This is a genomic window from Enterobacter cloacae complex sp. IR5422, from assembly GCF_049238165.1.
In the GTDB taxonomy this organism is placed as follows: domain Bacteria; phylum Pseudomonadota; class Gammaproteobacteria; order Enterobacterales; family Enterobacteriaceae; genus Enterobacter; species Enterobacter roggenkampii.
On the sequence record NZ_JBMKHT010000035.1, the window covers coordinates 1 to 40,564 of the forward strand.

Sequence of the window (40,564 nt, forward strand, 5' to 3'; positions counted from 1 at the left end):
CGGGTCTGGCGGCGTTTACTGGAAAACTCACTGTCGGCAAAAGTCAGTTGCTGGCTCATCCGGTTACTCATTCTGGGTTCAGGTTACAACACGATGATCTCACATCTCGGACTTATTCGCACCTTCCCTAACGCACAACGATATAAACGGAAAATATTCTCGTTTGCGGGATAAAAGTGACCTGACGCAATATTTGCGTTTTGATGCTTATTGATAATGTTGTCACAAAAAGTGAGGGTGACTGCATGGATAAATTACTTGAGCGTTTTTTACAGTACGTTTCGCTGGATACCCAATCTAAGCCGGGTGTTCGCCAGGTGCCGAGCACCGAAGGCCAGTGGAAGCTATTAAACCTGCTTAAAGAGCAGCTTGACGCCATGGGGCTGGTCAACGTCACGTTAAGCGAGAAAGGCACTGTGATGGGAACGCTGCCGGCGAATGTCCCAGGCGACATTCCGGCGATTGGCTTTATCTCCCATGTCGACACCTCTCCGGATTTTAGCGGTAAACATGTGAACCCGCAGATTGTTGAAAACTACCGCGGCGGCGACATTGCGCTGGGCATTGGCGACGAAGTGCTCTCGCCCGTGATGTTCCCGGTGCTGCACCAGCTGCTCGGTCAGACGCTGATCACCACCGATGGTAAAACGCTGCTGGGGGCGGATGACAAAGCGGGCATCGCGGAGATCATGACGGCGCTGGCGGTGCTGAAGGGCAACGATATTCCGCACGGTGATATCCGCGTGGCCTTTACGCCGGATGAAGAGGTCGGCAAGGGCGCGAAGCACTTCGACGTGGACGCCTTTAACGCCCAGTGGGCCTACACCGTCGACGGTGGCGGCGTCGGTGAGCTGGAGTATGAAAACTTCAATGCCGCGTCAGTCACGATCAAAATTGTCGGCAACAACGTCCACCCAGGCTCTGCCAAAGGCGTCATGGTCAACGCGCTGTCGCTGGCGTCGCGTATTCATGCAGAAGTCCCGGCGGAAGAGAGCCCCGAACAGACCGAAGGGTATGAAGGTTTCTATCACCTGACCAGCATCAAAGGCACCGTGGACAGCGCGCAGATGCACTACATCATCCGCGATTTTGACCGTAAAGCCTTTGAGGCGCGCAAGCGTAAGATGATGGAGATCGCCAAGAAGGTGGGCAAGGGCCTGCATCCTGACTGCTATATCGAGCTCATCATCGAAGACAGCTATTACAATATGCGCGAGAAGGTGATGGCCCATCCGCATATTCTCGATATCGCCCAGCAGGCGATGCGCGACTGCGATATTGAACCGATATTAAAACCGATTCGCGGCGGTACCGACGGTTCTCAGCTGTCGTTTATGGGACTACCGTGCCCGAACCTGTTTACCGGTGGCTATAACTACCACGGTAAACATGAGTTTGTGACGCTGGAAGGGATGGAAAAGGCGGTGAAGGTGATAGTGCGGATAGCTGAGTTGACCGCTAAACGCTAAAAAATGCCCGGTGGCGCTGCGCTTACCGGGCCTACGATCCGAATGTAGGCCGGGTAAGGCAAAGCCGCCACCCGGCAATGAGGCAAGGAGTGCCCATGTCAAACTACCGTCGCCATTACGTCCCCGGTGGCACCTGGTTTTTCACCGTTAACCTGCAAAACCGTCAAAGCGATTTGCTTACCCGCCATATCGATAGCCTGCGTTCCGCCACCTCAACGGTTAAGCGTGCGAAGCCCTTCACCATCAACGCGTGGGTTATTTTGCCTGAACATATGCACTGTATCTGGAGCCTACCGGACGGGGACAGTGATTTTTCCGCCCGCTGGCGGGATATCAAAAAGACATTCAGCCGCAGCATCGACATGCGCTATATCTGGCAGCCACGATTCTGGGAGCACACTATCCGCAACGAAGAGGACTACCGGCGGCATGTGGATTACATTTATATCAATCCGCTGAAGCACGGCTATGTGGGTAAAGTCAGCGACTGGCCGTATTCAACGTTTCATCGGGACGTGGCTGAAGGGTTGTATCCGGTGGATTGGGCAGGAGAGATTGAGGATTTTGCCGCGGGGGAGCGGAAGTGAAAAGCCGGGTGGCGGCTACGCCTTACCCGGCCTACAAAAGCTCGATCCCGTAGGCCCGGTAAGCGCAGCGCCACCGGGCACTAAAGCGACTCAGTCCTCAAAGAACCAGTACCCGCTGTTGACCAGCGCGGCCAGCATCGCGAGGAAAGACGGGTCTTCAAGCGCATCGCCAAAGGTATCCGCAGTCAGCACCAGATGGCTGGCTATGGCTTCCAGCGCCGGACGATGCGGAGAGTCCAGCTTCTCGCCGTTGACGAACACGTCCTCACCAATGCGCAGCACGCGCAATCCGCCCAGGCGCGTCAGCTTGTCGCCTTGCTGAAGCGCATCGTAAATCTCGTCCGCCTGATACGGCGGCTCCGGAGGCGCAACGTCCAGCTCGTGGCGGGACTGGCTAATAAACTCGCCAAACCACTGACGGAAATGTTCCGGCTCGTTGATCAGATCCAGCATCATGCCGCGCAGCTTATCCAGCTCCGCAGGCAGGATGTCTGCCGGGTGCTCACGCGCAGGCACGTCGGGATCGCTGTAACGATAGCTGCCCAGCTCGCGCTGCAGAACATAGTCGGCAAATCCGCTGATCATCTCGCGGCCGCTTGGCGCGCGGAACCCGACGGAGTAGTTGAGGGAGTTCTCCAGGGAGTAGCCTTCATGAGGGAATCCCGGCGGGATGTAGAGAATGTCGCCCGGCTCCAGCTCTTCGTCGATAATCCCTTCAAACGGATCAACCTGAAGCAGGTCCGGATGCGGGCAGTGCTGCTTCATCGGCACTTTTTCGCCCACGCGCCAGCGGCGGCGGCCCGTACCCTGAATGATGAACACATCGTACTGGTCCAGATGCGGACCCACGCCGCCACCCGGTACGGAGAAGGAGATCATCAGATCGTCCATGCGCCAGTCGGGCAGGGCGCGGAACGGACGCATTAATGCGGCCGTCGGCTCGTGCCAGTGGTTGACAGCCTGTACCAGCAGCGACCAGTTGTTTTCACCGAGATGATCGTAGCTTTCGAAAGGACCGTGGCTAACCTGCCATTTCCCGTCCTGGTGGCTGACCAGGCGGCTGTCGACTTCGTTTTCCATGGCCAGACCGGCCAGCTCGTCAGGCGAGATAGGGTCGACAAAATTGCTGAACCCGCGTTTCAGAACGACCGGGCGTTTTTGCCAGTAACGTTCAATAAACTCGGGCCAGTTAAGCGTTAAGTGATAATCCATATTTTTTTATTCCGCAGGCTCTTACTGACTCGGATTATAACGGAAGCTCAGCCCCCCGGCTGCGAGATCCTCGCATTTTTCACATAACGGGTTAACTATCGTTCGATGTCGGCTGCTGGCGACCAAAAATGACCTCCATTCGCGCGCCGCCCAGCAAACTTTCGCTGGTTTCGATTTTCCCGTCATACTGGTCGACAATCTCCCGGGCGACGGCTAATCCAACGCCCTGGCCAGGACGTAGCGTATCGGCGCGCTGACCGCGATCGAACACCACATCACGTTTATTGCGCGGGATCCCCGGGCCATCATCCTCCACGATGATATGCAGTTCGTTATCCGTCTGGCGCGCCGACACTTCCACGAACTCCAGACAGTATTTGCAGGCGTTATCCAGCAGGTTGCCCATCACTTCCATGAAGTCATTTTTTTCACCCACAAAGCTTATCTCTGGCGAGATATCGAGGCTGATATTCACCCCTTTACGCTGATACACCTTGTTGAGGGCGGACGTGAGGTTATCCAGAAGCGGGGCGACCGGATGCAGCTCGCGGCTCAGCAGGGCGCTGCCGGAACGCATGCTGGCGCGGTGGAGGTAATAGCCAATTTGCTGGGAAATACGGCTGATCTGCTCCAGCATCACCGGCTCGGCATCGTCGACGCTCAGCTTCGAACTGCGCATGGAACGCAGGGTGCTTTGCATCACCGCGAGCGGGGTTTTCAGGCTGTGGGTCAGATCGGTAAGCGTCGTACGGTATTTATCATAGCGTTCGCGTTCACTTTTCAGCAGGCGGTTGAGGTTACGCACCAGGCTGGTGAGCTCGCGGGTGGTTTCCGGATTAAGCTTTTCGCGATGATGTTCTTCCAGCTCGCGAACCTCTTTCGCCAGTGATTCAATGGGGCGCAGGCTCCACCACGCCGCTATCCACAGCAGCGGGATCACCAGCAGCAGATTTGCCGCCAGAACGTAGATGAACCAGCTCCAGACCATATAAGAACGCTTCAGCTCGACCGGAATGGTGTCGATCACCACGATGGTCAGCTGCGGCATGTTTAGCGTCGCCGGATAAAGGTTGATCGCAACGGAGTGCGTCATCTCCGTTTCGGCGTCGTCGGCGCGGATCTCGTTCAGCTTTTGCTGCAGGGAACGATCTTCACGGATCAGCGAGCTGGTGGTGTTGAGATCGGCTTCAATTTCGTGAAACCCGTTGGTTTTAAGCCACTCCGGACGAATGCTTTTAACCAGCCACGGAATGTCGCGCTGCGCCCACAGCAGTTTCCCCTTTTCGTTGTAAATCAGGGCCAGGGTGGGGCTTTGCTGATTAAGATTTTCCGGCATTTCGACGGTGATTCGGTTATCTTCCCATTTCGCCAGGGTATAAAACAGATTGCTTTCGCCGCGTAAGAGACGAAAGGTCGTTTTATCGAAGCTGACGCTGTACCCCACCAGGGCGACCATGCCGTAGGAGAGCGACAGCACCAGCACCACCGCAGCCGTTGCCAGTAAAAAACGAACCCGCAGTGAGAGGGGCAGAAGATGACGCAAAATCCGTCTCATTTAGCGTAATTCAAACAGGTAGCCCTGACCGCGGACGGTGGTAATCACATCCTGCGGGTGCTGGGCCTGAATTTTCTTACGCAGTCGTCCCATCAGCACGTCAATGGTATGGCTCTCGCGCAGTTCAGCGTCAGGGTAGAGCTGAAGCATTAAAGAATCTTTACTCACCACCTTGCCGCTGTTGCGGATCAGCGTTTCCATAATCGTATATTCGAATGCGGTCAGCTTGATGACTTCATCGTTAATTGAGAGCTCGCGGCGGGAGAGATCGACCTGGAAAGGCGGGATAGAAATAACCTGCGACGCCAGCCCGCTGTTGCGACGGAGCAGCGCCTGCATGCGGGCCGCCACCTCTTCAATATGGAACGGCTTAGTGACGTAATCATCTGCACCCGCGCTGAGCACTTCAACCTTATCTTGCCAGCCTTCACGAGCGGTCAGCACCAGAACCGGCAGGGAAACATCGTGGCTGCGCCAGCGGCGAATCAACGACAGGCCGTCTTCGTCAGGCAACCCTAAATCGACAATGGCGATATCCGGCAGGTGTTCATTGAGATAATAATCGGCTTCTTTTGCATCTTCAGCATCGTCCACCTGATGTCCCATCTCCTGAAGCTGAACCTTCAGGTGATGGCGTAGCAATGCGTTATCCTCAACAACCAGTACGCGCATCATCTTTTCTCCCAGAATAAATAGTATGAATAGTTTAACGCTGATTATGTTGCTGTGGGGATAAACATTGAGTAAACCGGGGAAAAGCAACCCCCTTTCCGGGCGGAAAGGGGGGAGAAGGGATTATTTCAGCTCGTCAACCATGGTGATGGCGCGGCCAATGTAGTTCGCCGGAGTCATCGCCTTCAGGCGGGTTTTCTCTTCTTCCGGCAGCGCCAGGCCGTCGATAAACTGCTTCATACCTTCGGCATCAACGCGTTTGCCGCGGGTCAGCTCTTTCAGCTTCTCGTACGGTTTTTCGATGCCGTAACGACGCATCACGGTCTGAATCGGCTCCGCCAGCACTTCCCAGTTGTGATCCAGTTCGTCCAGCAGACGATCGCGGTTCACTTCCAGCTTGCTCACGCCTTTCAGCGTGGACTGGTACGCGATCAGCGCGTAGCCGATGCCCACGCCCAGGTTACGCAGTACGGTGGAGTCGGTCAGGTCGCGCTGCCAGCGGGATACCGGCAGTTTGCTCGCCATATGCTGCAGCACGGCGTTCGCCAGACCCAGGTTACCTTCGGAGTTTTCGAAGTCGATCGGGTTCACTTTGTGCGGCATGGTGGAAGAGCCGATTTCACCGGCGATGGTTTTCTGCTTGAAGTGGTTCAGGGCGATGTAGCCCCACACGTCACGATCGAAGTCGATCAGGATGGTGTTAAAGCGCGCGATGCAGTCAAACAGCTCCGCAATATAGTCGTGCGGCTCAATCTGGGTGGTGTACGGGTTCCACTGAATGCCCAGTGAGGTCACGAACTCTTTGCTGAACTGGTGCCAGTCCACTTCCGGATACGCGGCGATGTGGGCGTTATAGTTACCGACCGCGCCGTTGATTTTGCCCAGAATTTCAACCTGTTCCAGCTGACGGTACTGGCGCTCCATACGGTACGCGACGTTCGCCATCTCTTTACCCATCGTGGATGGGGTGGCTGGCTGGCCGTGGGTACGGGAGAGCAGCGGAATGTCGCGGTATTCCACGGACAGCGCTTTCACCGCGTCGATGATTTTACGCCAGTAAGGCAGCACCACCTCTTTGCGCGCGGTGGAGAGCATCAGCGCATGAGAGAGGTTGTTGATGTCTTCAGACGTACAGGCGAAGTGAATGAACTCAGACACGGCGTGCAGCGCAGGAACGCTTTCCACTTTCTCCTTCAGGAAGTACTCAACCGCCTTCACGTCGTGGTTGGTGGTGCGCTCAATGGTTTTAATGCGCGCGGCGTCTTGTTCGCTAAACTCGGCAACGATTTTATCAAGGTAATCGTTTGCCTTTTCGTCAAAAGCAGGAACTTCCTTGATTGCTGCCTGGGCGGCCAGCTTTTGCAGCCAGCGTACTTCAACCTGAACACGGAACTTCAGCAAACCATATTCGCTGAAGATCCCGCGCAGCGCGCTGACTTTATCGCCGTAGCGTCCATCGACAGGGGATACGGCGGTCAGTGAGGATAATTCCATAATTCGCAACTCCGGGAGGTTAACAATGAGCAAGAATTTGTTTTGCCTGAGTGGTCAGGCGATTACGAGAAAACATTAACTGCAGGCGGCCACCGCCAACCTGGTGCCACAGCACGGCGGCACGGATCCCTGCCAGCAGGGAGGCGCGTACTTTTGCCTGTACCTGCGGGCTTTGCAGCACGGCAGGGGAGCCGGTGACCTGAATCCGTGGGCCCAGCGGGCTGATGACGTCAACATAAATGCCGGCCATGGCGCTCAGCAGCGTGTCGGACTGCAGGTCAAAATGGTCAAGCTGACGCTGTAACCCGGCAATGCGATCGCCCAGGGTATTAAGCGCGCCTTTTGCTGCGCTCAGCTTACGCTCCAGCACCATCAGGCTCAACGTGTAGCGGGTCAGCTCTGCGTTTAACCCCTGACGGCTGCTGGCGTTAAGCACGCCAAGCAGGGTTTCAAGACCGAGACGAAGATTGGTTTCACTGCCACCGAACACGCCCAGGGTCGAACCGGGGTTGAGGTCGATAACGCTATTGAGTGAAACGTGCAGGGCATCAGCGTCGCAATGACCCTGATGCGCCAGCTGTTGCACCAGACGGGCTGACTGGCAAATTCCCGCCAGCGCCAGGGTGATGTCATAGTAGTTCTTCGCCACACGGTCTCCTTTATGTGTGCAAACGCTGTTAAACAGCGGGCAGCGGCAGGCGCTGTTCAATGATCCCGCCGCCCAGGCAGATTTCGCCGCTGTAGAAGACAGCGGACTGACCCGGGGTGACGGCGGCGACCGGCTCGTCGAAGCGCACGTCAATGCGGTCGTCATCAAGCGCGGTAACGGTGCAAGGAATATCGGTCTGACGGTAGCGTGTTTTCACCGTGCAGCGCAGCGTGCCTTTCAGCGGCTCACGATCGACCCAGTGCAGCTGCTGCGCGATCAGGCCAACGGACATCAGACGCGGATGGTCGTGACCCTGAGCAACAACCAGAATATTGTTTTCGACATCTTTGTCGACCACGTACCACGGATCTTCGCTACCTTCTTTCGTCCCGCCGATACCCAGGCCTTTACGCTGGCCTAAGGTGTGGTACATCAGCCCCTGATGCTGGCCAATCTCTTCCCCGTCGACGGTGACAATTTTACCCGGCTGTGCGGGCAGGTAACGTCCGAGGAAATCGCGGAATTTGCGCTCGCCGATGAAGCAGATACCCGTAGAGTCTTTTTTCTTCGCAGTGATCAGGTCCAGCTCTTCGGCGATTTTACGCACCTGAGGCTTTTCCAGCTCGCCAACCGGGAACAGGCTCTGGGCGATTTGCTCGTGGCTCAGCGTATAGAGGAAGTAGCTTTGATCTTTGTTGCCGTCCAGACCGCGCAGCAGCTGGCTTTTGCCATTCACGTCAGCGCGACGCACGTAGTGACCGGTCGCAATGTAGTCTGCGCCCAGATCTTCCGCGGCGAATTCCAGGAAGGCCTTAAATTTGATCTCTTTGTTGCACAGAATATCCGGGTTCGGCGTACGGCCCGCTTTGTACTCTTCGAGGAAGAGTTCAAAAACGTTGTCCCAGTATTCTGCGGCAAAGTTAACGGTGTGCAGTTCAATGCCGAGCTTATCGCACACGGCCTGCGCATCGGCGAGATCCGCTGCGGCAGTGCAGTATTCCTCGCCGTCATCTTCCTCCCAGTTCTTCATGAACAGGCCCTCCACCTTATAGCCCTGTTGCTGTAACAGGTAGGCGGAAACGGAGGAATCGACACCGCCGGACATGCCGACGATCACTTTTTTCTGGCTGTTATCTGACATGGAATACTCACGACATTGAACTTCAAGGCGGCGTATTCTATCACGCCCCCCCACCATTGGCACCCTCTGTAAACGGCCAGTTAAATGCGCCGATGACATCCAGCGGCAAGCGTGCGCCTGACTGCCAGCAGCGGATGCTTTCCGCAACCAGCGGCGAGCGCAGGTTTGGCGCGTTCAGGATCTCGTCGGCGGTGACCCACAGGCAGCGGTCGATATCGTTATCCTGCGGCTCAGTGGCGCACGTTTCGCTAAGCTCAACGGCAAATAAAAAACGCAGGAACGGTGTGCTGTCGGGCGCAATCCACTGGTGCATACGGATGAAGTGCTGGGGCTCGGCGTGAATACCGGTCTCTTCCCACAGCTCGCGTTTTGCCGCCTGCAGGAGGGTCTCATTGGCTTCAAGGTGCCCGGCAGGCTGGTTCCACAGCGCTTTGCCGTTAATGCTCTCTTCGACAACAAGGAATTTCCCCCGGGCGTGGACCACGCAGGCAACCGTGACATGAGGTTTAAACATAGTGACTCCTTAAGAGGTAACGTCCCGCCATTCACCGTTTGCCAGCGTTTCCAGGGTGTAGTTACCCATGGCGTAACGAATCAGGCGCAGGGTGGGGAAGCCGACGTGTGCGGTCATGCGCCGAACCTGGCGGTTGCGGCCTTCATAAAGGGTGATTTTAAGCCAGCTTGTCGGAATGGATTTGCGTTCGCGGATAGGCGGGTTACGCGGCCACAGCCACGCCGGTTCATTCACGCGTTCAATACCTGCCGGCAGGGTGGGACCGTCGTTTAGCGTGACGCCTTTGCGCAATTTTTCCAGCGTCTCGTCATCCGGCTCGCCTTCTACCTGGACGAAGTAAATTTTGCCGGTGCGTTTCCCCGGCTGCGTGAGCTTCGCCTGCAGCGCGCCGTCGTTGGTCAAGACCAGCAGGCCTTCGCTGTCGCGGTCCAGACGCCCGGCCGCGTAGACCCCCTGAACCGGGATGTAGTCCTTAAGCGTGCTGCGTCCGGCTTCATCGGTGAACTGCGGCAAAACATCGTAGGGTTTATTGAACAGAATCACCCGCTTTGGCTGGGTTTCTTGCGGTCGTCTGGCGGCTTGTCGCGAGCTGAATCGCTCAACCCGGTGTTTTGTAAAAGAAGTTTTCTTCATGGTATTTTCAGGCGTTATCAATTGCCGCATTATAGCCTAATAACGAAGACCTTTCATGGCGTCGGACAATCAGGTACTATCGAAGGGCTCATTACAATTTATTAACATAAGATCAGTAACAACCAGAAGCGCTCGAAGGAGAGGTTAATGGAAAGCAAAGTAGTTGTTCCGGCGGAAGGTAAAAAGATCACCCTGCAAAACGGCAAGATTAACGTTCCTCACAATCCGATTATTCCATTCATCGAAGGTGATGGTATCGGTGTAGACGTTACCCCGGCAATGCTGAAAGTGGTTGATGCCGCTGTTGAGAAAGCCTACAAAGGCGAGCGTAAAATTTCCTGGATGGAAATTTACACCGGTGAGAAATCGACGCAAGTTTATGGCCAGGACGTCTGGCTGCCAGCAGAAACGCTGGACCTGATCCGCGACTACCGCGTTGCTATCAAAGGCCCACTGACGACGCCAGTTGGCGGCGGTATCCGTTCCCTGAACGTGGCACTGCGTCAGGAGCTGGACCTGTACGTCTGTCTGCGTCCGGTTCGTTACTATCAGGGCACCCCAAGCCCGGTTAAGCACCCAGAACTGACCGACATGGTCATCTTCCGCGAAAACTCAGAAGACATCTACGCGGGTATCGAATGGAAAGCGGACTCTGCTGATGCAGAGAAAGTGATTAAATTCCTGCGCGAAGAGATGGGCGTGAAGAAAATTCGCTTCCCTGAGCATTGCGGTATCGGCATTAAGCCGTGCTCCGAAGAAGGGACCAAGCGTCTGGTGCGCGCGGCCATCGAATATGCGATCACCAACGACCGTGACTCTGTGACCCTGGTTCACAAAGGCAACATCATGAAGTTCACCGAAGGCGCGTTCAAAGACTGGGGCTACCAGTTGGCGAAAGAAGAGTTCGGCGGTGAGCTGATCGACGGCGGCCCATGGCAGAAGATCAAAAACCCAAACACCGGCAAAGAGATCGTCATTAAAGATGTGATCGCCGATGCGTTCCTGCAGCAGATCCTGCTGCGTCCAGCGGAATACGACGTGATTGCCTGTATGAACCTGAACGGTGACTACATCTCTGACGCCCTGGCAGCTCAGGTTGGCGGTATCGGTATCGCCCCTGGCGCGAACATCGGTGACGAGTGCGCCCTGTTCGAAGCTACCCACGGTACTGCACCAAAATACGCAGGCCAGGACAAAGTGAACCCGGGCTCTATCATCCTCTCCGCAGAGATGATGCTGCGTCATATGGAATGGTTCGAAGCCGCAGACCTGATCGTTAAAGGTATGGAAGGCGCAATCAACGCGAAAACCGTAACCTATGACTTTGAACGTCTGATGGAAGGCGCTAAGCTGCTGAAATGCTCAGAGTTTGGCGACGCGATTATCGCGAACATGTAATCCAGATTCTGGGTTAAACAAGAGCGGGGGCCTGAGGGTTCCCGTTTTTTTTGCCTCTGCCCGCGGGAGACAACCCGATGTTAGCCACTGTCCTTATCACTGTCGTTGCACTTATTCATCTCTACATTCTTGTGCTGGAAATGTTCCTGTGGAATACCAAAACAGGGCACAAGGCCTTTAATCTGCGTCCTGATTTTGCACGCGACACCCGCGTGCTGGCGGCAAATCAGGGTCTGTATAACGGGTTCCTGGCGGCGGGCCTGCTGTGGAGCCTCTGGCTCGGCGAAAACGGGGTTCAGGTGGCCATCTTCTTCCTGACCTGCGTGCTGATCGCCGGGCTTTTTGGCGCAGCCACCGCCAGCCGTAAAATTTTGTACGTTCAGGCCATTCCCGCGCTCGCTGCGCTGCTTGCGTTACTCATCTGAAGCAATGCTTTGGTTGAGATAATGTGTCCGATATACTCGTGACGTTACCTTTATTGACCAGAGACGAGACTGTTATGCACAACGATATCCCCCTGAAATATTATGATATTGCCGATGAGTACGCGACGGAGGCCGCAGAGCAAGTCGCGGAATCAGAGCGCGACGCGCTGGCACACTATTTCCAGCTGCTGCTCACCCGCTTAGCGAATAATGAGGAGATCAGCGAGGAAGCCCAGCAGGAGATGGCCACAGAAGCCGGGATCCGTGCGGGTCGCATTGATGATGTTGCGAACTTCCTCAATCAATGGGGAAATGAATAGCCTGCCTTAGAAACCGTTATGCTGATGCTTTGCGATACAGCTCAGCATCACGCTATCAGACCACATGCATTTTTTCCGCAGAATAGGCGAAGCGGGTTTATCGACAAACAGCGCGAAAATAACGATCAGAAGAAAGAGTACTGCTGGAAAAACTAAGGATAATTTCACGTTTTTAACCAAAATAAGAGTGTGCTTCAGGGGAATCTACCGTCTGAATATGACGACTATATGTTTTGGCGGAAAAAATGGAAACGTCCGAGTGTAAAAAAACGAGCAGGACAGGCTTCAGGTTAGGGGGCGACGCCGGTGAGTCGCTTCGCCAGCTCGCTCCGGGTGAGTGCTTTTGAAAAATACCATCCCTGGATCAGCGCGTCGGGATATCTGTCCGCAATAAAGCGATACTGAGTTTCATTTTCCACGCCCTCGAAAACAACGGTTTTATTCAACTTCGCGAGGGCATCGCTGAAGATAACAAATATGTTTTGCTTATAATCTTCGCTGATGCCATCCACCAGCGATTTATCGATTTTGATTTCATCATATTCAAGCTGCGACAGCCGGGCCAGATTTGAATTTTGCACGCCGAAATCATCGATTGAAATTTTAACGCCAAGCGATTTTAGTTCCTGGCAGAATCCCTCAAGGATATCCGCCGCGGAAACGGCTTTCTCAGAAAGCTCGACCTTCATCAGGGAAAGGGGAAGGTTGTTGACTAAGCACTCGCGACGCAAAATGTTAATAAACTGTCCGTCTTCAATTTCTTTCCGCCCAACGTTGATTGAAACGATCAGCTGATGCTTAATCGCCAGCGGGGCAATTTCTGAGAGAGATTTACCGATAACATTGCCATAATATCTTTTATACAGCCCGATTTTCTTAATTAATGGGATAAACAGCTCCGGCGAGACGTCTCCGTGTTTTTGATCGCGCCATCGCGACAGAACTTCCACGCCCACGATTTTTTGATCGCGAATGCGAATAATGGGCTGGTAATTAACGCTGAAGGTATTCGTTATCACGGCTTTGATTAGCGTACGTTCCAGCGAAAAACGGTCTTCATGGATACGGAAGAAAAATAACGTTATCGCGACCCAGATAAAGTAGAGAATGATCGCGAGAAACGTCAAGATAAACGGGGGTAACGAGGCCAGTCCCGCATCGTGATGTTTTACAATCACGCATAAATCCCACACGGCGCTGCACTGTGTAATGGTCAGGGTGAACAACGTGGAGTGCAGCCAGCTCCGCGCTCGCAGGTCGGGGGCAGCCGAAAAAAAGATCCGGCCAAAGTCCTTTGTGGTGGCACTCAGGGAATAGCTTGCGGTAACCGGGGTGAATTTATCGTAAGCATAGCGGGAGGTGAAGATAATAATATTATTATAAATGGCCGCATTGCCCGTGAAAAAGTCTTTTCTTGAAAACTGCGCGAGGAGAAAACCTCTCGGCGTTTTATGCAGTTCCGCAGGAAGTGGAACGGGCGTCGCGAGTTTACCCCAAAAAGCAGTACAGATAATTTTTCCTTTTTCAATAAAACCGATATCGCCGAAATAGAGGTTGTTAAGCTTTATTTGTCTGTAGCTATCAAGGCTGGTTTTATCACACCCCTGCGTCGTTATGCTTTTAAGGCCCAGCGCCACGTTTTGGGACAGGTCTTCGGAATAATGTAAAAGGGTCCGGGATATTTCAAGCTGTTTGGTTTTTTGCTGACCAAGGATAACCGCATTGACCGCATAAAGAGACAGGATGACCAGAAGCGTTGAAACGATCGCAACGGCAATGCGCTTTTTCATTTTCCGGTTATCCTGTCCGCTCCCTGAATTCATAAATCTTAACACAGCCTGGGCAAGGCACAAGCCTGATAGTCACGCCGGGTGAGCAAATTCGGGCGGGTGAACTCATACGAAAGCATCAGTTTTTTAAGACAATTCTCAGCTAAGCTATTTTCATTGCGATCGGCAACGTCAGGTAAACCACGGTTTCTTCTTTCAGATCCTTCATGCTTGTTTATTCTATTAAGGAAAACATCGTGCGCAACGTGATGATCCCTATTCTCAGTGCCCTGTTTCTTTTTCTGATCGGCATACTGATTATTAACTGGCAGTTATGGCAGATGGCGAAAATGAATAACGTTCATACCGCCACGGTAAGCACCCAGAAAATAGAAAGCATTTTGTCGGAAGCCGTCAGTGCGGCCAACACGGCGAAGCGCGTTGCGGAGCAGGGGTGTACCAGCAGCGGGCAGCTGGCGCTGGGGACAGAAGCTGCGCTAAAACCGCATCTGCGCGCCATCATGATCCAGCAGCAGGGGCAAATCATCTGTACATCCCTTCCGGGGAATGGCGTATTGATTGTTCATCCGGAGACGCTACCTGAAAAAGAATTAATGCTGCTCCCCGGTAATCGACTGGTGAACGGCATCCCGGTACTTGTCTTCCAGATGCCCATCGCGGGCGGGCGCATCATCGTCAGCGTCAGCGATGCGCATTTGCAGGACGTCATCGCGAATGCATCAAACAGCGTTGACCTGGGGTTGGTTGTCGGCGAAAGCATGTTTACGCGCAACGGTGACGTGACCGGATGGAAAGCGGCCTCGTGGACGGGTTCACTTACGGCATCTTCGCAATTCCCCTTTAGTCTGGCCTGGCAACCGCCTGCCTTTTTTAGCCTGACGCGGCTACTGCACCAGGGCTGGAGCCTGATACTGCTGATTCTCGCGCTATCCCTGGCGGTGGGCATTTTGATCCGTCGATACAAGGGAAAAAGCACCACCTTTGAAGACGATTTGCGTAAGGCCATTTTGCAGGGAGAGATCGTGCCTTACTACCAGCCGATCGTGAACGGGGACACCGGCGGGTTATACGGGGTTGAAGTCCTGGCAAGGTGGAAGCATCCAAAGTCTGGGTTTATCCCGCCGGATGTCTTTATTCCGATTGCTGAACGTAGCGGGTTGATTATTCCGCTGACCAAAGGCTTGATGGCGAAAGTGGTCACACAGCTTAAGCCGCTGTTGCCGAAGCTACCGGATGGGTTCCATATCGGAGTGAACATCAGCGCCAGACACATTGATGCCCCTTCTTTCCTCGGTGACTGTCGTCTCTTCGGCAAGGGGTTTCAGGGTAAAGCCGTGAAGCTGGTTCTCGAGGTGACCGAGCGTGAACCGTTGATCGATAATCCTCATCTGGTGGAAAACCTCAACGCGCTGCATAACGCCGGTTTTGTCATTGCACTGGATGATTTTGGTACGGGGTATTCCGGGCTGTCATGTCTTAATGCGCTTGCCATAGATTATATTAAAATTGATAAAAGCTTTGTTAACCGGGTTTCTGAGGAAAAGGACTCAACGATCCTGCTGGACTGCGTTATTGACCTGGCGAAAAAACTCTCATTACGTATCGTGGCCGAAGGTGTAGAAACGAAAGAGCAGCTGGAGTACCTCAACCGTAATGAAATTACCCTGTTGCAGGGGTATTATTTTGGTAAACCCGTCTCCTATATCGATTTTATTAAAGTCATTTTATCTAAGCCCAGGGAGGCCGTGATGCTGTAAAACGTCAGGCGGTGTAAAAAATCAGGAATAAAGCGTGTTGCCTGGCGGTGAAACACAAAATAAAGACGAGCTTCTGTTGTATGCTTAAGTGCAATTCATTTTCCTCTTATCCTGAGCTTTGTTACAGTGACAAGAGTTGTCAGCCAGGGATATCAGGCGTGATAAGGTGGAAAAGCTCGTGCATGTGAAAAATACTTTTTACACAACAACCATTACCGTCATCATTGTCTCATTGATCATCTCGCTGGCGCTTGCCGTCCAAATTGCCACGTCCAGACAGCAGTCAATCCAGCAAATTAATACCAGCGTCGCTAATCTTAGCCACACCCTGGATGTTTATACTGAAGGGATCATGCGCCAGAGTGAAATGTTAATTACTACCGTTTCCGACATAATCGAAATTTATGGCATGACCCCGCAGCAGGCGACCAATATTCAGCACATGATCCATAATCAGGATAACCTTCTTACCCAGATTAATAATGTGGTTGTTTACGATGCTCAGGGCGATATCTTCACCGCGCTGCATGAAAGTTTCACGGGGCCACGCAAAGGCTCGGACAGAGAGTTTTTTATCTATCACCAGGAAAATAAAACTCAGCAGGTCTTTATTGGGGAGCCGGTGGTAAGCAGAACCAATGGCAAATGGGTTATCACCCTCAGTCGGCGCCTTGAAACCCAGTCCGGGGCATTTAACGGTGTCGTGGTGGTGACGCTCGGTATTGAAAATTTTCTGGCACTCTACGGGCAGATTAATATCGGCCACTCGGGCGTCATCGGCTTAACGACGCAATCAGGCGTACTGCTGGTCCGTTATCCCTTTAAAAATACCTATATCGGCACGATTGTTTCTGATTCACCGCTCTTCAGGAAATATCTCAAAGTACAAAATACGGGGATAGCCAGCTCCATCTCACGGTTTGATAAAATCGAGCGCATCTATGCCTATGAGAAAAACCGACGCTACGGACTGGTCACCACAGTGGCCGTCAGCATTGATGAAGCTCTTGCACCCTGGCGCAAGCAGGCGATTCAGCTGGCGGTACTCATTTTCGTGTTTACGGCGATACTCATCGTGGCGTCGTACTTCCTGTATTCCGACCTGTCCCGAAAAACACGGGATAACAAAGCGCTGAAGATTATCGCTTCAGAAGATGCATTGACCGGGCTGTACAACCGCCGCGTCTTTGATGAAAAAATCCTCTCGGAAATTGCTACGTGCGCCGCGCATGACGCGCCGATTTCGGTACTGATCGTGGACGTGGACTACTTCAAAAAATACAACGATAACTATGGTCATCCTGAAGGGGACCGGTGTCTGGCAATGCTCGGAAACAGCCTCAGGGAGAGCCTTACCCGTGATAATCAGCTTGTGGCGCGCTACGGCGGAGAGGAGTTTGCGCTGATATTGCCGGATGCGGATATTCAGGAGGCACTTCGTCTGGCCCAGACGATTATTCGCAATGTGTTCTCGCTGCAAATCGCGCATGCCTTTAGTCCCTTCGGCCGGGTGACGGTAAGCGTCGGAATTTCCACCGCCCGTGCCGTCGACATTGCAGGCAGCCAGCAAAATATCATTATTGCCGCAGACCAGGCGCTCTATCAGGCGAAACGCGCGGGACGTAACCGGTACGCGTTTGTTGGGGTATGAGCAAAAAAAAAAGCCCACTCAGGAGTGGGCAAAAAATACTGGAAGCAATGTGAGCAATGTCGTACTGAATACCTGAGTGTTTCTCTCAACTATTCAGTGTTGAGAAAGATAATCTTTCTCAACAAAAGTTGCAACCCCACAGTTTATGTGGCCCGTTCTTTTTGTTGATGAAAAATGACGCACTCTCTCACTGTGATGCTTATCACAAATTTCCTTTCTGGAATCCTGTGCTATTCTTTTTTGTGTCGTTGATTTAATGACAAAAACCATACAGAGAGGAAAGTTATGGGAATTTTATCCTGGATTATCTTTGGGCTTATTGCGGGTATTCTGGCGAAGTGGATCATGCCGGGCAAAGATGGCGGTGGGTTTATCGTCACCGTAATACTGGGTATTGTCGGCGCGGTAGTCGGCGGCTGGATCAGTACGCTGTTCGGTTTTGGCAAGGTCGATGGCTTTAACTTCGGCAGTTTCGCCGTCGCGGTGATCGGTGCGCTGGTTGTTCTGTTTATCTACAGAAAGATCAAAAGCTAAGGTCTGAAAGCGTTGAAAAAGGCTGCCAGATGGCGGCCTTTTTACGTACTGGCGTTTACCACCAGCCAAGCTGCGTGCCGGCAAACGCCGCGATGGCAACGATCAGCATAATGACGGTTGTCTTCCGCATTTATGCCCCCGGCGCCGCGTAACCGCCGACAAAAAACCACGCTAAAAATACCACCGCCGTTATAAATATAACGACCGGGAAGAGGATCCCTATTCTCATACCATCACCTGTTTCGGTTTCTGTAACGCCGTAGAGTGTACGGGGTTAATCAATGGTGAGAAAGCGTGATTTGCTTTTTCCTTTCTTATCCTGATACATCGCGACATCCGCAGCGCGTAACGCGCTGTCAGGATCGGTTGCGGCAGGGTCCACTTCGATCACGCCGAAGCTGGCGCCCGGATAAATAATATGAACGCTGCCCAGCCAGTATTCGCCAGCGATGCAGGCGCTGAGGCGCGTTTTGAGCAGCGTAAGCTGCGCGTTATCCCCGTCCTGGTGGGGCTGGCTTAGCGACGCCACCAGAAATTCATCCCCGCCCAGACGACCGATAATATCGTCCTGCTGTTTCTCTTCCGTCAAACGCTTACCCACTTCTATCAGGAACTGGTCGCCAGCCTCGTGGCCGTAACGATCGTTAATCAGTTTGAAATCATCCAGATCGATGAACGCGATGATGGCGTTACGCTTAAGATGCCGGGCCAGAGAAAAGAGGGTGGTCAGATCTTCAAAAATGGCGCGACGGTTGGGTAAACCGGTAAGGGCATCCGTATAGGAGTGCGCGATGAGGGCCGCATTGGCCTCGCGAAGCTGGGTGACCAGCGACTCTTTCTGAATGGATTGGGCGATCAGCCCGGCGAAGAGCTTCAGAACCTGTTCACCGCGCTCGCTCAGCGGCTTTCTGGCCGTGCTGGTGGCACAGAGCGTTCCGTAAAGTGAACCATCCGCAAGATGGACAGGAATACTCATGTAGGTGGTAATGCCAAGTGCTTTCGCTGCTTCACACTCGGGCCAACGCTCGGGCACGTCATTGCTGAATATCGTGTCACTATCCAGCGCGCGCTTGCACAGCGTCTCATCCCATGGGACGCTCAGCCCCTCCGGGATCGTCATCTGTTTGCTGTTGCGAGCGTAGAGAATGTGCTGCAGCCGCGCTTCGATATCCACCTTCGTCAGGTAGGTCGACTCCATGTCGGTGACAATCTCCAGCATCTCCAGCAGCTGGCGAACGAGGCTTTCAAGGGATTGTTCGGTGGCAAGGGTTTCTGAAACGCGAGCGAGGATAAGATCCGACATGACGTAGAATGACTCCCAGGCAGAAGACGTCTGCATCTGCATGTTATGCTGAATTTTTAGGCTTCAGACATAGTAAAACATGAATACAGAAAATTTAATATATGCAGGGGGCGGGCAGCAGGCGAGAAAAAAAGCCCCGTTGTTGAGACCGGGGCAAAGACATCTTGATTACGGAATGATGTTCTCTGGTCATATCGAGAACATGCCACACTATAGTGCTGAAAAGTGCAGTTAAAATGGAGAAATCATGGAGAACGTGGCGATGACCCGTTACCCTTAGACTCTGATGACGTCAAAAGGATCAATGAGATGAGATTTCTGCTTCTGGCGCTGGCGCTTCCCCTGGCCGCCTGCACCGCCAAAACCACGCCACCTGATGCACCGAAACCGCCGCACGTTATCGGTATGGCGAACCCAGCTTCCGTCTACTGTCTGGAGAAAGGCGGGGAACAGGTCCCGGTTCAAAGCCCGCAGGGCGTGCGTACCGAGTGCAAATTACCGGGCGGCGAAGTGATTGATGAATGGACGCTCTATCGTCGCGACCATCCGCAACCCGCCAGGTGACAAAGTAATATTGCCTGCGATACACTTCTCTTTAAGATTATTCTTAGCCAGTTCCTGGCGTTCGTTATCGTGAGAGAAGTATGTTTCAGCTAAAACCGGGCAGCATGGCGATGATCGTTGGCGCCCGCACGGCGTCAGGTCGTCGCAATATTGGTAAATCCGTTGAGCTGTTTGGCCTTTGCCAGCCTGGCCTGCGTTTTGTTAACCCCGTCAACGGCGTGATGACGCAATTACCGGTCACCGCAGATCGCGCGCTTTGGCTGGTGACGGGTGATGTCTACGCCTTTGACAACCAGCACGGCTTTGCCTTTGTCCGCGCCGAACATCTGATGCCGCTCACCCCGGATGAAGCGCCGCAAATTCTGGATGAACTGACGATCGGCTGATCACAGATGCCGCAGCCAGTCGGCTAAGACCAGAGCGTGATTTTGCTCCGTGTTTTTGGCAGCAAAGAGCAGGGTGACGGTCTGCCTGCGCGCCAGCGTCGCCAGACGCGCGCCCTCGTCAGCCTGCTGCGCCAGCTCTTCCCGATAGGCCTGACTGAAGGCGGCGAAATCAATCGTGTCGCTGTGAAAAGCCTTTCGTAGTTCATTCGAAGGCGTGAGCGCTTTACACCATTCGTCATACGCGAGATCCGTTTTCTTCAGCCCGCGCGGCCACAGCCTGTCCACCAGTACCCGATAGCCGTCGTCAGGGCTTGCCTGTTCGTATACCCGTTTGCACTGAATCATGATTCCACCCTCCCAATTTAAGGTATTGTGATAATTGCAAAAGATCGGTAGTCTGAGGTTCCTTATGTTATCTGATAATACTCTGGCATAAGGAACCTTTCATGGAACACCTCCCGGTTAAAACAACGCTGCGCATTGCGCTGGTTGGCGATTACAATCCCAATGTTATTGCGCATCAGGCTATCCCGCTGGCCATTGACGACGCCGCTGCAGTGCTTGACCTCACCGCCGATTACGACTGGCTGGCCACGACGGAGCTAACAAGCGCTGAAGATCTGGTGGGCTACGATGCCATCTGGCTGGTTCCTGCCAGCCCCTATAAAAACACGGCGGCCGCTTTTATTGCCGCGCGCTACGCCCGTGAGAACGGCATCCCGTTCCTGGGCACCTGCGGCGGGTTCCAGCATGCGCTGATTGAGTATGCCCGAAACGTGCTGGGCTGGGCTGATGCGGCACACGCTGAGACGGATACCGAAGGCACCATGGTGATTGCGCCGCTGACCTGCTCGCTGGTGGAAAAAACGGATGCCATTGAGCTGCGCAATAATACGCTGATCGCCAAAGCGTACGGCAAGCCCGAAATTGAAGAGGGGTATCACTGTAACTATGGCGTGTCGCCGGCGTTTGCGCAGGCGCTGGAAAGCGGTGATATGCATGTAACGGGCTGGGACGATCAGGGTGAAATTCGTGCCGCGGAGCTGGTGACGCACCCGTTCTTCGTGATCACCTTATTCCAGCATGAACGTGCCGCGCTGGAAGGACGCCCGGTCGTGCTGGTGCAGGCGATGCTGCGCGCAGCGCGCGGGTAAAAAAGGCAGACCCGGTGGTCTGCCTGAGGATTTAACGGGGCGCGATCTCCCGGTCTCGCCCGGCTAACACACCGCAGATAGCCATTATCACAGCGGCCAGCGCACAGCCCAGAAGCGGAATTTGCCAGTCTCCTGCGGTATCGTGAATTTTCCCCATCAGCGGCGGGCCGCAGGCGGCAAGCAGGTAGCCAATCGACTGTGCCATTCCGGAGAGCGCCGCCGCCTGGTGCGCAGAGCTGGCGCGCAGGCCGATGAACGTCAGGCCAAGGATCATTGTTGCCCCTGTGCCAAAGCCAAACATCAGCGTCCACATCACCGCCATTCCGGGCATAAACCATAATCCTGCCGCGCTTATCGCGCACATCAGGGCCACTAAGCCTGCGATCGCTCGCTGATCTTTCAGGCGGTGGAGGATCAGCGGAACGGCGAGTCCCGGCACGGCCGTGGCCAGCTGCAACAGACCGTGCACCGAACCGGCCTGCGCTTCGCTGTAGCCGTGGCTCAGCAATATCGCCGGCAGCCAGCCGATGATGACGTAGTAGATCAGCGAGTTAATTCCTAAAAAGAGCGTCACCTGCCAGGCGAGGGCCGAGCGCCAGAGCGCGCGGTTTTGCAGCGCGCCTGCGCCCGTTACCGTTGCGACGTGTTTCTGACGCCACTGCGGCAGCCAGAGCAGCAGCGCGACCAGCGGAAACGCCATCAGCATCAGCAGCGCGCCATGCCAGCCCGCGCTCCCCTGTGCAAGGGGAACGATCATTGCTGAGCCAAACGCCGCCGAGACGCCCATCGTCAGGGAATAGGCGCCGGTGAGCTTCGCCACCTGGCCCGGAAAATCACGCTTAATTAATCCCGGTAACAGCACGTTCCCGAGCGCAATACCGCAGCCGACGATCGCCGTTCCGATGAAAAGCAAAGCGGCGGAAGGCAGCGAGCGAACGGCAATCCCGGCGCAAATGAGCAGCAGGGCGATAAACAGGCTGCGCTCCATGCCGATACGCCGGGCAACGCCTGCGGCGAGCGGCGAGACAAGGGCGAAAGCCAGCAGGGGCAGGGTGGTCAGCAGACCGGTTTGCGCCGTGCTTAAGCCATAATCAAGACGAATGGTATCGAGCAGCGGCGCTGCGCCAGTAAAGGTGACGCGAAGCGTGGTGGCAATCATCAGGATGCCTGCAATCAACAGCGCGCCGTGTTTTCCTGAGGTGCGAATAGCAGTAGTCATTATGTTCTCATACGTTCAAGCGAGCGCACACAATACCGATTTTCTCAGCGGTTGAAATCAGGCTAAAATGACAGTTTATCGCTCATATCGGACAAACTGATGATTGGTCTGGGACTGGAAGGCTACGATCCGGATAGCCAGTACGATGCGGCCGTCGCATTTCGCATTCAGGTAGTGGCGGAGGAACAATATATTCCGCTTCATCATCACCGTAAGGGGCAGCTGATTCTGGCCCTCGGCGGCGCAATCACCTGTGAAGTGGAAAATGCCATGCTGATGGTGCCGCCCCAGTATGCCGTCTGGATCCCTGGCCAGATGCCACACAGTAACAGGGCCACGCCGGGCGCGCAGCTCTGCTTTTTGTTCATTGAGCCGGGGACTGCCAGCCTGCCCGAGCGCTGCTGTACCCTGAAAATTTCCCCCCTGGTGCGGGAGCTGATTTTATCGCTCGCGGAAAAATCACGTGAACAGCTGCAGCTCGCGGCCACCTCGCGTCTGGTGGACGTCCTGTTTGACGAGCTGCCGCTCCAGCGACAGGAGCATCTGCAGCTGCCCGTGTCGCCCCATCCCAAAATCCGGCTGATGAGCGAGAAGATGGCGGAAGAGCCCGCCGCCTGGCAGACGCTGGCGCAGTGGGCGAGCCATTTCGCCATGAGCGAACGCAATCTGGCGCGGCTGGTAGTGAAGGAGACCGGTCTGAGCTTCCGCCGCTGGCGTCACCAGCTGCAGCTGATTGTGGCGTTACAGCATTTAATAAGCGGCAAATCGGTGCAGCAGGTGGCCCAGTCACTGGGCTATGACTCGACCACCGCGTTTATCACCATGTTCAGGAAGGGACTGGGCCAGACGCCGGCGCGTTATATGGCCAGCCTGACTACGACTTCCCAATAAACAGCGAGACAAGGCCTGCCGCAATCAGCGGGCCGACCGGCACGCCGCGAAAGAGCGCCACGCCCAGCACGGTGCCCACCAGCAGGCCCGCCACCAGCGAGGGCTGGCTGCTCATCAGCGTGACGCCGCGTCCGCCCAGCCATGACACAAAAATCCCCACCGCGATCGCCACCAGCGATTTCCAGTTTACAAACGAATGCAGCAGCGTTGAGGCGGGAAGCGTGCCGCTGGCGATGGGCGCCATTACCCCGATGGTTAAGATGATGATCCCGATGGTGAGGCCTTGTTTTTCTATCCACGGGAAAAAGGTATTTAACGGAGTCACGCGCACAATAATCAGCACCAGAATCGAGATGGCAACGGTGGTGTTATGGCTGATAAAGCCGAGCGCGGCGAGTGCCAGAAGAATGAGCAGAGTAGGGTCAAACATTGGGAATCCTTGCCAGAATAATGATCCTGTTTACTGTACGCGCAAACGCGGCAGAGAACAGTGTTAAAAAGATTTTATCGTTGTCATAACCTTGTCATTTACGCGGATTAAAACGAAAGCAGATATCGCAAAAGGGTCGCCATCATGAACGATCACATGTTTGTGGAAACGCTGATTATCTCCTCATCGTTTTTCGCTATTGCCGTTATTCTTGTTGCCTCCGTGCTGTTCCTGGAACGAAAAGGCTGACAGGGCGTCAGCCGTTGCAGTTAGGCTTTATGGAAGGTGACGAGCTCAGGACGGGCGATGCGCAGGTAATCCTGGGTATCCATAATCACGGATTTCTCCAGCAGGCCGGCGTTAAACGCGATTTCGTCAAAGCGCTCGAACAGCAGCGGGTCGGCAACCAGCGCCAGGTCAGGATGGAAGCTAAAGGGCGGGATAGCGCCGAAAACGCAGGCGGTCAGGGCATCGACTTCGGCCGGGCTGGCGAGGGAGGCCCTTAGCCCGCCAAAATGGCTGGCAAGCTGGCTCAGGTCAGCCTGCAGGTCGGCGGCAAGGATCGCCAGAACATGTTTCTTTACGCCGTTTCCCTTCACCTTGCAGACCAGGGCTTTAGCGCCTTGCCGCAGGTCGGTTCCGCGAATTTCACTTACCGCTTCACATTTCCCGACCGCCTCGTGCTCCATGACGCGAAAACGCGCGCCCTGCTCGGTGAGTAAGGTAATGAGCTGCTGGTGGGTTACTGTGCCAATAACGTCGTCAGTCATAACGATTTTCCCGTTGATAATCCAGTATGCAGGGGTCTACATTAGCACGGGATGAACGGGGTCGGAAGAAAACAGCCAGCGGGTTCGCTGGCTGTGGGATTATGCGTTGCTGGTAGCAGACTGCTTGTGGAACAATTCGATGATTTTTATTTTATTGTTTTATATGGTTATTTTTTCTTCCCCAAATCATCCCCAAAACAAATCCCCAAAACTCATATAACGCCAGCTTATCATTTGGCACTTTCTGAAAGTTATCTATCTTGCTAAATCACAAGTTTGTTCCATTCCAGACCACGATCATCTCCATACATTGTGCTCATCGCTTCAGTTTTATGCCCAAGCAAAGTTTTGACATCAATACCCTGTGCTTTATAGGTTCTAGATGAAAGCGAACGCTGCTCATGAAATGGGGGCAGGGCAATACAATCCTTTGGCCAGTCAATATTTGCTTTATCTCTCGCTTCTTTGAAATATTTAGATATTGTTTTTTCAGGAACGTGAGAACCAGCTTTACCGTAAGCATGATGTTTCACGTGGTGTATCAGATACGGGCTCACAACTCTGTCTCGACACTTGCTGATTACTTCTGAAAGCGTCACGCCAATAGCATCACACCGTAAATTTAAAGGAATAGCTAACTTCATTCCTGTTTTACTCTGGGTTATATGAAGATGGTTATCCCATATATCACTAAACTTCATCGCTACTATGTCTCCAATACGTTGACCAGTCACCAAAGCCAAAAGCATGGAATTCTGAGCACATGGGGGCAATGTTCCTGCGCTTTCATAGATTAGCTTCCATTGTTCGATACTGAGCCTGCTTCGTTTGACCTTTGCTATCGGATTTTTAACTGCTAAAGCAGGATTGTAGCCGGGTTCAACTTCACCAGCATGCTGTGCCTCCTTAAATACGTCGTTAAGCACGCTCCTAATCAGCTGGCCCATTCGATGTTTACCTTCAGACTTATATTCATCAATAATTTTTGCGATTAACTTCGTGTCAACATCTTTTATACGAACGTTAGGAGCTCTGTCAGCCAGAACTTGAGCACATAACCTCCTAGATTTTACGGTCGGTTTTTTTATTTCTCCGTCACGCATCCTTTCCATCTGAATATCTACGTACCTTTTTATCCAGTCCGCGACTCGAATTCCTTTCTCTTTCTTATCTTTCTTCTTAATAGCCATATCGATAAGAGCGAAGGATTGACGTGTTTCCTGCTCAGATGTTATCCGATTCAACTCCGTAGCAGCAGCTTTCGCTGCCTCTTCATCTGTTCCAAAACCAACAAATGTTCCAGTTACAGGGTGACGATATTGCCAGTAGATTTTTGATGTACGTTTATCCAACTTGCAATACAGGTTAGGTATTTTAACGTTATGCTTTCTGGGGCGAGCTGCCATTTATTGCTTTCTCCACTAACTGGCGAGCCTTGTCTGATAATGATGATGAAATATCAACATTGCTTACCATGCCAATAAAACGAGCGTCCTCATCTATAACCCAGCGCCGACCTTGCTTTAAAGCTGGCGGGAAAGTTTGCTTGGTCTTTGCTATTTTGTTCAATGCTGAGTTGCTTAATGGATATTTGAACCCATTAGGACCCGACGCCCACTCATGAAGTGTTACTAACTGCCCCATACGTTGATCTCCACGTAACCGGCTGCACCCGGCTATCTCTTATAGAAAATGCAAGATGAGCAACCACCTCGGAGCCCATCATTGCAGGTACGACATCTTTTTGTTTCGGTGTAATAGAGCTGGTGGACCATCTCCTTTGGCATGAGAACCGGCATCGGCACGCGGATGACCAGCTTTTTGAGCCTGTCGATCTCTCCGGCCAGTTCCAGCAGACGGGAGCGGCAATCCTCTGCCTCCTCGCGCCACCAGACCACGTCGGCTTTAAGGCGGCGCATGCGCCGCTGTTTGAGCTTGCTCACCATGGCAGCCACCCCATACCCTGAAGTGCGCCGATGACCAGCAGCACGAACATCACTGCGTCGAATGGGTTAGGCATTGGCCACCTCCGGAGGAGGGAAACTTGGAAGACCGTCATATACCTGATCAAGATGGCCACGCACCTGCATGCGGCGAAGAGCGCTGTACATGTAATCGCATTCTGCCTGCTTATTGGCGGTGAAAGGCTTTGATGATTTATTGCACCACATAGCATTGCCTGGCCACCCATGAACCTTATAGACCCGCCCATTTTTTACATGGAGCAAGCCCCAGCCTTGAGGTAGTTCATGCACCTCAATAAACCCAGGCTCAGCCATAAAGAATCGCCAGTCACCCATGCCCAACTCTGGCTCTATCCGAAACCTCTTTTTCCTGTCAGCAAGGAAGTCGGCGCGCGAACACTTCACTTCGATAAGGCATGAGGCGAGATTTCTGAACCCCAGCGCATCAGGCTGTTCACCCGTAGACACGGCGGCAACAAAGCGATCGTGAAAAGCAACTTTGAAGCCGTTGTTCTGAAGGAACTTACAGGCCAGCACGCAGAGCTCGCTGTGAGTCAGTGCCATCACTTCACCTCCTGCTGCGGTGCTGCTGGCAGCGAGCAAGCTTCAACTGCGGCCTCATGAATTCGCTTGATGGTGTCACAACTCACAGGGATTTCAGCGTCCCACCCCCCTTCATCGTTACAGTCCTCGCATCCTTCCCCAGCGCATGACTGGCACACGATACGATTAGTGACGTGAAACTCACCAGATAGGGCACCCTTAGCGCCATTCTCAGAGGTTAGCTTGAGGGGCATGACACAGTAACCATCAGGAAGCGTGCAAGGCTGGCTTACAGGTTCGGCACCCTGAAGCATGGCTGCGCGATAGGCGTTCCAGCCGACAGCTTTTCCGTGTTCAAACGCGCTGTCAAAGTCATCATCCATTTCCATCGCATCAGGCACAGATACCGGCGCTGGCGGGGCGGTGTATACAGCAATCAGATCCTCGCCGGGGTTGCGCCACATCCATTCGCGTCTCGCGACTCCAGCCTGAAAGTTTCTGAATGCCTGTGGGTCTGCATATGCCACAGCCTCCGCTTCGAGCGATGCCAGCGCGATACGCGCCAACTCTCTAATTTCGTCGTCTGTGATTGGAGATATAATTCGGCCAGCGCCAAACTCTAAAATATCTTTCACTCTCTCTTTGGAAATAGTGCTCATGGATACCCCCTCTCAACCTCGAGCATTTCGTCGTAGTCATATTCAGTTTCTGAGCCATCAGTACCGAACAGGGTAACGGTGTCATCCTCCATCCAGAATGATTCGACCGTGTAGCGTTTGCCGTGAGAGGTGATAACCACATCGCCAGGCTCAACGTCTTCGGCGCGGATGTTTAATTTGTCAGCCATATCACTCTCCTTTACCGGCTGCGGCGGGGCTAAGTTTGGTATTCACGTCGCCTTCAAAAATCGGCAGCACATCTACAGCGGTGGCCCAATTCTTAGCAAGTGCTGGGTCTGCGGTTTCATCGGCGTAGTCTGCCATCCGCCAGCCGATTAAGCGTTTCTGCCCTGGAAGCTCAGCAATCCGCTTCTCTGCGGCTTCCAGCTTCCCGGTTAGCTCTTCAATCCGTTCTTCATATCGAGCGCCAACGGAAACGGCTTTCTCGAACGCCTTGAACCATTTGGCTGCATCTTGCTTTGCGGCTTCCAGCTCATCCAGCAGCGCCAGCACGGTGGCGGGGTTGGCTGCGGCGATGAATACTGAATCAACCTTGAGGCAATGTTGTGCTACCGCTTTCACACCAACCTTCACCTCATATCCGCGCGCACCTTTGTGTGGCTTGTAAGGCTCCCAATTGCCCCATGATGCTGAGTTTGCCGCATTGGCCGCTTCACGTAATGCGCGTTTGTCGATGTTGCTCATTGGGCGGCTATTCATCGCTATTATCCTCACAGCAAAAGTGGCGACCTTCTGGGTCAGCGCTTATGTGTCCGCAGATATCGCACTCTATGCCTTCACCACCAGGCCATTCTTCCATATCATCTTCATGCTGGCAGTTACGGCACAGCTGCTGTCCTTTCCACATATCCTCTTTGCAGCGCGGGCAACGGTCTAAATCTTCGTCTTTCATTCGTCACGTTCCTCGCAGGTGTGTGTCTCTGGCTCATCTGCCTTGTAATAACCGCCGCAAATTTTGCAGGGCACTACCGGCACTTCGTCGTAATGAGATGTTCCGGTAATCACGACTGCACTCCTTTGCGAAGAAGGGCGGCTATGGCTTTGTGCTCATCTATAATTTGCGATGCTTCTGCATGGGCCAATCCTTCGAGAGAGATAACACCTGTGTCGCTTATACCTGCCAGGCTGATCAGCTCTACAAGACGACGCGCTTTCTTAACGCTAATTTCAGGAGCTATGACGCTTCGGGTAACTTTCTTCTTGCCCTTTGCTGCAGCGGAAGCTTTATCCTTCTGGAGAACCTCACCTGCCTTTTCGCCGAACTCTTTTACTCGATCAACAGCCACATCTACGGACACGTTTCCGGATTTAACTTCTTTCTGAACGTCCTGGTTAGCTGTGCTAAGTAGCAGGAGCTTTTCGACAGTTGGTACAGACTTATTGACCAGTTTTGCGATCTCGCTGGTGGTCTGGTTGAAGGCGTTATGCAGCTCCTGAATAACTGAAGCCTGTTCCATATCGGAGAGCGGCAGCTGGTTGTTACTGGTCATGATTCGAGCAAGACGCTGAACATCGTTACCGTTGAACGGCATGATGTGGATGCGGTCTACTGGCTTGCCAGCTTCAGCACAGCGCGCGTAGCAACGACGGCGGCGGTGACCTTCAACAACCCACACACCACCTTCATCACGTGCGATAACTTCCAGTGGTGGAACTGATCCTCCGTTCATCAGGTAGTTGAACAGGTCATCATCAGCCTGGCGGGTGCGTTCATCATCTTCACGCTTGTTGAAACCTTCACGAACGTGGATATCTGAAAGAGCGATAAACATCCCGGTATCGGTGCGCTTAATTACACCGGCCTTGGTCATTTGCTTGAATGAGTTAGCCATTAGAGAACAACCTCGTTATTCAGGGAAATGACGACACGAGGCAGTTCACGGAGTTCTCGCTGAGCTTCCAGCAGGTGCATGTTGGTAGGCGTTTTTGTGTAGCGCTCTTCGATACGGTCACACTCTTTGGCCCAGCTGGCGACATCTTCACGCAGAGTTGCGTTCTGCTTAGCCAGTTCCTTCCGCTGCGCCATCGCTTCACAAAGCGCAACGCTGGTAACATCAAGACGCGTAGCCAGTTCGTTAACCATCCAACCATAAGCGGCAGGAAGGAGAGGGGCGGCCTTGCGAGCTGCGTCAATAAGCTGCTCTCTGGTCATGCGTGGTTGTAACTCGGTGACGTTCTGTGTGTTTGTCATGGTTAGTTTCTCCGTGTTATAAGCGCTCTGCACAGCGCTGATTTTTGGTTGCACGAATCCCTCGCCGTTATGGCGACAAAAATAAATGGGTTTCGTTTTAGTAAGCACCCAACCAGGGCACTTAGTGAAACGGGCGGCTGCCACCGCCAGTTAGCTTCTCCACAATTGGGAGCGCGTTCCCCTGAGTTGATTTAACGACTGCGGCCTCTCAAGGAACCTACTGAACGCGCTTTCAGTTATGAAAAGGGGCGGTCGACATTAAGGGATTCAAACTGCCGACCGCCAAGACTACACACAGCATCTGGTACAGCTACTACGGTTTACACAACTGGAAGCGCACTCCTTGCGTTTACTTACCTGTCATCCACAACCGATAGTTGATGGAGTGCGCTTTCATGTTATGTGCCGGGATTCCACCGGCTCCCATCTGTTTTTTAAGCCACTCAGATATCGTCTGGGCTGTCACCTGATCGCCACGCTGGTGAAACGTCTCTGGCTGTCGTACACAACTGGCTTGCACATTCCGGCTACCCGCTGGATCGGGATACTGCCTAAGGAATCCCCGGACCGCTGCGGCACATGTGCCATATGCCGTACTGCTTACTACCACACCGGTGCAGATAACTATCAGTACCCGTGGTGTGATTTAAATGTACCTTTAGTTACCTTGGTGGTCAAGCGGCGAATGTACTTTTTGTTACCTTGAGGGGCGAAAAAAATGCCAGAAGGATATCTGGCATTGGAAATGAAGAACTTAGATGTTCTGGGTTATCTGAACCACTTTCCCAACAATTCGGCAGTTACCGTCTATCGGGATAGGTTTGAATGCAGGGTTAAGTGGCATCAAGTATGAGAAGGGACTATCCCATACCAGCTTTTTAACGGTCGCCTCAGCTGAACCGTCAAGTATTGCTACTACAATTTTTCCGTAAAGGTCATCAAGTTGGCCATAATGAGGCTCAACAATAACGATCGACCCTTCAGGTATGGATGGCAGACCGTGAGGGTTGGTCATAGACTCCCCACGAACTACCAATCCGAAAACTTCATCAGAAACGTTTGCAGTGGTTTGCGTCCATGAAATCACATCAGAAAGCCTTGAGCATGCATAAGTATCAGTCCACATACCAGCCTGAACGGCGGAGATAATAGGAACTGCCGTTGGGGGCTTAAGGAACGGAATAACTTTGGTATCGTCCTGCGTTTCCTCACCCTGACCGTAAAGAATCCATTCTGGAGTAGTCTGCAACGCCATTGCCAGCTGGTGGAGGTTTTCACCATCAGGTTTTGTTGTACCGCTCTCCCATTTAGTTACAGAAACACGGCTAACTCCTAAGCGTTTAGCCAGGGTCTGCTGTGTTATGTCGAGCTGGACTCGACGGGATCTTATTCGGTCTTTCATCTCTGTTTTCATGTAACCAATGTTACATCGATTCCTTGTAACTGTTGTTTGCTATTTAATGTACCTTTTGTTACCTTTAAGACGTGAGTTAACCAGGAGGAACCATGCGTAAATCAGAAGTCATTGAACACTTCGGCGGCGTATCAAAAACCGCGAGTGTTCTTGGGATTTCCCACCCGGCAGTTTGCCGATGGGGTGAAGTTATCCCTCAAAAGCAAGCTTTTGTCATCGAGCGAATTACGAAAGGAAAGCTTAAGTACGATGCCAGCCTTTACCAAAAGGCTACAGATTCAGCTGCTTGAAAGTAACTACAAAAGGAAAAACAACATGGTAGAGCCAAGCCTGAAAGAAGTAGTGAAAGCGATGTGTAAAGCGTACCCCTGAGGCCGTGAGGCTATGGCAGGTGCTCTTGGCATGTCAGTCACGCAGTTCAATAACAATCTGTACGAGAAGAACGGCTGCCGCTTCTTCGAGGTGAACGAGCTGGAAGCGATGGAAGACATATCAAACACGTCTCTCCTGGCAGATTACTTTGCTCGTCGTCGCGGCGCATTGCTGGTGGAAGTTCCGCAACTTGAAGACCTCGATCGCGTTGACCTATTCACCCGTGCAATGAGAACTGCAGCAGCACGCGGTCAGGTTGATCAGATCATTCAGAAGGCGCTGGAAGATGGAGTGATTGAAGCGCATGAAGCGGAAGAAATTAACGAGTATCACCGCCGTCATCTGGCAGCGCGTGAAGAAGAAATCCGCGCGATTGTCGCGCTGTTTAGCCGTAAGCAAAGCCAAAAAAAGTGACGCCCGCGAGTGTGCAGCTCCGGGCGTCTTGGCGTGTCGTATTCAGTGGAGAAACTAACGCATGAACAGTTTAAACCGATTGAGACCAGCGAAGCAATTCAGATGCCTTCCACTGGTGGGAAAAGACTCCCCGTTCGGCTATGTGGAAAGATTAAACGACCAGCCTGGTGAGAACAACTACCAGCCAGAGAACGCGATGGTAGAGGCTTTTGCTCAGATGAATGAGAAGGGGCGTGAGGAATGGCTGAAGTTAACCGGCGATTCAAAGACCACTACGGCGTCCCGGTCCGTGTCATCAGATGGGAGCCGCAGACTCGACGCGTTATATACCTTCGCGAAGGGTACGATCATGAGTGCTTCAGCCCTCTTGACCAATTCCAGCGTAAATTTACAGAGTTAAAGGACGACCATGAGCACTAAATTAACCGGTTACGTTTGGGACGCTTGCGCCGCTTCTGGCATGAAGCTGTCCAGCGTTGCCATCATGGCGCGTCTGGCTGACTTCAGCAGTGATGAGGGGGTTAGTTGGCCTTCTATCGCTACCATCGCACGTCAGATTGGGGCTGGTGAGAGCACGGTTCGTACGGCAATCGGGCAACTTGAGAAAGATGGTTGGCTTACCCGCCAGCAACGCCGTAAGGGCAACCGTAACGCATCCAACGTTTATCAACTGAATGTTAAAAAGCTCCGTGAGTCTGCCTTTTCTCACCTGTCAGAATCTGACGCGTCAAAATCCGACGCATCAAAACCCGACCCGTCAAAATTTGATGCGTCGAAAAACAGCAATAACGGCATTTTTCACCCGTCAGAATCTGGTGGGGATCCGTCAGTAAAATCAACTACTGATCCATCAGATAAAAAACCTTCTTGTCAGGTTGCCCAGCAACCCGACGATGAGAGTGGTGGCAAGAAGCCTGATCCTGAAGTTTTGCTGACTGACAATTCAAAATCGGTACTGAAACATCTCAACCTGGTCAGCGGTTCGCGTTTCCAGAATTGCTCTGCTTCGCTGGATAACATCCGCGCAAGGCTTCGTGAGGGGTTTACTCCGGAAGAGCTCATGCTGGTGGTCGATTACAAACACGAGCACTGGAAAGGCCTGAAGGATTACCAGTACATGCGCCCAAAAACTCTGTTTATTCCCGGAAACTTCCCAGGCTACTTGCAAGTTGCTACTCGCTGGGATGCGAAGGGCAGGCCAAAACGTGAGGACTGGGATGCAGCCCGAAAAAACAATTCGCTCACCTTCGGTGTACCCGACAAAGCAATCCCGGCAGGTTTCAGAGGAGCTAAGCCATGAGCCTTTTGAAAGACATTCAGATTTTCATCGCCACTAACCCTGGCTTAACGAACAAAGAGATTGCGGCATCAATGCCACAGTACGACGTTCATGCTGTTCAGCGCGGGGTATGCCACCTGGTCAAACTGAATCGCGCTACCCGCCAGCACAACGGCAAGTGCTACCAGTATTTTGCTAAAGCGCCGGGTGGGGATGTGAGCGATGGGCATTCTGCACTGAAAATTAACCGAGCTGACGCACCAGCTGCATCAGAACAGGAAGCCGCACCAAACCCGGTAGTGACCGCGATGATGGAAAAAGCTCAAGGCCTGTTTGATAAGGGGCTCTTCCAGCGTGCGGCTACGGTTCTGATGGATGCATTCAACCGCTCAAAAGACGAAGAACAGCGCCTGAAGATACTGATAGAGCGCCAGCGTTGCCTGAGCATGGTACCGAAAGTCAAAACGCCTACTGACGCATGGTGTCTGGCAGGTCAGGGGAGGAATATCTAATGAAATACTCTCTGATTTACGCAGACCCAGCCTGGGAATACGGCAACACCGTCAGCAACGGCGCGGCTACTAATCACTACGGCACAATGAAGCTGGTCGACATGAAGCGTCTTCCGGTCTGGGACCTTGCTGCTGACGATGCTGTTTTGGCTATGTGGTTCACCGGCACGCACACCCGCGAAGCTATCGAACTGGCTGAAGCATGGGGCTTTAAGGTCCGCACGATGAAGGGCTTTACCTGGGTGAAGTTCAACCCATTGGCAGAGCAGCACATCAACAAAGCGCTTCAGGCTGGTGGAGTAGAGGACTTTTACGACTTCCTCGACCTGCTGAACACCCAGACCCGCATGAACGGCGGCAACTACACCCGAGCCAATACCGAAGACATGTTGATCGCCACCAGGGGGAACGGACTGGAACGCCAGTGCGCGAGCATCAAGCAGGTTATCTACAGCCCACTGGGCGAGCACAGCCAGAAGCCAGCAGAGGCGCGCTTCCGCCTGGAGAAGCTTTACGGTGACGTTCCGCGCATCGAACTCTTCAGCCGCTGCGGTGCACTAGGCTGGGACCATTGGGGTAATCAGAGTGAGTCCGCTGCAGTTGAGTTGATTCCTGGCGTTGCTGTTCCGGTGGCAGATAACCGGGAGCATGCAGCATGAAGAAGCTATCAACCGAGCAGGAGAACGCGGTTCGTGACGTTGCCCGTCAATGCTCCGATGCCATTAAGAAAGCCCTGAAGAAAAAGCCGAAGCCAAGCTGGAACGTCGTTGTACCTCCGATCCTGAAGGAGTACCACGAGAAGGTTAAACCGATGGGCGTCAGCCTGGTGATGTTCAATAGCGTAATCGGACGCCTGAACGGGCGTTATGGAGTCGAGTCATGATCGAATTAACGCCGCGTCAAAGTGAAGTGTATGACGCTATCAAGGTTCACATTGAAAAGGTTGGTTTCCCACCAACGTTGATCGAGCTTGCTGAACTGATTGGTTGCTCATCGCAGAACGCTGCTGCTGAGCACGTGAAGGCACTTAAGAAAAAGGGTTACCTCTCCATTGCTCCTGGCGCTGCCAGGGGCATTACCGTCGTCAAAACAGAACTGGATGCTGATCCGGTAGCGATCATTAAAGGTCTGTTATCCGGTGGAGACAAGGCAAGAGTTAACGCTGTTGAATGGCTGAAAAAACAGGGAGTGACTGTATGAAACTGGTGCTCCCGTTCCCTCCGAGCGTAAACACCTACTGGCGAGCCCCGAATAAGGGGCCGTTAAAAGGCCGCCATCTTATCAGTGAGAAAGGCAGGGCATATCAGAGTGCGGCATGCGCAGCGATTATTGAGCAGCTGCGTTGCCTTCCAAAACCATCATCGTCACCAGCTGCGGTGGAGATCCTTCTCTTTCCGCCAGATGCTCGTCGTCGGGACATCGACAATTACAACAAGGCTCTGTTTGATGCGCTTACGCACGCTGGCATCTGGGAGGATGACAGTCAGGTGCGGAGAATGCTGGTGGAGTGGGGGCCGAAAGTACCTGGTGGACGAGTAGAGATATCGATCAAGAAACATGAACCTCTGGCGGGTGCAGCCGCCTGATAAGTGGAGAAGAGCATGAATCAGATGAATATCACCGTAATGTGTCCGACTCACCACGCCGCCGCAATGGGGCAGCAAATAACGATGTCCAGCCGTGAGATTGCAAAGCTGGTCGACTCACGCCACAGCAACGTATGTGTGACCATCGAGCGCCTCATGAATTCTGGCGTAATTGGGGGGTATGCTGCATTGCAGTACACCCACCCTCAGAACCAGCAGGTTTACCACTACTACGAAGTTAACAAGCGAGACAGCTATGTGATCGTCGCGCAGCTGTGCCCGGAGTTTACCGCCCGTCTGGTTGACCGCTGGCAGGAACTGGAGAGCGGGGCCGGGATGGTGGTACCGCAAACACTTCCTGAAGCACTTCGCCTCGCTGCCGATCTTGCCGAACAGAAGCAACGCCTGAGTGAAGAACTGGCCATAGCAGCGCCTAAGGCTGAATTTGTTGATCGCTATGTTAAAGCCACTGGCTCAATGACGTTTCGGCAGGTTGCCAAGCTCCTTAACGCCAAAGAACCCGAGTTCGCGATGTTCCTCATTGAGAACGGCATCATGTACCGGTTAAACCGTGTTCTTACACCAAAGAGCAAGCACATCGAAGCAGGGCGCTTCGAGGTTAAGACAGGGACCACCAACCAGACTAACTACGCATTCAATCAGTCCCGCTTTACTGCAAAGGGCGTGCGCTGGATTGGCGGCTTGTGGGCTGAACATATTGCTAAGGGGCAAATTGCGTGAGAGCCATACTGACACCTGAAGTCGCGCCATTGTCCGGGGTGGTGCTGTTTCGTCCTGGTAACGAATTGTTGTGGCTGTTTCGTCGTGGCCGGGTGGTGATTGAAACGCCTTCCGAAGCAATCAAGCACCTGCCATCTGGACTGATTCCTGAAGCGCACCAGCCACTGACGGATGATGTCAGTGTGCAGGAGCTTTTCCTGAATGAGAGAGTTATTCAGCGTGCTGGTGGACTGAGTGGTCTTGATGCCTGGCTGGAACGTAAATTCGAATGTCAGTGGCCACACAACGAATGGCACTCAAAGGACTTCACACTGCTACGCCACGCCCCCGGCAGCATTCGCCTGTGCTGGGGATGCGATAACCAACTGCGTGAACAAACTACTGAAAGACTGGCAGGAATTGCCATGCAGAACCTGGTAAAATGGCTGCTGGAAAGGGTGAATATCATGCTGGGTTTCAGCGCTGACCACACCCTGACGCTGCCGGAGTTTTGCTGGTGGATGGTACGTAACGATCTGGCTGACCTGATTCCTGAATCAGTAGCTAATCAGGCTCTCCGGATTAAGCCTGAATCGCACACCTCATTGATGCGGGAAAGCGACATTGTTCCGTCATTGCCAGCGACTGAAATCCTCCAGGAGAAAGTTAAGAAGATAGTCTCGGTGAAGGTCGATCCTGAATCACCGGAATCTTTCATGCTGAGGCCAAAGCGCCGCCGCTGGGAGAACGAGAAGTACACCCGCTGGGTGAAGTCGCAGCAGTGCAGTTGCTGCAATAACCCGGCAGACGACCCCCACCACCTGATAGGCCACGGGCAGGGTGGAATGGGTACCAAAGCGCATGACCTGTTTGTGATACCGCTGTGCAGAGCGCATCACGACGAGTTGCACGCTGATCCTGTGGCATTTGAAGCGAAGCACGGCGACCAGTTAACGCTGTTGTTTCGGTTTTTAGATCGTGCGCTGGCAATAGGCGCACTGGCGTAAGTGGAGACGCAACATGATCAATCCTTCTGAAGTTGGCAAATCCGGCGAGATGGTTCGCCTTCGCACTCTCGAAAGCATCTGGGTACAGGGCAAGCTCCGCATGTGGGGCCGCTGGTCATATATCGGTGGCGGCTCTGGCGGAAACATGTTTAACCAGCTGCTGGCATCCGGGAAAATCACCAAGACCGCAATCAACGATGCGTTGCGCCGAATGAAGAAATCCGGCATCACTAAACCTGAGCTGGAAGCTTACCTGCGCGAAATCCTAGACAGCAAAAACAAAAGCGGCCTGGCGTTCTGTTCTGACGAAGAAGGGCTGAAGATTGATGGCGTGATCGCCGCTGTACTCATGAACGAAGAATACCGTGGGTTGTATGGCGTGATTGTTGATCGTCATCGTCTGCGCAAAAGCAAACTCCAGATGGCTAAAGAGCTTAATTCAAAACACCCCGACTGGACCCTTATTACATGCCGTCGTCGCATTGATACATGGGTTAGTCTTGCAGAATCGATCCTTTACGCACCACTTTGTGATGCGTTCGGCACAAATAGCGACAGATTTAAGTTGCATAGTGAGCAAGAAAGTGCTTAAATTGTGGTAGGCTCGGGACAGTAAAGCGTACTGAGCAACAAATCAAAACATAAACCCGCCACTGCTGCGGGTTTTTTATTTTAAGGGCTGCCTCCGGGTGGCCTTTTTTGTTTCCCCTCGTTCTGAGAGGACTCATGGCGATGATGTATTGACCGCTAGAATGGATTAGTCGTAACTTATTATTGTGGTGAATCCTTTCTAAGCGAAAGGGCGTTCCAGTCAACTGCTATCTGCAGGTATGCGCGCGGCTTTGCTGACTGGGGTAGAGTCACTGGGAGGCACCCGGCACCATGACAACAACAATACAGTTTCAAATTCCTTGAGAGCCTGCCGTAAAAAGCAGGCCTTTTTTTATGAATTTGCAAACTGCTGCTACGCTTGAAATGTGTGTTGAAGGTAATTGCCTGATGGTTCTCCTGAACCGTTGTGAACCAGCCCGATACTGTCTCACTCAGGTCAGTTAGCAAGACTCACGACTACCTACCTTACTTACTAATAGTCACTCATTAGCCCGCCTTCAAAAGCGGGCTTTTTTTATTCCCCTCATCACTGAGAGGATTCACGGCAATAAGAGGGGGACTAGATGTCCGATCCTGTTTCTGGCACGACAGTAGCGGCTGGTGGTCTGATGGGGGCCAGCATGTTCGGCCTGGCAACCGGCATAGATTACGGTGTGGTGTTTGGCGCATTCGCTGGTGCGGTGTTCTACGTCGCTACGGCGGTTAATATCAGTCGCCTTAAGCTGGTGGGCTACTTCATCACCTCATTCATCTTCGGCGTTATCGGCGCTCCACTGCTTGGCTCTTACTTCTCCAAATGGACGGGGTATAGCGACAGGCCACTTGATGCGCTGGGCGCGGTAATCGTAGCCGCTATTGCTATTAAGCTGCTGACGTTCGTCAACAGTCAGGATTTGGGTAGCCTGTTTGGAATTCTCTCGCGTTTACGTGGTGGAGGGGCCAGCAATGGTAACAAGTGATCCGAGTGCGATGGCAAACGCAATTATCTCTGCTGTGATCGTTATTGCACTGATGTTCTACCAGCGCGGCGGGGCGAGACATCGCCCTCTGATATCGCTGATGGCTTATTTCACGGTGCTGGTATACGCCAGCGTCCCTTTCCGTTACCTGTTCGGCCTGTACCATGAATCTCACTGGTTCGTGGTGCTGGTGAACGTCCTGATATGCGCCGCCGTTCTATGGGCTCGGGGAAACGTGGCGCGCTTGGTTGACGCACTGAGGCACTAATGAACCAATCACAATTTCAAAAGGCGGCTGGGCTAAGCGCCGAGTTAGCTGCGCGCTGGTTTCAGCCAGTAAGTGATGCGATGAAAGAGTTCGGCATCACCAGGCCGGTAGACCAGGCCATGTTCATTGCGCAGGCTGGGCATGAGTCGACAGGATTCACCCGGCTGCAGGAAAACTTCAATTACAGCGTAGTCGGGTTGGCAAACTTCATTCGAGCTGGACGCATTACACAGGACCAGGCTAATACGCTGGGCCGCCGACCTGATGAACGAGCATTACCAATTGAGCGTCAGCGTGCCATTGCTAACTTGGTATACAGCAAACGCTACGGTAACAACGCGCCAGGTGATGGATGGAAATACCGTGGTCGTGGACTTATTGGCATCACGTTCCTGGATAACTATCGTGACTGCGGCAATGCCCTGAAGGTTGATCTGGTCCAGCAGCCTGAGCTATTAGCTGAGCCCATTTATGCAGCCAGAAGCGCGGCATGGTTCTTCGTTACAAAGGGATGTCTGAACTATTCAGATAACCTGCTGCAGGTGACGAAGATTATCAACGGCGGAACGAACGGACTGGAAGATCGTCGCGCTCGCTTCGGTCAGGCCAAAACGGTACTGGTGTGAGGTTGATATGGGATTAGAAACAATCATTGGTCTTGCTGCCCTGGTAATGGCCGCTATCGCTGGTGCCTTTGGCATTGGTCATTCACGCGGCACCAGCAAAGCGGAAGCCAAAGCAGACCAGCAGCGCACCGAAGAAAAGGCCGCAGCCACTGAAGCAGTAGCCGAACGCCGGGTAGAAGCAACGAAAGAGGCCAGTAATGTACAGCAGACGGTTAACCATATGCTTGGCGACGATGTTGATCGTGAGCTGCGCACAAACTGGACCCGTAAGGGTTGAGGTGGTGGATACTGCTTGCGATTGGGTTAGACCCATTTACGGGACCACTCATGATTGGGATGTTCTGGACCGCCAGACTAAGAAGGACATCCTGGCGCATAACAAAGCGTGGCAGGCGAACTGCCAGAAAACCAAAGAAAGGAAATAAAGTGGATAAATTTAAGTTCGACCTTAACCAGTTTGTTGAGTTGTCAATCAGTGGCGAAATGGGCCATATCAAATCCCGCGCTGAGAGCATCAACCACTGCAATCAGTATCTTGTTCACTACAAAGCCGCAGATGGCCGTGCTCAAGAAAGTTGGTTCGATGAAGATGATATCGCAGCAGTTGAAGATGATGAGCATCCTGGCGCGCCCATTTACGCCGTGAAAGCTGACGATGTGAAGGCCTGATAGCCATTACAAAGCCCACCTTATGAAGAGCTAGGTAATACTATCCAGGAAGCAAGCCAATCAGATGTTTTATCGCAGGCCAAATGGTCAAGGTATTTGCACCTAAGGAAGGTGCGAATAAGTCCGAGATGTGAGATCATCGTGTTGTAACCTGAACCCAGAATGAGTAACCGGATGAGCCAGCAACTGACTTTTGCCGACAGTGAGTTTTCCAGTAAACGCCGCCAGAC

At 53.1% G+C, this 40,564-nt stretch carries 56 protein-coding genes; 30 read left to right on the forward strand and 26 right to left on the reverse strand.

The window, feature by feature from the left end; all coding sequences use genetic code 11:
• Nucleotides 1-245 precede the first annotated feature (245 nt).
• Both pepT and ACOTXT_RS16270 read left to right on the forward strand, forming a co-directional pair.
• Nucleotides 246-1,469, forward strand: a complete 1,224-nt coding sequence (gene pepT, locus ACOTXT_RS16265; RefSeq protein ID WP_023292767.1) for a peptidase T — start codon at nucleotides 246-248, stop codon at nucleotides 1,467-1,469.
• Between the two features lie 95 nt (nucleotides 1,470-1,564).
• Nucleotides 1,565-2,056 (forward strand): REP-associated tyrosine transposase, encoded by a 492-nt coding sequence (locus ACOTXT_RS16270; protein ID WP_128302209.1) that lies wholly within the window; start codon nucleotides 1,565-1,567, stop codon nucleotides 2,054-2,056.
• 90 nt (nucleotides 2,057-2,146) lie between these two features.
• On the opposite strand, the gene ACOTXT_RS16275 is transcribed toward ACOTXT_RS16270, so the two are convergent.
• The 8 genes from ACOTXT_RS16275 to rluE all read right to left on the reverse strand — a co-directional run bounded on the left by ACOTXT_RS16275 (nucleotide 2,147) and on the right by rluE (nucleotide 9,956).
• Nucleotides 2,147-3,268 (reverse strand): cupin domain-containing protein, encoded by a 1,122-nt coding sequence (locus tag ACOTXT_RS16275; RefSeq protein ID WP_025911765.1) that lies wholly within the window; start codon nucleotides 3,266-3,268, stop codon nucleotides 2,147-2,149.
• 91 nt (nucleotides 3,269-3,359) lie between these two features.
• Nucleotides 3,360-4,823 (reverse strand): two-component system sensor histidine kinase PhoQ, encoded by a 1,464-nt coding sequence (gene phoQ, locus ACOTXT_RS16280; RefSeq protein WP_008500759.1) that lies wholly within the window; start codon nucleotides 4,821-4,823, stop codon nucleotides 3,360-3,362.
• A complete protein-coding gene (gene phoP, locus ACOTXT_RS16285) occupies nucleotides 4,824-5,495 on the reverse strand; it encodes a two-component system response regulator PhoP (RefSeq protein ID WP_032664133.1) in 672 nt (223 codons plus the stop codon).
• Between the two features lie 123 nt (nucleotides 5,496-5,618).
• Nucleotides 5,619-6,989: an adenylosuccinate lyase gene (purB, locus tag ACOTXT_RS16290; RefSeq protein WP_333164402.1), complete on the reverse strand. Its 1,371-nt coding sequence runs from the start codon at nucleotides 6,987-6,989 to the stop codon at nucleotides 5,619-5,621.
• Nucleotides 6,990-7,008: 19 nt separating this feature from the next.
• The gene (gene hflD, locus ACOTXT_RS16295) at nucleotides 7,009-7,638 is read right to left on the reverse strand and encodes a high frequency lysogenization protein HflD (RefSeq protein WP_008500756.1); all 630 of its coding nucleotides are present in this window, start codon (nucleotides 7,636-7,638) and stop codon (nucleotides 7,009-7,011) included.
• Between the two features lie 28 nt (nucleotides 7,639-7,666).
• On the reverse strand, nucleotides 7,667-8,779 hold the full coding sequence (mnmA, locus tag ACOTXT_RS16300) for a tRNA 2-thiouridine(34) synthase MnmA (protein ID WP_021241033.1): 1,113 nt from the start codon (nucleotides 8,777-8,779) through the stop codon (nucleotides 7,667-7,669).
• A 40-nt stretch (nucleotides 8,780-8,819) separates the two neighbouring features.
• On the reverse strand, nucleotides 8,820-9,293 hold the full coding sequence (locus ACOTXT_RS16305; protein WP_032651463.1) for an NUDIX hydrolase: 474 nt from the start codon (nucleotides 9,291-9,293) through the stop codon (nucleotides 8,820-8,822).
• A 9-nt stretch (nucleotides 9,294-9,302) separates the two neighbouring features.
• Entirely contained in the window at nucleotides 9,303-9,956 is a 654-nt protein-coding gene (gene rluE / locus ACOTXT_RS16310; RefSeq protein ID WP_039024695.1) for a 23S rRNA pseudouridine(2457) synthase RluE, read from the reverse strand.
• A 117-nt stretch (nucleotides 9,957-10,073) separates the two neighbouring features.
• Between rluE and icd the strand changes: the two genes are divergently transcribed.
• The 3 genes from icd (at nucleotide 10,074) to ACOTXT_RS16325 (ending at nucleotide 12,069) form a co-directional block, all read left to right on the forward strand.
• On the forward strand, nucleotides 10,074-11,324 hold the full coding sequence (gene icd / locus ACOTXT_RS16315) for an NADP-dependent isocitrate dehydrogenase (protein ID WP_023292761.1): 1,251 nt from the start codon (nucleotides 10,074-10,076) through the stop codon (nucleotides 11,322-11,324).
• A 77-nt stretch (nucleotides 11,325-11,401) separates the two neighbouring features.
• Nucleotides 11,402-11,749, forward strand: coding sequence for a DUF1304 domain-containing protein (locus tag ACOTXT_RS16320; RefSeq protein WP_045353685.1), 348 nt, complete (start codon nucleotides 11,402-11,404; stop codon nucleotides 11,747-11,749).
• 74 nt (nucleotides 11,750-11,823) lie between these two features.
• Entirely contained in the window at nucleotides 11,824-12,069 is a 246-nt protein-coding gene (locus ACOTXT_RS16325) for a DUF2543 family protein (protein WP_025911748.1), read from the forward strand.
• A gap of 290 nt (nucleotides 12,070-12,359) precedes the next feature.
• Here the strand turns inward: ACOTXT_RS16325 and ACOTXT_RS16330 are convergent, their stop codons facing one another.
• Nucleotides 12,360-13,859, reverse strand: coding sequence for an EAL domain-containing protein (locus ACOTXT_RS16330; RefSeq protein WP_063618147.1), 1,500 nt, complete (start codon nucleotides 13,857-13,859; stop codon nucleotides 12,360-12,362).
• Nucleotides 13,860-14,095: 236 nt separating this feature from the next.
• Here ACOTXT_RS16330 and ACOTXT_RS16335 point away from each other — a divergent pair, with 236 nt between their 5' ends.
• From ACOTXT_RS16335 to ACOTXT_RS16345, 3 genes are all read left to right on the forward strand, one after another.
• Nucleotides 14,096-15,616 carry an EAL domain-containing protein gene (locus tag ACOTXT_RS16335; protein ID WP_008500748.1) on the forward strand — a complete coding sequence of 507 codons (1,521 nt, stop codon included), beginning with the start codon at nucleotides 14,096-14,098 and terminating at the stop codon, nucleotides 15,614-15,616.
• 166 nt (nucleotides 15,617-15,782) lie between these two features.
• Nucleotides 15,783-17,267 (forward strand): sensor domain-containing diguanylate cyclase, encoded by a 1,485-nt coding sequence (locus tag ACOTXT_RS16340; protein ID WP_369804006.1) that lies wholly within the window; start codon nucleotides 15,783-15,785, stop codon nucleotides 17,265-17,267.
• 285 nt (nucleotides 17,268-17,552) lie between these two features.
• The gene (locus ACOTXT_RS16345; protein ID WP_008500746.1) at nucleotides 17,553-17,801 is read left to right on the forward strand and encodes a GlsB/YeaQ/YmgE family stress response membrane protein; all 249 of its coding nucleotides are present in this window, start codon (nucleotides 17,553-17,555) and stop codon (nucleotides 17,799-17,801) included.
• 130 nt (nucleotides 17,802-17,931) lie between these two features.
• Here the strand turns inward: ACOTXT_RS16345 and ACOTXT_RS16350 are convergent, their stop codons facing one another.
• Together ACOTXT_RS16350 and ACOTXT_RS16355 are read right to left on the reverse strand one after the other, a co-directional pair.
• A complete protein-coding gene (locus ACOTXT_RS16350; protein WP_014883431.1) occupies nucleotides 17,932-18,030 on the reverse strand; it encodes a YoaK family small membrane protein in 99 nt (32 codons plus the stop codon).
• A gap of 45 nt (nucleotides 18,031-18,075) precedes the next feature.
• The gene (locus ACOTXT_RS16355; protein ID WP_031274981.1) at nucleotides 18,076-19,104 is read right to left on the reverse strand and encodes a sensor domain-containing diguanylate cyclase; all 1,029 of its coding nucleotides are present in this window, start codon (nucleotides 19,102-19,104) and stop codon (nucleotides 18,076-18,078) included.
• 309 nt (nucleotides 19,105-19,413) lie between these two features.
• On the opposite strand from ACOTXT_RS16355, the gene ACOTXT_RS16360 reads away from it, so the two are divergent.
• Entirely contained in the window at nucleotides 19,414-19,668 is a 255-nt protein-coding gene (locus tag ACOTXT_RS16360) for a DUF333 domain-containing protein (RefSeq protein ID WP_008500743.1), read from the forward strand.
• 80 nt (nucleotides 19,669-19,748) lie between these two features.
• Nucleotides 19,749-20,054, forward strand: a complete 306-nt coding sequence (locus ACOTXT_RS16365; RefSeq protein ID WP_008500742.1) for a hypothetical protein — start codon at nucleotides 19,749-19,751, stop codon at nucleotides 20,052-20,054.
• Here ACOTXT_RS16365 and ACOTXT_RS16370 read toward each other — a convergent pair whose 3' ends face one another.
• The gene (locus ACOTXT_RS16370; protein ID WP_046091770.1) at nucleotides 20,055-20,399 is read right to left on the reverse strand and encodes a DUF488 domain-containing protein; all 345 of its coding nucleotides are present in this window, start codon (nucleotides 20,397-20,399) and stop codon (nucleotides 20,055-20,057) included. It abuts the gene before it with no gap.
• A gap of 101 nt (nucleotides 20,400-20,500) precedes the next feature.
• Here ACOTXT_RS16370 and ACOTXT_RS16375 point away from each other — a divergent pair, with 101 nt between their 5' ends.
• Nucleotides 20,501-21,208, forward strand: coding sequence for a CTP synthase C-terminal region-related (seleno)protein (locus ACOTXT_RS16375; RefSeq protein WP_021241044.1), 708 nt, complete (start codon nucleotides 20,501-20,503; stop codon nucleotides 21,206-21,208).
• Nucleotides 21,209-21,239: 31 nt separating this feature from the next.
• Here the strand turns inward: ACOTXT_RS16375 and ACOTXT_RS16380 are convergent, their stop codons facing one another.
• A complete protein-coding gene (locus tag ACOTXT_RS16380) occupies nucleotides 21,240-22,427 on the reverse strand; it encodes a CynX/NimT family MFS transporter (protein ID WP_021241045.1) in 1,188 nt (395 codons plus the stop codon).
• Between the two features lie 99 nt (nucleotides 22,428-22,526).
• On the opposite strand from ACOTXT_RS16380, the gene ACOTXT_RS16385 reads away from it, so the two are divergent.
• Nucleotides 22,527-23,318: an AraC family transcriptional regulator gene (locus ACOTXT_RS16385; RefSeq protein ID WP_021241046.1), complete on the forward strand. Its 792-nt coding sequence runs from the start codon at nucleotides 22,527-22,529 to the stop codon at nucleotides 23,316-23,318.
• Here ACOTXT_RS16385 and ACOTXT_RS16390 read toward each other — a convergent pair.
• Complete coding sequence (locus tag ACOTXT_RS16390) at nucleotides 23,302-23,748, reverse strand: DUF441 domain-containing protein (RefSeq protein WP_008500737.1); 447 nt, start codon at nucleotides 23,746-23,748, stop codon at nucleotides 23,302-23,304. The two genes, ACOTXT_RS16385 and ACOTXT_RS16390, sit on opposite strands and share 17 nt — an antisense overlap.
• A 144-nt stretch (nucleotides 23,749-23,892) precedes the next feature.
• Between ACOTXT_RS16390 and yoaI the strand changes: the two genes are divergently transcribed.
• Nucleotides 23,893-23,997: a small membrane protein YoaI gene (gene yoaI / locus ACOTXT_RS16395; RefSeq protein ID WP_010430055.1), complete on the forward strand. Its 105-nt coding sequence runs from the start codon at nucleotides 23,893-23,895 to the stop codon at nucleotides 23,995-23,997.
• Nucleotides 23,998-24,017: 20 nt separating this feature from the next.
• Here the strand turns inward: yoaI and ACOTXT_RS16400 are convergent, their stop codons facing one another.
• From ACOTXT_RS16400 to ACOTXT_RS16455, 12 genes are all read right to left on the reverse strand, one after another.
• Nucleotides 24,018-24,518, reverse strand: a complete 501-nt coding sequence (locus ACOTXT_RS16400; RefSeq protein WP_069598135.1) for a YbaK/prolyl-tRNA synthetase associated domain-containing protein — start codon at nucleotides 24,516-24,518, stop codon at nucleotides 24,018-24,020.
• Nucleotides 24,519-24,781: 263 nt separating this feature from the next.
• Complete coding sequence (locus ACOTXT_RS16405; protein WP_421625353.1) at nucleotides 24,782-25,924, reverse strand: phage integrase Arm DNA-binding domain-containing protein; 1,143 nt, start codon at nucleotides 25,922-25,924, stop codon at nucleotides 24,782-24,784.
• Nucleotides 25,899-26,162: an excisionase gene (locus ACOTXT_RS16410; protein WP_008500733.1), complete on the reverse strand. Its 264-nt coding sequence runs from the start codon at nucleotides 26,160-26,162 to the stop codon at nucleotides 25,899-25,901. Before ACOTXT_RS16410 ends, ACOTXT_RS16405 begins: the two co-directional genes overlap by 26 nt.
• Before the next feature lie 32 nt (nucleotides 26,163-26,194).
• Complete coding sequence (locus ACOTXT_RS16415; protein ID WP_421625354.1) at nucleotides 26,195-26,464, reverse strand: hypothetical protein; 270 nt, start codon at nucleotides 26,462-26,464, stop codon at nucleotides 26,195-26,197.
• A 66-nt stretch (nucleotides 26,465-26,530) separates the two neighbouring features.
• A complete protein-coding gene (locus tag ACOTXT_RS16420) occupies nucleotides 26,531-27,046 on the reverse strand; it encodes a hypothetical protein (RefSeq protein ID WP_265189572.1) in 516 nt (171 codons plus the stop codon).
• On the reverse strand, nucleotides 27,046-27,684 hold the full coding sequence (locus ACOTXT_RS16425) for a hypothetical protein (RefSeq protein WP_421625355.1): 639 nt from the start codon (nucleotides 27,682-27,684) through the stop codon (nucleotides 27,046-27,048). Before ACOTXT_RS16425 ends, ACOTXT_RS16420 begins: the two co-directional genes overlap by 1 nt.
• The gene (locus ACOTXT_RS16430; protein WP_196089469.1) at nucleotides 27,681-27,872 is read right to left on the reverse strand and encodes a hypothetical protein; all 192 of its coding nucleotides are present in this window, start codon (nucleotides 27,870-27,872) and stop codon (nucleotides 27,681-27,683) included. Before ACOTXT_RS16430 ends, ACOTXT_RS16425 begins: the two co-directional genes overlap by 4 nt.
• 1 nt (nucleotide 27,873) lies before the next feature.
• Nucleotides 27,874-28,389 carry an ead/Ea22-like family protein gene (locus ACOTXT_RS16435; protein WP_421625356.1) on the reverse strand — a complete coding sequence of 172 codons (516 nt, stop codon included), beginning with the start codon at nucleotides 28,387-28,389 and terminating at the stop codon, nucleotides 27,874-27,876.
• 7 nt (nucleotides 28,390-28,396) lie between these two features.
• Entirely contained in the window at nucleotides 28,397-28,597 is a 201-nt protein-coding gene (locus tag ACOTXT_RS16440; protein WP_421625357.1) for a hypothetical protein, read from the reverse strand.
• A gap of 109 nt (nucleotides 28,598-28,706) precedes the next feature.
• Nucleotides 28,707-29,537: a chromosome partitioning protein ParB gene (locus ACOTXT_RS16445; protein ID WP_421625358.1), complete on the reverse strand. Its 831-nt coding sequence runs from the start codon at nucleotides 29,535-29,537 to the stop codon at nucleotides 28,707-28,709.
• On the reverse strand, nucleotides 29,537-29,896 hold the full coding sequence (locus tag ACOTXT_RS16450; protein ID WP_261783814.1) for a hypothetical protein: 360 nt from the start codon (nucleotides 29,894-29,896) through the stop codon (nucleotides 29,537-29,539). The genes ACOTXT_RS16445 and ACOTXT_RS16450 overlap by 1 nt, the downstream gene beginning before the upstream one ends.
• Before the next feature lie 754 nt (nucleotides 29,897-30,650).
• Nucleotides 30,651-31,310: a LexA family protein gene (locus tag ACOTXT_RS16455; protein WP_170970934.1), complete on the reverse strand. Its 660-nt coding sequence runs from the start codon at nucleotides 31,308-31,310 to the stop codon at nucleotides 30,651-30,653.
• 92 nt (nucleotides 31,311-31,402) lie between these two features.
• On the opposite strand from ACOTXT_RS16455, the gene ACOTXT_RS16460 reads away from it, so the two are divergent.
• The 17 genes from ACOTXT_RS16460 (at nucleotide 31,403) to ACOTXT_RS16540 (ending at nucleotide 40,334) form a co-directional block, all read left to right on the forward strand.
• Nucleotides 31,403-31,600, forward strand: a complete 198-nt coding sequence (locus ACOTXT_RS16460) for a Cro/CI family transcriptional regulator (RefSeq protein ID WP_016530206.1) — start codon at nucleotides 31,403-31,405, stop codon at nucleotides 31,598-31,600.
• Nucleotides 31,601-31,694: 94 nt separating this feature from the next.
• Entirely contained in the window at nucleotides 31,695-32,096 is a 402-nt protein-coding gene (locus tag ACOTXT_RS16465; protein WP_421625359.1) for a YmfL family putative regulatory protein, read from the forward strand.
• A gap of 240 nt (nucleotides 32,097-32,336) precedes the next feature.
• Complete coding sequence (locus tag ACOTXT_RS16470; protein ID WP_421625360.1) at nucleotides 32,337-32,516, forward strand: DUF4222 domain-containing protein; 180 nt, start codon at nucleotides 32,337-32,339, stop codon at nucleotides 32,514-32,516.
• Entirely contained in the window at nucleotides 32,506-33,396 is an 891-nt protein-coding gene (locus ACOTXT_RS16475; protein ID WP_421625361.1) for a conserved phage C-terminal domain-containing protein, read from the forward strand. Before ACOTXT_RS16470 ends, ACOTXT_RS16475 begins: the two co-directional genes overlap by 11 nt.
• Nucleotides 33,393-33,887, forward strand: a complete 495-nt coding sequence (locus ACOTXT_RS16480) for a hypothetical protein (protein WP_421625362.1) — start codon at nucleotides 33,393-33,395, stop codon at nucleotides 33,885-33,887. Before ACOTXT_RS16475 ends, ACOTXT_RS16480 begins: the two co-directional genes overlap by 4 nt.
• Nucleotides 33,887-34,546, forward strand: coding sequence for an MT-A70 family methyltransferase (locus ACOTXT_RS16485; RefSeq protein ID WP_421625363.1), 660 nt, complete (start codon nucleotides 33,887-33,889; stop codon nucleotides 34,544-34,546). The genes ACOTXT_RS16480 and ACOTXT_RS16485 overlap by 1 nt, the downstream gene beginning before the upstream one ends.
• Nucleotides 34,543-34,770 carry a hypothetical protein gene (locus ACOTXT_RS16490; RefSeq protein ID WP_023293907.1) on the forward strand — a complete coding sequence of 76 codons (228 nt, stop codon included), beginning with the start codon at nucleotides 34,543-34,545 and terminating at the stop codon, nucleotides 34,768-34,770. Before ACOTXT_RS16485 ends, ACOTXT_RS16490 begins: the two co-directional genes overlap by 4 nt.
• Nucleotides 34,767-35,087 carry a LexA family transcriptional regulator gene (locus tag ACOTXT_RS16495; protein WP_063929930.1) on the forward strand — a complete coding sequence of 107 codons (321 nt, stop codon included), beginning with the start codon at nucleotides 34,767-34,769 and terminating at the stop codon, nucleotides 35,085-35,087. The genes ACOTXT_RS16490 and ACOTXT_RS16495 overlap by 4 nt, the downstream gene beginning before the upstream one ends.
• The gene (locus ACOTXT_RS16500) at nucleotides 35,084-35,473 is read left to right on the forward strand and encodes a RusA family crossover junction endodeoxyribonuclease (RefSeq protein ID WP_063929929.1); all 390 of its coding nucleotides are present in this window, start codon (nucleotides 35,084-35,086) and stop codon (nucleotides 35,471-35,473) included. Before ACOTXT_RS16495 ends, ACOTXT_RS16500 begins: the two co-directional genes overlap by 4 nt.
• Before the next feature lie 24 nt (nucleotides 35,474-35,497).
• The gene (locus ACOTXT_RS16505; RefSeq protein ID WP_340139364.1) at nucleotides 35,498-36,214 is read left to right on the forward strand and encodes a phage antirepressor KilAC domain-containing protein; all 717 of its coding nucleotides are present in this window, start codon (nucleotides 35,498-35,500) and stop codon (nucleotides 36,212-36,214) included.
• Nucleotides 36,211-37,200, forward strand: coding sequence for a DUF968 domain-containing protein (locus ACOTXT_RS16510; RefSeq protein WP_421625364.1), 990 nt, complete (start codon nucleotides 36,211-36,213; stop codon nucleotides 37,198-37,200). Before ACOTXT_RS16505 ends, ACOTXT_RS16510 begins: the two co-directional genes overlap by 4 nt.
• 13 nt (nucleotides 37,201-37,213) lie before the next feature.
• A complete protein-coding gene (locus ACOTXT_RS16515) occupies nucleotides 37,214-37,792 on the forward strand; it encodes a DUF1133 family protein (RefSeq protein ID WP_063929928.1) in 579 nt (192 codons plus the stop codon).
• A gap of 583 nt (nucleotides 37,793-38,375) precedes the next feature.
• Nucleotides 38,376-38,771, forward strand: a complete 396-nt coding sequence (locus ACOTXT_RS16520) for a phage holin family protein (protein WP_022648767.1) — start codon at nucleotides 38,376-38,378, stop codon at nucleotides 38,769-38,771.
• Nucleotides 38,758-39,039, forward strand: coding sequence for a phage holin family protein (locus ACOTXT_RS16525; RefSeq protein WP_022648766.1), 282 nt, complete (start codon nucleotides 38,758-38,760; stop codon nucleotides 39,037-39,039). The genes ACOTXT_RS16520 and ACOTXT_RS16525 overlap by 14 nt, the downstream gene beginning before the upstream one ends.
• The gene (locus ACOTXT_RS16530; protein ID WP_063929927.1) at nucleotides 39,039-39,665 is read left to right on the forward strand and encodes a glycoside hydrolase family 19 protein; all 627 of its coding nucleotides are present in this window, start codon (nucleotides 39,039-39,041) and stop codon (nucleotides 39,663-39,665) included. The genes ACOTXT_RS16525 and ACOTXT_RS16530 overlap by 1 nt, the downstream gene beginning before the upstream one ends.
• Nucleotides 39,666-39,672: 7 nt before the next feature.
• Nucleotides 39,673-39,942: a hypothetical protein gene (locus ACOTXT_RS16535; protein ID WP_063929926.1), complete on the forward strand. Its 270-nt coding sequence runs from the start codon at nucleotides 39,673-39,675 to the stop codon at nucleotides 39,940-39,942.
• 149 nt (nucleotides 39,943-40,091) lie between these two features.
• Nucleotides 40,092-40,334 carry a hypothetical protein gene (locus ACOTXT_RS16540; RefSeq protein ID WP_115465931.1) on the forward strand — a complete coding sequence of 81 codons (243 nt, stop codon included), beginning with the start codon at nucleotides 40,092-40,094 and terminating at the stop codon, nucleotides 40,332-40,334.
• Nucleotides 40,335-40,564 lie beyond the last annotated feature (230 nt).

What these genes read in the sequence shown, in the direction of transcription:
- pepT (WP_023292767.1), top strand. Translation starts at nt 246, where the DNA reads ATGGATAAATTACTTGAGCGTTTTTTACAGTACGTTTCGCTGGATACC.
- ACOTXT_RS16270 (WP_128302209.1), top strand. Translation starts at nt 1,565, where the DNA reads ATGTCAAACTACCGTCGCCATTACGTCCCCGGTGGCACCTGGTTTTTC.
- ACOTXT_RS16275 (WP_025911765.1), bottom strand. Translation starts at nt 3,268, where the DNA reads ATGGATTATCACTTAACGCTTAACTGGCCCGAGTTTATTGAACGTTAC.
- phoQ (WP_008500759.1), bottom strand. Translation starts at nt 4,823, where the DNA reads ATGAGACGGATTTTGCGTCATCTTCTGCCCCTCTCACTGCGGGTTCGT.
- phoP (WP_032664133.1), bottom strand. Translation starts at nt 5,495, where the DNA reads ATGCGCGTACTGGTTGTTGAGGATAACGCATTGCTACGCCATCACCTG.
- purB (WP_333164402.1), bottom strand. Translation starts at nt 6,989, where the DNA reads ATGGAATTATCCTCACTGACCGCCGTATCCCCTGTCGATGGACGCTAC.
- mnmA (WP_021241033.1), bottom strand. Translation starts at nt 8,779, where the DNA reads ATGTCAGATAACAGCCAGAAAAAAGTGATCGTCGGCATGTCCGGCGGT.
- ACOTXT_RS16305 (WP_032651463.1), bottom strand. Translation starts at nt 9,293, where the DNA reads ATGTTTAAACCTCATGTCACGGTTGCCTGCGTGGTCCACGCCCGGGGG.
- rluE (WP_039024695.1), bottom strand. Translation starts at nt 9,956, where the DNA reads ATGCGGCAATTGATAACGCCTGAAAATACCATGAAGAAAACTTCTTTT.
- icd (WP_023292761.1), top strand. Translation starts at nt 10,074, where the DNA reads ATGGAAAGCAAAGTAGTTGTTCCGGCGGAAGGTAAAAAGATCACCCTG.
- ACOTXT_RS16320 (WP_045353685.1), top strand. Translation starts at nt 11,402, where the DNA reads ATGTTAGCCACTGTCCTTATCACTGTCGTTGCACTTATTCATCTCTAC.
- ACOTXT_RS16325 (WP_025911748.1), top strand. Translation starts at nt 11,824, where the DNA reads ATGCACAACGATATCCCCCTGAAATATTATGATATTGCCGATGAGTAC.
- ACOTXT_RS16330 (WP_063618147.1), bottom strand. Translation starts at nt 13,859, where the DNA reads ATGAAAAAGCGCATTGCCGTTGCGATCGTTTCAACGCTTCTGGTCATC.
- ACOTXT_RS16345 (WP_008500746.1), top strand. Translation starts at nt 17,553, where the DNA reads ATGGGAATTTTATCCTGGATTATCTTTGGGCTTATTGCGGGTATTCTG.
- ACOTXT_RS16350 (WP_014883431.1), bottom strand. Translation starts at nt 18,030, where the DNA reads ATGAGAATAGGGATCCTCTTCCCGGTCGTTATATTTATAACGGCGGTG.
- ACOTXT_RS16355 (WP_031274981.1), bottom strand. Translation starts at nt 19,104, where the DNA reads ATGTCGGATCTTATCCTCGCTCGCGTTTCAGAAACCCTTGCCACCGAA.
- ACOTXT_RS16360 (WP_008500743.1), top strand. Translation starts at nt 19,414, where the DNA reads ATGAGATTTCTGCTTCTGGCGCTGGCGCTTCCCCTGGCCGCCTGCACC.
- ACOTXT_RS16365 (WP_008500742.1), top strand. Translation starts at nt 19,749, where the DNA reads ATGTTTCAGCTAAAACCGGGCAGCATGGCGATGATCGTTGGCGCCCGC.
- ACOTXT_RS16370 (WP_046091770.1), bottom strand. Translation starts at nt 20,399, where the DNA reads ATGATTCAGTGCAAACGGGTATACGAACAGGCAAGCCCTGACGACGGC.
- ACOTXT_RS16375 (WP_021241044.1), top strand. Translation starts at nt 20,501, where the DNA reads ATGGAACACCTCCCGGTTAAAACAACGCTGCGCATTGCGCTGGTTGGC.
- ACOTXT_RS16380 (WP_021241045.1), bottom strand. Translation starts at nt 22,427, where the DNA reads ATGACTACTGCTATTCGCACCTCAGGAAAACACGGCGCGCTGTTGATT.
- ACOTXT_RS16385 (WP_021241046.1), top strand. Translation starts at nt 22,527, where the DNA reads ATGATTGGTCTGGGACTGGAAGGCTACGATCCGGATAGCCAGTACGAT.
- ACOTXT_RS16390 (WP_008500737.1), bottom strand. Translation starts at nt 23,748, where the DNA reads ATGTTTGACCCTACTCTGCTCATTCTTCTGGCACTCGCCGCGCTCGGC.
- yoaI (WP_010430055.1), top strand. Translation starts at nt 23,893, where the DNA reads ATGAACGATCACATGTTTGTGGAAACGCTGATTATCTCCTCATCGTTT.
- ACOTXT_RS16400 (WP_069598135.1), bottom strand. Translation starts at nt 24,518, where the DNA reads ATGACTGACGACGTTATTGGCACAGTAACCCACCAGCAGCTCATTACC.
- ACOTXT_RS16405 (WP_421625353.1), bottom strand. Translation starts at nt 25,924, where the DNA reads ATGGCAGCTCGCCCCAGAAAGCATAACGTTAAAATACCTAACCTGTAT.
- ACOTXT_RS16410 (WP_008500733.1), bottom strand. Translation starts at nt 26,162, where the DNA reads ATGGGGCAGTTAGTAACACTTCATGAGTGGGCGTCGGGTCCTAATGGG.
- ACOTXT_RS16415 (WP_421625354.1), bottom strand. Translation starts at nt 26,464, where the DNA reads ATGGTGAGCAAGCTCAAACAGCGGCGCATGCGCCGCCTTAAAGCCGAC.
- ACOTXT_RS16420 (WP_265189572.1), bottom strand. Translation starts at nt 27,046, where the DNA reads ATGGCACTGACTCACAGCGAGCTCTGCGTGCTGGCCTGTAAGTTCCTT.
- ACOTXT_RS16425 (WP_421625355.1), bottom strand. Translation starts at nt 27,684, where the DNA reads ATGAGCACTATTTCCAAAGAGAGAGTGAAAGATATTTTAGAGTTTGGC.
- ACOTXT_RS16430 (WP_196089469.1), bottom strand. Translation starts at nt 27,872, where the DNA reads ATGGCTGACAAATTAAACATCCGCGCCGAAGACGTTGAGCCTGGCGAT.
- ACOTXT_RS16435 (WP_421625356.1), bottom strand. Translation starts at nt 28,389, where the DNA reads ATGAGCAACATCGACAAACGCGCATTACGTGAAGCGGCCAATGCGGCA.
- ACOTXT_RS16440 (WP_421625357.1), bottom strand. Translation starts at nt 28,597, where the DNA reads ATGAAAGACGAAGATTTAGACCGTTGCCCGCGCTGCAAAGAGGATATG.
- ACOTXT_RS16445 (WP_421625358.1), bottom strand. Translation starts at nt 29,537, where the DNA reads ATGGCTAACTCATTCAAGCAAATGACCAAGGCCGGTGTAATTAAGCGC.
- ACOTXT_RS16450 (WP_261783814.1), bottom strand. Translation starts at nt 29,896, where the DNA reads ATGACAAACACACAGAACGTCACCGAGTTACAACCACGCATGACCAGA.
- ACOTXT_RS16455 (WP_170970934.1), bottom strand. Translation starts at nt 31,310, where the DNA reads ATGAAAACAGAGATGAAAGACCGAATAAGATCCCGTCGAGTCCAGCTC.
- ACOTXT_RS16460 (WP_016530206.1), top strand. Translation starts at nt 31,403, where the DNA reads ATGCGTAAATCAGAAGTCATTGAACACTTCGGCGGCGTATCAAAAACC.
- ACOTXT_RS16465 (WP_421625359.1), top strand. Translation starts at nt 31,695, where the DNA reads ATGGCAGGTGCTCTTGGCATGTCAGTCACGCAGTTCAATAACAATCTG.
- ACOTXT_RS16470 (WP_421625360.1), top strand. Translation starts at nt 32,337, where the DNA reads ATGGCTGAAGTTAACCGGCGATTCAAAGACCACTACGGCGTCCCGGTC.
- ACOTXT_RS16475 (WP_421625361.1), top strand. Translation starts at nt 32,506, where the DNA reads ATGAGCACTAAATTAACCGGTTACGTTTGGGACGCTTGCGCCGCTTCT.
- ACOTXT_RS16480 (WP_421625362.1), top strand. Translation starts at nt 33,393, where the DNA reads ATGAGCCTTTTGAAAGACATTCAGATTTTCATCGCCACTAACCCTGGC.
- ACOTXT_RS16485 (WP_421625363.1), top strand. Translation starts at nt 33,887, where the DNA reads ATGAAATACTCTCTGATTTACGCAGACCCAGCCTGGGAATACGGCAAC.
- ACOTXT_RS16490 (WP_023293907.1), top strand. Translation starts at nt 34,543, where the DNA reads ATGAAGAAGCTATCAACCGAGCAGGAGAACGCGGTTCGTGACGTTGCC.
- ACOTXT_RS16495 (WP_063929930.1), top strand. Translation starts at nt 34,767, where the DNA reads ATGATCGAATTAACGCCGCGTCAAAGTGAAGTGTATGACGCTATCAAG.
- ACOTXT_RS16500 (WP_063929929.1), top strand. Translation starts at nt 35,084, where the DNA reads ATGAAACTGGTGCTCCCGTTCCCTCCGAGCGTAAACACCTACTGGCGA.
- ACOTXT_RS16505 (WP_340139364.1), top strand. Translation starts at nt 35,498, where the DNA reads ATGAATATCACCGTAATGTGTCCGACTCACCACGCCGCCGCAATGGGG.
- ACOTXT_RS16515 (WP_063929928.1), top strand. Translation starts at nt 37,214, where the DNA reads ATGATCAATCCTTCTGAAGTTGGCAAATCCGGCGAGATGGTTCGCCTT.
- ACOTXT_RS16520 (WP_022648767.1), top strand. Translation starts at nt 38,376, where the DNA reads ATGTCCGATCCTGTTTCTGGCACGACAGTAGCGGCTGGTGGTCTGATG.
- ACOTXT_RS16525 (WP_022648766.1), top strand. Translation starts at nt 38,758, where the DNA reads ATGGTAACAAGTGATCCGAGTGCGATGGCAAACGCAATTATCTCTGCT.
- ACOTXT_RS16530 (WP_063929927.1), top strand. Translation starts at nt 39,039, where the DNA reads ATGAACCAATCACAATTTCAAAAGGCGGCTGGGCTAAGCGCCGAGTTA.
- ACOTXT_RS16535 (WP_063929926.1), top strand. Translation starts at nt 39,673, where the DNA reads ATGGGATTAGAAACAATCATTGGTCTTGCTGCCCTGGTAATGGCCGCT.